Source organism: Lactiplantibacillus dongliensis (assembly GCF_005405105.1).
GTDB lineage: Bacteria > Bacillota > Bacilli > Lactobacillales > Lactobacillaceae > Lactiplantibacillus > Lactiplantibacillus dongliensis.
The window spans coordinates 1-57,671 of sequence record NZ_BJDK01000013.1; the positions used below are offsets into that span (position 1 = coordinate 1).

The 57,671-nt window shown below is 45.2% G+C and carries 55 protein-coding genes and 1 riboswitch (1 of these 56 running past the window's edge); of the genes, 3 read left to right on the forward strand and 52 right to left on the reverse strand.

The features are described 5' to 3' along the window. Window positions 1-274: 274 nt before the first annotated feature. From FFM80_RS06190 to FFM80_RS06365, 35 genes are all read right to left on the reverse strand, one after another. Window positions 275-1,771, reverse strand: a complete 1,497-nt coding sequence (locus FFM80_RS06190; protein ID WP_137640020.1) for a S41 family peptidase — start codon at window positions 1,769-1,771, stop codon at window positions 275-277. A gap of 31 nt (window positions 1,772-1,802) precedes the next feature. Continuing rightward, window positions 1,803-2,024 carry a YozE family protein gene (locus FFM80_RS06195; RefSeq protein ID WP_137640021.1) on the reverse strand — a complete coding sequence of 74 codons (222 nt, stop codon included), beginning with the start codon at window positions 2,022-2,024 and terminating at the stop codon, window positions 1,803-1,805. Window positions 2,025-2,038: 14 nt separating this feature from the next. Further along, window positions 2,039-2,674, reverse strand: coding sequence for a YpmS family protein (locus FFM80_RS06200; RefSeq protein ID WP_137640022.1), 636 nt, complete (start codon window positions 2,672-2,674; stop codon window positions 2,039-2,041). A gap of 14 nt (window positions 2,675-2,688) precedes the next feature. Further along, window positions 2,689-3,630, reverse strand: a complete 942-nt coding sequence (locus FFM80_RS06205; protein WP_137640023.1) for an SGNH/GDSL hydrolase family protein — start codon at window positions 3,628-3,630, stop codon at window positions 2,689-2,691. 92 nt (window positions 3,631-3,722) lie between these two features. Next, the gene (locus FFM80_RS06210) at window positions 3,723-4,574 is read right to left on the reverse strand and encodes a DegV family protein (protein ID WP_137640024.1); all 852 of its coding nucleotides are present in this window, start codon (window positions 4,572-4,574) and stop codon (window positions 3,723-3,725) included. 89 nt (window positions 4,575-4,663) lie between these two features. Beyond that, complete coding sequence (locus FFM80_RS06215) at window positions 4,664-5,170, reverse strand: dihydrofolate reductase (RefSeq protein WP_137640025.1); 507 nt, start codon at window positions 5,168-5,170, stop codon at window positions 4,664-4,666. 9 nt (window positions 5,171-5,179) lie between these two features. After that, window positions 5,180-6,130, reverse strand: coding sequence for a thymidylate synthase (locus FFM80_RS06220; RefSeq protein ID WP_137640083.1), 951 nt, complete (start codon window positions 6,128-6,130; stop codon window positions 5,180-5,182). 13 nt (window positions 6,131-6,143) lie between these two features. Beyond that, window positions 6,144-8,039 carry an ABC-F family ATP-binding cassette domain-containing protein gene (locus FFM80_RS06225; RefSeq protein WP_137640026.1) on the reverse strand — a complete coding sequence of 632 codons (1,896 nt, stop codon included), beginning with the start codon at window positions 8,037-8,039 and terminating at the stop codon, window positions 6,144-6,146. A 296-nt stretch (window positions 8,040-8,335) separates the two neighbouring features. Beyond that, window positions 8,336-8,782, reverse strand: a complete 447-nt coding sequence (locus tag FFM80_RS06230) for a hypothetical protein (RefSeq protein ID WP_137640027.1) — start codon at window positions 8,780-8,782, stop codon at window positions 8,336-8,338. A 57-nt stretch (window positions 8,783-8,839) separates the two neighbouring features. Continuing rightward, window positions 8,840-10,063 carry a CCA tRNA nucleotidyltransferase gene (locus FFM80_RS06235; protein WP_137640028.1) on the reverse strand — a complete coding sequence of 408 codons (1,224 nt, stop codon included), beginning with the start codon at window positions 10,061-10,063 and terminating at the stop codon, window positions 8,840-8,842. Next, complete coding sequence (dapB, locus tag FFM80_RS06240; RefSeq protein WP_137640084.1) at window positions 10,060-10,809, reverse strand: 4-hydroxy-tetrahydrodipicolinate reductase; 750 nt, start codon at window positions 10,807-10,809, stop codon at window positions 10,060-10,062. The genes FFM80_RS06235 and dapB overlap by 4 nt, the downstream gene beginning before the upstream one ends. 174 nt (window positions 10,810-10,983) lie before the next feature. Next, complete coding sequence (locus FFM80_RS06245; RefSeq protein WP_137640029.1) at window positions 10,984-11,781, reverse strand: Cof-type HAD-IIB family hydrolase; 798 nt, start codon at window positions 11,779-11,781, stop codon at window positions 10,984-10,986. A 137-nt stretch (window positions 11,782-11,918) separates the two neighbouring features. Further along, window positions 11,919-13,187 (reverse strand): tetratricopeptide repeat protein, encoded by a 1,269-nt coding sequence (locus FFM80_RS06250; RefSeq protein WP_137640030.1) that lies wholly within the window; start codon window positions 13,185-13,187, stop codon window positions 11,919-11,921. Between the two features lie 281 nt (window positions 13,188-13,468). Beyond that, entirely contained in the window at window positions 13,469-13,744 is a 276-nt protein-coding gene (locus FFM80_RS06255) for an HU family DNA-binding protein (protein WP_130843361.1), read from the reverse strand. 246 nt (window positions 13,745-13,990) lie between these two features. Next, window positions 13,991-15,301 (reverse strand): ribosome biogenesis GTPase Der, encoded by a 1,311-nt coding sequence (gene der / locus FFM80_RS06265; RefSeq protein WP_137640031.1) that lies wholly within the window; start codon window positions 15,299-15,301, stop codon window positions 13,991-13,993. Between the two features lie 82 nt (window positions 15,302-15,383). Next, window positions 15,384-16,676, reverse strand: a complete 1,293-nt coding sequence (gene rpsA, locus FFM80_RS06270) for a 30S ribosomal protein S1 (protein ID WP_137640032.1) — start codon at window positions 16,674-16,676, stop codon at window positions 15,384-15,386. A gap of 89 nt (window positions 16,677-16,765) precedes the next feature. After that, the gene (cmk, locus tag FFM80_RS06275) at window positions 16,766-17,449 is read right to left on the reverse strand and encodes a (d)CMP kinase (protein WP_137640033.1); all 684 of its coding nucleotides are present in this window, start codon (window positions 17,447-17,449) and stop codon (window positions 16,766-16,768) included. Between the two features lie 36 nt (window positions 17,450-17,485). Then, complete coding sequence (locus tag FFM80_RS06280) at window positions 17,486-18,124, reverse strand: LysM peptidoglycan-binding domain-containing protein (RefSeq protein WP_137640034.1); 639 nt, start codon at window positions 18,122-18,124, stop codon at window positions 17,486-17,488. Between the two features lie 61 nt (window positions 18,125-18,185). Beyond that, the gene (locus tag FFM80_RS06285; protein ID WP_137640035.1) at window positions 18,186-19,625 is read right to left on the reverse strand and encodes a RecQ family ATP-dependent DNA helicase; all 1,440 of its coding nucleotides are present in this window, start codon (window positions 19,623-19,625) and stop codon (window positions 18,186-18,188) included. After that, window positions 19,612-20,652, reverse strand: a complete 1,041-nt coding sequence (locus FFM80_RS06290; protein ID WP_137640036.1) for a YpbB family protein — start codon at window positions 20,650-20,652, stop codon at window positions 19,612-19,614. Before FFM80_RS06290 ends, FFM80_RS06285 begins: the two co-directional genes overlap by 14 nt. A 95-nt stretch (window positions 20,653-20,747) precedes the next feature. Then, the gene (locus FFM80_RS06295; RefSeq protein WP_137640037.1) at window positions 20,748-21,332 is read right to left on the reverse strand and encodes an ECF transporter S component; all 585 of its coding nucleotides are present in this window, start codon (window positions 21,330-21,332) and stop codon (window positions 20,748-20,750) included. A 120-nt stretch (window positions 21,333-21,452) separates the two neighbouring features. Continuing rightward, window positions 21,453-21,573, reverse strand: a riboswitch (FMN riboswitch). A gap of 57 nt (window positions 21,574-21,630) precedes the next feature. Then, the gene (locus FFM80_RS06300; protein WP_137634075.1) at window positions 21,631-22,347 is read right to left on the reverse strand and encodes a pseudouridine synthase; all 717 of its coding nucleotides are present in this window, start codon (window positions 22,345-22,347) and stop codon (window positions 21,631-21,633) included. Next, complete coding sequence (gene scpB / locus FFM80_RS06305) at window positions 22,347-22,958, reverse strand: SMC-Scp complex subunit ScpB (protein ID WP_137640038.1); 612 nt, start codon at window positions 22,956-22,958, stop codon at window positions 22,347-22,349. The genes FFM80_RS06300 and scpB overlap by 1 nt, the downstream gene beginning before the upstream one ends. Continuing rightward, window positions 22,948-23,709 (reverse strand): segregation and condensation protein A, encoded by a 762-nt coding sequence (locus FFM80_RS06310; RefSeq protein ID WP_379853074.1) that lies wholly within the window; start codon window positions 23,707-23,709, stop codon window positions 22,948-22,950. Before FFM80_RS06310 ends, scpB begins: the two co-directional genes overlap by 11 nt. Continuing rightward, on the reverse strand, window positions 23,678-24,058 hold the full coding sequence (locus tag FFM80_RS06315; protein ID WP_137640039.1) for an N-acetyltransferase: 381 nt from the start codon (window positions 24,056-24,058) through the stop codon (window positions 23,678-23,680). Before FFM80_RS06315 ends, FFM80_RS06310 begins: the two co-directional genes overlap by 32 nt. Before the next feature lie 14 nt (window positions 24,059-24,072). Then, entirely contained in the window at window positions 24,073-24,963 is an 891-nt protein-coding gene (gene xerD, locus FFM80_RS06320) for a site-specific tyrosine recombinase XerD (protein ID WP_137640086.1), read from the reverse strand. Window positions 24,964-24,970: 7 nt separating this feature from the next. Continuing rightward, window positions 24,971-25,858 carry a CvfB family protein gene (locus FFM80_RS06325; protein ID WP_137640040.1) on the reverse strand — a complete coding sequence of 296 codons (888 nt, stop codon included), beginning with the start codon at window positions 25,856-25,858 and terminating at the stop codon, window positions 24,971-24,973. A 20-nt stretch (window positions 25,859-25,878) separates the two neighbouring features. Beyond that, the gene (locus tag FFM80_RS06330; RefSeq protein WP_137640041.1) at window positions 25,879-26,337 is read right to left on the reverse strand and encodes a DUF441 domain-containing protein; all 459 of its coding nucleotides are present in this window, start codon (window positions 26,335-26,337) and stop codon (window positions 25,879-25,881) included. Window positions 26,338-26,502: 165 nt separating this feature from the next. Then, window positions 26,503-28,263: a pyruvate kinase gene (gene pyk / locus FFM80_RS06335; protein WP_137640042.1), complete on the reverse strand. Its 1,761-nt coding sequence runs from the start codon at window positions 28,261-28,263 to the stop codon at window positions 26,503-26,505. Between the two features lie 76 nt (window positions 28,264-28,339). Beyond that, window positions 28,340-29,302, reverse strand: a complete 963-nt coding sequence (gene pfkA / locus FFM80_RS06340) for a 6-phosphofructokinase (protein WP_137634069.1) — start codon at window positions 29,300-29,302, stop codon at window positions 28,340-28,342. Window positions 29,303-29,415: 113 nt separating this feature from the next. Further along, on the reverse strand, window positions 29,416-32,766 hold the full coding sequence (dnaE, locus tag FFM80_RS06345; RefSeq protein WP_137640043.1) for a DNA polymerase III subunit alpha: 3,351 nt from the start codon (window positions 32,764-32,766) through the stop codon (window positions 29,416-29,418). A 163-nt stretch (window positions 32,767-32,929) separates the two neighbouring features. Next, entirely contained in the window at window positions 32,930-35,539 is a 2,610-nt protein-coding gene (clpB, locus tag FFM80_RS06350) for an ATP-dependent chaperone ClpB (RefSeq protein ID WP_137640044.1), read from the reverse strand. A 114-nt stretch (window positions 35,540-35,653) separates the two neighbouring features. After that, window positions 35,654-36,895 (reverse strand): peptidase T, encoded by a 1,242-nt coding sequence (gene pepT, locus FFM80_RS06355; RefSeq protein ID WP_137640045.1) that lies wholly within the window; start codon window positions 36,893-36,895, stop codon window positions 35,654-35,656. A gap of 19 nt (window positions 36,896-36,914) precedes the next feature. Then, complete coding sequence (locus FFM80_RS06360; protein ID WP_137640046.1) at window positions 36,915-37,940, reverse strand: Nif3-like dinuclear metal center hexameric protein; 1,026 nt, start codon at window positions 37,938-37,940, stop codon at window positions 36,915-36,917. Next, the gene (locus FFM80_RS06365) at window positions 37,927-38,634 is read right to left on the reverse strand and encodes a tRNA (adenine(22)-N(1))-methyltransferase (RefSeq protein WP_137640047.1); all 708 of its coding nucleotides are present in this window, start codon (window positions 38,632-38,634) and stop codon (window positions 37,927-37,929) included. Before FFM80_RS06365 ends, FFM80_RS06360 begins: the two co-directional genes overlap by 14 nt. Before the next feature lie 256 nt (window positions 38,635-38,890). Here FFM80_RS06365 and FFM80_RS06370 point away from each other — a divergent pair, with 256 nt between their 5' ends. Both FFM80_RS06370 and FFM80_RS06375 read left to right on the forward strand, forming a co-directional pair. Then, a complete protein-coding gene (locus tag FFM80_RS06370) occupies window positions 38,891-39,754 on the forward strand; it encodes a helix-turn-helix domain-containing protein (protein WP_137640048.1) in 864 nt (287 codons plus the stop codon). Window positions 39,755-39,844: 90 nt separating this feature from the next. Further along, a complete protein-coding gene (locus FFM80_RS06375; RefSeq protein WP_171001048.1) occupies window positions 39,845-40,495 on the forward strand; it encodes an O-antigen ligase family protein in 651 nt (216 codons plus the stop codon). 59 nt (window positions 40,496-40,554) lie between these two features. On the opposite strand, the gene rpoD is transcribed toward FFM80_RS06375, so the two are convergent. The 12 genes from rpoD to rpsU all read right to left on the reverse strand — a co-directional run bounded on the left by rpoD (window position 40,555) and on the right by rpsU (window position 52,078). Continuing rightward, a complete protein-coding gene (rpoD, locus tag FFM80_RS06380; RefSeq protein ID WP_137634061.1) occupies window positions 40,555-41,664 on the reverse strand; it encodes an RNA polymerase sigma factor RpoD in 1,110 nt (369 codons plus the stop codon). A gap of 14 nt (window positions 41,665-41,678) precedes the next feature. Then, complete coding sequence (dnaG, locus tag FFM80_RS06385) at window positions 41,679-43,589, reverse strand: DNA primase (RefSeq protein WP_137640050.1); 1,911 nt, start codon at window positions 43,587-43,589, stop codon at window positions 41,679-41,681. Between the two features lie 274 nt (window positions 43,590-43,863). Next, window positions 43,864-44,229, reverse strand: a complete 366-nt coding sequence (locus FFM80_RS06390; protein WP_137640051.1) for a hypothetical protein — start codon at window positions 44,227-44,229, stop codon at window positions 43,864-43,866. 113 nt (window positions 44,230-44,342) lie between these two features. Beyond that, a complete protein-coding gene (glyS, locus tag FFM80_RS06395) occupies window positions 44,343-46,424 on the reverse strand; it encodes a glycine--tRNA ligase subunit beta (protein ID WP_137640052.1) in 2,082 nt (693 codons plus the stop codon). Further along, the gene (gene glyQ / locus FFM80_RS06400; RefSeq protein WP_137634057.1) at window positions 46,424-47,323 is read right to left on the reverse strand and encodes a glycine--tRNA ligase subunit alpha; all 900 of its coding nucleotides are present in this window, start codon (window positions 47,321-47,323) and stop codon (window positions 46,424-46,426) included. The genes glyS and glyQ overlap by 1 nt, the downstream gene beginning before the upstream one ends. Window positions 47,324-47,607: 284 nt before the next feature. After that, window positions 47,608-48,399: a DNA repair protein RecO gene (gene recO, locus FFM80_RS06405; RefSeq protein WP_137640053.1), complete on the reverse strand. Its 792-nt coding sequence runs from the start codon at window positions 48,397-48,399 to the stop codon at window positions 47,608-47,610. A 17-nt stretch (window positions 48,400-48,416) separates the two neighbouring features. Then, entirely contained in the window at window positions 48,417-49,322 is a 906-nt protein-coding gene (gene era / locus FFM80_RS06410) for a GTPase Era (RefSeq protein ID WP_137640054.1), read from the reverse strand. 17 nt (window positions 49,323-49,339) lie between these two features. Further along, complete coding sequence (locus FFM80_RS06415) at window positions 49,340-49,750, reverse strand: diacylglycerol kinase family protein (RefSeq protein WP_137640087.1); 411 nt, start codon at window positions 49,748-49,750, stop codon at window positions 49,340-49,342. Continuing rightward, entirely contained in the window at window positions 49,734-50,213 is a 480-nt protein-coding gene (ybeY, locus tag FFM80_RS06420) for an rRNA maturation RNase YbeY (protein WP_137640055.1), read from the reverse strand. Before ybeY ends, FFM80_RS06415 begins: the two co-directional genes overlap by 17 nt. 12 nt (window positions 50,214-50,225) lie before the next feature. Beyond that, window positions 50,226-51,203, reverse strand: coding sequence for a PhoH family protein (locus tag FFM80_RS06425; RefSeq protein WP_137640056.1), 978 nt, complete (start codon window positions 51,201-51,203; stop codon window positions 50,226-50,228). A gap of 199 nt (window positions 51,204-51,402) precedes the next feature. Then, window positions 51,403-51,846 carry a GatB/YqeY domain-containing protein gene (locus FFM80_RS06430; RefSeq protein ID WP_137634052.1) on the reverse strand — a complete coding sequence of 148 codons (444 nt, stop codon included), beginning with the start codon at window positions 51,844-51,846 and terminating at the stop codon, window positions 51,403-51,405. A 43-nt stretch (window positions 51,847-51,889) separates the two neighbouring features. After that, entirely contained in the window at window positions 51,890-52,078 is a 189-nt protein-coding gene (gene rpsU / locus FFM80_RS06435; protein ID WP_003638914.1) for a 30S ribosomal protein S21, read from the reverse strand. A gap of 230 nt (window positions 52,079-52,308) precedes the next feature. On the opposite strand from rpsU, the gene FFM80_RS06440 reads away from it, so the two are divergent. Then, complete coding sequence (locus FFM80_RS06440; RefSeq protein ID WP_137640057.1) at window positions 52,309-53,124, forward strand: pyruvate, water dikinase regulatory protein; 816 nt, start codon at window positions 52,309-52,311, stop codon at window positions 53,122-53,124. Between the two features lie 59 nt (window positions 53,125-53,183). Here FFM80_RS06440 and FFM80_RS06445 read toward each other — a convergent pair whose 3' ends face one another. The 5 genes from FFM80_RS06445 to FFM80_RS06465 all read right to left on the reverse strand — a co-directional run. Further along, window positions 53,184-54,080 (reverse strand): deoxyribonuclease IV, encoded by an 897-nt coding sequence (locus FFM80_RS06445; RefSeq protein ID WP_137640058.1) that lies wholly within the window; start codon window positions 54,078-54,080, stop codon window positions 53,184-53,186. Beyond that, window positions 54,073-55,290 carry a CDP-glycerol glycerophosphotransferase family protein gene (locus FFM80_RS06450; RefSeq protein ID WP_137640059.1) on the reverse strand — a complete coding sequence of 406 codons (1,218 nt, stop codon included), beginning with the start codon at window positions 55,288-55,290 and terminating at the stop codon, window positions 54,073-54,075. The genes FFM80_RS06445 and FFM80_RS06450 overlap by 8 nt, the downstream gene beginning before the upstream one ends. 15 nt (window positions 55,291-55,305) lie before the next feature. Beyond that, a complete protein-coding gene (locus FFM80_RS06455) occupies window positions 55,306-56,124 on the reverse strand; it encodes an ABC transporter permease (RefSeq protein ID WP_137640060.1) in 819 nt (272 codons plus the stop codon). 37 nt (window positions 56,125-56,161) lie between these two features. Further along, a complete protein-coding gene (locus FFM80_RS06460; protein WP_223877311.1) occupies window positions 56,162-57,304 on the reverse strand; it encodes a CDP-glycerol glycerophosphotransferase family protein in 1,143 nt (380 codons plus the stop codon). Between the two features lie 138 nt (window positions 57,305-57,442). Beyond that, window positions 57,443-57,671, reverse strand: partial view of a YitT family protein gene (locus FFM80_RS06465; RefSeq protein WP_137634047.1) — the 3' portion only. It continues 647 nt past the right edge of the window; 229 of the gene's 876 nt are visible here — the last part of the coding sequence; the start codon falls outside the window, past its right edge — the gene reads right to left on this strand; it ends in the stop codon at window positions 57,443-57,445.

A 57,671-nucleotide genomic window follows, 5' to 3' on the forward strand; every position in this document is an offset into this window, starting at 1 on the left:
AAAATCGAAATTAAATTTACTCATAAATGAAACCCCCAAAATTGGATTTTTCTGTCCAACCTTGGGGGTTCACTTTATCATCAGGTCTTTTTTGCAGTCATCGGCTAATTTAGTGACGACCGATTTAAGCTTTATTTAACTTTTACTTTATACTATCAATGATAAACAATCCTATATCATTCATTTCTGATAAGAACATTCATTAATGATCACAGCTTGACGGTTAAAGTCCAAAGAAAAAAGTCTGGAAATAATTCCAGACTTTTCACTAGCTTTATTTAGACATCAGTTTCATCGCAGCATTATAAGCCCGATCATGATCACTAATCTTCTGTGCTAATTGCACTTCCAACTTAGTCAATGTCTTTTTATCAACTTTACCCGTAACAGTCAATTTGGCTTTCTTCTGATAATGCTTCAGCGCTTGGGTCGTTGAGGCCCCAAAGTACCCATTCGCACGACCTTTAAAGTCACCCATGGCCTTAAGATATTGTTGCAATGTCTTGATATTATCGTTGACCTGACCTGCTTGTAAATCACTGACTTTACTCAAGACCGTCAAGCTGGCGTAACTTGGTTCATTGGCTTTGACAGTCGGAGTCAAACCTTTCTTGTTGATCCACGTCCCATTTGGCGTCAACCATTTGGCAACGGTGATCTTCATTTCGGTCTTATCACTAAAAGTTGAGACGGTTTGAACGGTCCCTTTACCATAAGATTGTGACCCAACTAACTTCACGCCTGCCGACTGATGCAAGGCTGCCGAGAAGATTTCAGCGGCGGAAGCACTCCCACCATCAATTAAGACTGTGGTTGGCTTGGTTTCTTTATAACCGCCATCGTACTTCTTACCTGCGACATACTTTTCAGCTTGACCGTCGCGTGCTTGCACTTGCATAATGGTCTTGCCATTTTTCAAGAACATCGAGGCCATCTTCAACGCCGCCGTCATTAAGCCGCCCGGATTACCGCGCATGTCAATAACGAGTTTCTTGGCGCCCTTTTTATCCAAGGCTTTTAACGCGGTCTTGAATTCTTTAGCAGTGTTGGTTGAGAACGTCGAAACGGTGATATACCCAATCTTCTTTTTCCCGCCGACTAACTTGTAATCGACCGTCGTGACTGGAATCTTAGCCCGCTTCAAGCTAACCGTAAAGGGCTTGCCAGCCCGTTCAACAGTTAATTTCACCGTCGTGCCAACCTTACCACGCATCAAGTTAACGGCCTGCGTCAAGGTCTTACCAGCAATCGACTTACCATTGACTTTTTTGATAATGTCTTTTGGTTTTAAGCCCACTTTTTTCGCTGGGGTCCCCGCAATTGGTGAAATAATCTGGATATAGCTCCCAGACTTTTGAACTTGCGCACCAATCCCTGAGAAAGAGCTGTCGATCGTATCATTCAAGCTTTCGGTTTCACTCTTATCCATATATTCGGAGAACTTATCACCGAGGGAATTGACCATCCCATTAATCGCCCCATTTGCCAGCTTATTTTCATTAACCGGCTGATAATAGTTCTGACTAATCGTGGCGTACACCGATTGAATCTTTTTCATGGCGGTACTGGTCTGTTGCATATTAGCTAGCTGTTGGTTCACCGAACGACCGATGAGCCAATAGGTCCCACCAATCCCGATACCTAACGCCACCACGATTGAAATAATATACGTCCATAAACCCACGCGTCGTTTCGGGCGCTTGGCTTTTGACTTTAAATGTGGATTAACCGGCTGTTGCTCTGGAGCGGTTTCCTTTGTTTCTTTGGCCATCCCAAAAATCCTCTTTCCTGACTAAATTAGCCTAAGCTTCACTTGCTAAATAGGCCTGCCAAGCGTCATCAAATATGGTCATTGATGGTAAATAGCCGGCATTTAATTCTAAATATTGTGAGACTTCATGGAAATCTTGACTCTGCTTAGGAAACGATTGGTCAAAAAACGCGTTATTCGCGAATTCAGCCACGGCTTCGGTGCTGTCAGGATTTCGTTGGGTCATCAAATACTGATAAAACGTTCTGTGCATGGTGCACCTCACTCTTAGTTGCGTTTAGGAATATGCATTTCAAAATTGAATTGATTGCCAGCTAGGTCCAGCTTATCCACGCTGTAGCGAACATCATGCTTGCCAACTAATTTATTCAAATACAAATCAATCGTCTTGTGCTTGGCGCTCAATTTGACCCACTTAGGAATCTTATAGTTATTATTAATGTAATTAATGACGAAACTAATCGGAATCGACATCGTCCCAACGGACAGCTTAGTCGCTTTCAACGAGATATTCCCGTTACTAATCACACTCGGCTGCATCGTGATCACAAATGACACGTTTTGACCAAGCACTTTGGTCGTCCCCAGCAAGTACGCCGCATCTGATCGAACCACAAAGCGGTACTTCAATTCCTGACCCTTTTGAAAATCAGTCAGATAATAAGCCGCCAACGCATTTAACTGCTGGCGATTCATCTTAATCGGCACACTCGCGGCATCGTTACCACTCGCCGTATTGACGGTTTGAGTCTCGCTTGGCGACCGCAAAATTTGTGTCCCCATGTAAGCCCCCAAACCCAGAATAAGCGCAATCAAGATGATGGCGACCCATTTCCAGAGATTAACTGGGCCGTTCGGCTGTTTGGGCTGCGTGTCCTTAGTTTTTCGTTGTGCTTCACGCATTTAGACGTCCCCCTTTACTTTTTCAATAACCATGCCGGATGCGCCATCATCGTCTGATACAGCTTACTGGTAAAGACGTGATAGCCCCGCTTATTCGGATGGAAATTATCATTATTAGAAATCAAATTATTGTCCTTAGACTCAGCCGCCACGGCCGCATTAATCTGCGTCGCATTGGTCAAGTTCGTTAAGGATGTGCTGTTAGACGCTTGCTTCAACTTGGCAATCTCGGCGGCCGTCTTGTATTGACCATGTGACATCACGGTATTAATACTCATGAAGTAGGCCTTTTGATAGTGGTCAAGCGTCGTTTGCGTCTGCTCATTCCATTGCTGGACATAATCCGTAATCGCCGTCACATTTGGAAAGTTGACGTAGATTGGATTATAAATACTAAAGACAAATAGTGAGGCGTTGGGGTTTAACTGCCGTAACCGATTAAATAATTTGGTTAACTTCGCGGCATACGTCGTTTGCGCCTTCGCCACCGTACTATTGTTTTTAGCCGTATTATTGGAAGTAATGGACCCTTCCAAGGTTTGTAAGAGGTCATTGCCGCCAACGGTGACCGTTAAGACATCCGCCGCCGCAATTTGGTGTTGAAGCGTCGTCGATTTATTGACACGTGCTAAGATTTGGTCACTCCGATCACCAGATTTACCGGCGTTCGTCGTGGTGACGGTTAGATGCTGCTTACTAGTCAAAGTTTGTTTAATTTGACCAACATAGCCGCCTTCCTTTTCGTCGCCAATACCTTCAGTTAGCGAATCGCCGACTGCCACTAACTTTAACCGTTTTTTGTGTGCAGTTTTAGCCGCTTTTTTGGAACTAGCCGTTTGGGTTGTTGAAGTCGTTGTCGAACTCGGGTGTAAGACATGGTTCAATCCCCAAAAAGCACCACCCGCAATCACCGCCACAATGAGCACTACTTTCAGTGCTTCCCAGAGTTTATGCATGTGCGTTCAGCACCTTTCTTTTTTTACTGATCCTATCGATTCAACCGCAATAAGAAAAAGGGGCGGTCGCAACCGCGCCCTGCCCCTCCACTTTAAGCTTGTGCTTGCGTATGATATTCAACCGCAAACGCCCCGGGACCACCGTGCGTTGCAATAATCGGCACCGTTGGCTGGACACTAACTTTCAAGCTTGGTAATGCTGCTTGTAAGCGCTGTTTGTAGCCTTCGACCCGTTCGGTGGCACCCACGTGTGAAATAGCCACTTCAACCACATTCGGCGTTTGGATAATATCTTCAATCACTTTATCAAAGAATTTATTAATGGCTTTGACGCCGCGACCTTTCATCTTCACATCTAAAGACCCGTCGTCAACTTCCAGCGCAATCTTGACGTTTAACAATGTACTGATAGCGCCAGTCAATCGACTGATACGGCCACCGGCAACTAAATTATTTAAGGTCATAACGCCCATAAATAAGTTGGTATGTGCCTGAGTCGCATGCACTTGGTCAATCACGGCTTGCTTATCAGCACCCGCTTGCGCCAGTTTAGCGGCCGCGACCACTTGAAAGGCCATCGCCCGATCAGTCGTCCGGGCATCAATTACAGTTACATCAGTCTTCGTAATCGAAGCCGCTTGTTCCGCCGTATGCACCGTACCAGAAATAGCTTCCAGCATATTGATGCAGACCACGCTAGCCCCATCCGCACCAAGCTTATCAAAAGTTTCGATAAACGTACCTAGTGCCGGTTGGCTGGTCTTGGGTAATGATTTCGCGGTACCCATCTTTTCAATGAATTCTTCCCGCGTAATTGTTTCATCTTCAATATAAATTGTGCCATCGATCATGACGGACAACGGAATCACGGTAATATCGTATTTTTGAACCTCGGCGTCCGTTAAATTTGCCGAAGAATCGGTCACAATCTTGATTTTCGTCATACTTTGCCACGCTTTCTTAGTCTTGTAAGAATTAGCCAATCCTCACAATAAAATTAATGCTCTTAGTATAGCAGAAAAACCGCTTAGTTTCACGATTTGCCGTTGATTTTACGACGACTAAAATCATCAAACTGATATTCTAAGGTGTTTTTGGCATCGCGCACCCCAAGCTCGTGATGGGTCAGCTGCCACTGATCATAATCAATCGCTGGCATCCAAGTATCACCCGTAAAGTCACCCGTAATGAGGGTCCGATACAAATAATCGGCGTGGGGCAAGACTGCCTCAAAAACAGTTGCCCCGCCAATTACGAAGATGACCTCATCAGGATGGGCCGCCTGTAACGCCCAGAGTGCCTCCAGGTTAGGTAACTGTTGAACCCCGGCCGGTAAGTCTAGGGCTTGCCGTGACAAGACCACATTTTGCCGATGCGGTAGCGGCCTTGGGAATCCAGCAAACGTTTTACGCCCCATCACAATCGTGTGATTCAAGGTCAGTCGTTTAAACCGTTTTAGGTCGGCTGACAAGTGCCACGGTAACTGGCCATTAGCGCCGATTAAGCCGTGCTGATCTTGGGCCCAGATTAATGCAATCATCGTTGCCTCCTAAATTGCGACTGGTGCTTTGATCGCTGGTGCTGGATCATAGCCGGTCAACTGAATGTCACTCATTTGCGTATCGAATAAATCAGCTGGCCGATCACTCAAAACTAATTGTGGCGCCGCTTTCGGCTGCCGTGTTAACTGTTCTTTGACTTGGTCAAGATGATTCGTATAGATATGCGCATCGCCCAACGTGTGAACAAATTCACCAACTTGTAAACCGGTCGCTTTCGCCACTAGATGCGTCAATAACGCATAACTGGCAATATTAAACGGCACCCCTAAGAAGACATCACCTGAACGTTGATATAATTGGCAACTCAGCTTACCATCCGCCACATAAAACTGAAATAACGTGTGGCAAGGTGGCAACGCCATACTCGGGACATCTTCTGGGTTCCAAGCTGAAACGATCAACCGCCGCGAATCAGGATGTTGCTTAATCATCGCAACCACATTAGCAATTTGATCAATCGCCTGACCGTTACGCGTCTGCCAATGCCGCCATTGCGCACCATAGACATCCCCTAAATTACCGAACTTAGCAGCAAAAGCATCATCAGTTAAGATTTGATCATCAAACGCCTGCATCTGTGCTTGATAGACCGGCTTAAAAGCCGGATCATCCAAGCGCCGATGTTCAAAGTTCGTCATATCAGGGCCCGTATAGGCATCGCTGGTGACCCAATTCTTAAAGGCCCATTCATCCCAGATATGGTTGTGGTGCTGCAAGAGGTATTGAATATTCGTGTCGCCATGCAAAAACCACAATAATTCACTTTTAATTAAGCCAAACGGAACTTTTTTAGTCGTCAATAATGGAAAACCCTGGCTTAAATCAAACCGCATCTGGTAGCCAAAAAGACTATAGGTTCCGGTCCCAGTGCGATCATCTTTGTAAGTCCCGTGATCTAAAATATCACGCGCTAATTGTAAGTAAGCATCTTCTAACATGCGTGTCATCCTTTCAGGCCTCCGCAAATTGGCTTAAATAATCCCAGCGGTCCATTTTCTCATCAATCGACGTTTCCGTCGCCGTGAGGTCTTTTTGTAGATCAGCTAACTTGCCATAATCACTAGCATTGTCAGCCATGGCTTGTTCCACTTCACTCTTGTGCGCATCGAGTTTCTCAATAACGCCTTCGATTTTGTCGTACTCTAATTGTTCCGCGTAAGTCAGCTTCACTTTTTCTTTCGGATCAGCCGGCTTAGTTGCGGCCGCTTTTGGCGCGGTCTTCGCTTTGGTCGTCGCTGGTTTCTCGGCGACTTTTTGATCCTTTAAGTAACTCGAGAACCGCCCAGCATACCGTTCAATCTGGCCCTTACCATCAAAGATCAAGAGTTTCGTCCCAACCTTATCAAGGAAATAGCGGTCATGAGAGACCGTAATGACCGTCCCAGCAAAATCAGCCAAATAACTTTCCAAAACAGTTAACGTACCGATATCTAAATCGTTCGTCGGTTCATCTAATAATAAGACGTTCGGCTGTTGCATTAAGAGTTTTAATAAATACAACCGCCGTTTTTCGCCACCCGATAGCTTTCGAATTAAAGTCCCATGCATCGAGCGGGGAAAGAGGAATTCTTCTAATAATTCCGTGACCGAAACATGCTCGCCTTGTTTATTGACAACATTTTCACCAACTTCTTGCAAATAATTGATAATCCGCTTATCGCCTGGAATCGGTTCGGTCTGTTGCGTATAATAAGCCATTTTGACGGTTTCGCCGATGGTCACGGTACCGCTGTCAAGTGGGAGCCGTTCAGCAATTACGTTCAACAGGCTGGACTTACCAGCCCCATTCAACCCGGTGATACCGATACGATCATGCGCCTGAATGAGCATCGAAAAGTCTTTTAAAATCGGTTGACCATCAAAGCTCAGACTCGCGTGTTTTAATTCAATGACTTTCTTACCTAAACGTTGCTGCCCCAGTGAAATATCCACATCATGGTCAACTTGCAAGGTATTTAAATTATCTTTTAAATCATTAAACCGATTAATCCGGCCTTGCTGTTTCGTACTCCGGGCTGGCGCGCCAGCCCGCATCCATGCCAATTCTTTTTTATATAACTGTTGCTGCTTATGTTCAGCCGTGACATCGCGGGCAACCCGTTCGGCTTTGGCTTGCACATAGTCTTGATAGTTCCCCGTATATTTATACAGTTCCCCAAACGACAGCTCAAACATTTGATTGGCTACTTGGTCTAAGAAGTAGCGATCATGGGTAACCACAATCAAGGCCCCTTTATAAGCTGCCAAATACGTTTCTAGCCATTCGATGGAATCAAAATCCAAATGGTTGGTCGGTTCATCCAACAATAATAAGTCGGGCGACTGAATTAAAACTTGGGCTAACCCGACCCGTTTACGTTGACCACCCGATAACGTCTTCACGGTTTGGGTCAAATCGGTTAAATGCAGTTGCGTCAAAATTGTTTTGACATCACTTTCAGCATTCCAAGCGTCTTCTTGGTTCATCCGTGTTTCCGCGGCCATATATGCTTTTTCCGTTGCCGGATCTTCTGGTCGGTCAGCATAGTCCGCTAACGTTTGTTCATAGTGCCGAATGGTTTTAAAGACTTGCTGACTACCTGCCAAAACCGCATCTAACACGGTTAACTCTTCGTTCAAGTCCGGCTGTTGGGTCAAATACCCGATTTCATAATTTTTAGGTTTCACGAGTTGACCGGCTTCAGGCGCCGTCACCCCCGCGAGGACATCCAATAAATTCGTCTTTCCGGAACCATTGACGCCGATCACGCCAATCCGATCATGCTCATTCACGATAAACGAAATATCTTTGAATAACGTTTTCTCACCATAAGTCCGGGTCAGATTTTCTGCTCTTAATGTTTGCATACCTTACTATCCACCCCTTAACTTCAATTACATTCTATCTTAGCTAGAAATGCGTAAAAACACAACTAGCAAACTTGGCTTCAATTTGCCAATGTTGGTTCGGCCAACGTTAACTTAAGCGGACGCTTGGTACTAGTTAAACTTGCTGTCTGCCGGTCAGTTTCTAAGATGCCGGTCCAACCAACATGGCGACCTAATCCAACTAACCCCATTTAACCGTATTTAGATTATCACCAGCAACAAAAACCACCCACCGGCGTTAACCGTTGAGTGGCTTTTTAAAGTTTCAGTTAATTTTACGCCCCATAGACGTCTAAGACTGTCCGATCGGTTTCAACAACTAAATGAAGTTTACCGTCTTTAGCAATTGAACTGGTTTGATAGATGTTATCAATCCCGTCCACGTCTTTAGGCTTGAATGGCAAGTAAACTTGTTCGCTGCCCCGTTCGTCACCAAACAAAATATCGAGCTTTTCAATATCTTGATAATGAGTGACCCGTTCAAACATCCCACTTGTCACGGAAGATAAGTAAGTTGTATCAGGGTCGACAGCATCCGCATCTGGTTCAAATTCTGCTTTAAACGAGTGACAGGGATGAATCACCGTCATCTTGCCACCCTTGATGCGACCATAACTGGTGGTAACCCGGCCAATCCAAAGGTCTGAAATGTCTTGATGGTTCACAACCCAAGTATCGCCATTCCGAAAATAAAACTTTAACGCTTCTAGTGCTCTTTCCATTTGCGATCACCTCATTGAATTAGTTTCAATATAATCGTAACAGATTTATAGAAAATATCAATCGTTTTTTGTATCCGCTATCATACGTGCCAGATCAAGCAAATCAGCTGATTCATTCTTCACTTGACCTATGACCACCGCGTGCAAGAGTTGTGCTAAGATCTGTCCCATTTGCGGGCCTGGCGTCGTCAGCTGTTGCCGTAATAAGTCACCGCCATTAATCGCCAGCTCATGCTTATCTTGGATCGGCAATGCAGCATAGGCCGCTGTTAGTTCTGCCTGTGGTTGCCCAAAGCCTAGCAAGTTAGCGACCGTATTAGCCGTTTTCAAGGCCGCTGCGCCCGCAGAAAACAATTCGCTAGGAGTTAGCTGACCACGTTGCTTAAGCGAGCTAACGACTAGCCACGCAGCACTCACATGGTCAATCAAATCATTACTGGTCTTCCAAGCTTTCAACAAATGACGAATCGCGGCCTGATTAGGTAAATCCATTAACCAAGCGAGTAACGTCCACGTACTTTCAATCGTTGGTAACTGCCAAGCTGGTAAGTCGATTAATCGTTGCAGCATCGCTTGTTGATCAGCCATCTGTGGCATATACCGGTACAGTGCCGTATCCAACAGTGCTTGCAAGCCACGCTGCGGTTGTTGGCCCATTAACAGCTTTTCCCATTCGACCCGCGTCCGTTCAACAGCAATCTTGGTTAACAAAGCTGCATTGTCAGTAATGGCTTGCTGGGTCTGTGGCTCAATCGTAAAGTCTAATTGACTGGCAAAGCGTACCGCCCGCATCATCCGCAGCGCATCTTCATGAAAGCGATCCTCAGCGACCCCAACAGCCCGCAAAACACCGGCCTTTAAATCAGCCAAGCCATCAAACAAATCAATCACTTCACCGTTTGCCCGCATCGCCAACGCATTAATCGTGAAGTCACGCCGCTTTAAATCTTCTTTTAACGACCGGACAAAGGTCACCTTATCGGGGCGCCGATAGTCTTGGTAGCCGGATTCCGTCCGAAAGGTCGTCGTTTCATAGCCCGTGCCGTGATCTAAAATCATCACGGTACCATGTTCAATGCCCGTATCGACCGTTCGTTTGAATAGCCCTTTGACCTCCGCCGGAAACGCACTCGTCGCGATATCGACATCGTGCAACGGTTTACCTAGGATCGTGTCCCGTACACCACCACCAACAAAGTAAGCCTCGTAACCAGCCGCTTCAATCGTCTCAATAATTGGTCTTGCCTGCTGAAAAGCCGTTGGTAATTGTGTCAAAATCATAGTAAGTTTTCCAAGCCAATCATTAATTCATGGTATTGGTTAATCTTACCAACCGCCACTTTAACCCCGGTCATAAACGAAATCCGGTCAAATGAGTCTTGCCGAATCGTTAAGCCTTCACCAGGGCTGCCAAACATGACTTCTTCATGCGCAACTAAGCCTGGTAACCGTACCGCGTGAATCCGCATGCCTTCATATTCCGCACCACGAGCCCCAGGTAAGGTTTCCGTAGCGTCCGGGTTGCCTTGTTGCTTGGGTTTGCGCACTTCCGCAATCTTCTTGGCCGTGCTGATGGCCGTCCCACTAGGTGAGTCGATCTTATCATCATGGTGCATTTCAATGATTTCAACATCTGGGAAGTATTTCGCTGCTTGTTGAGCAAACTGCATCAACAAGACGGCACTAATCCCAAAGTTAGGGGCAATCAAGCCCCCGACCTGCTTAGCCTTCGCCAATTTTTGTAAATCAGCAACTTGTTCATCAGTCATCCCAGTCGTCCCAATCACCGGTGAAATACCGTGATTAATGGCGAACTTAGCATTTTCATATACCGCCGTTGGAATCGTAAAGTCGATCCAAACCGTGGCGTCCGTCTTAATGGTGGTTAAATCATGAAAGGCGGGGACGTCTTGACCACTAAAACGCGCATCTTCCCCTAAGTTTTGGTCCTTTGAACGGGCATCGTAAACGCCCACCAGATCAAAATCAGCGTTATCGATGACCATTTGAGCAGCCGTGCTACCCATCCGACCTTTGTAGCCGGCTACAATTACTTTTACGTTTGCCAAAATACAATTCCTCCTTAAAGTTAAAACCACTTATCCTTTTCATTTTAGCAGACAACGGGCTGGCGGTGCAGGGGTGAAGCGCTAAAAACGATAAAAAATTGGGCCCAGCTAAGTTAGCCAAGCCCAATTTTTTTAAATTAACGCATCAATTTCGTGCAAGACCCCATCATGATTGTTATCTAATCGAGTCTGATAAGTCGCCATGGCTTTAACGGGAGCAATGGCATTGCGCATTGCAAAGCTATATTCAGCTTCACGCAACATCTCTAAATCATTACCATTATCCCCAAACGCCGCCGTGCGACTGAAAGGGACTTGCCATCGTTGCTGCAAATAGGCCAAACCTTGCGCCTTATTCACATTAGGGTTAATGACGTCTAAGCCATTACCCCCACTGACAGTAGCCCGTAAACGCCCTTTAAAATGCTGATTAATGATGGCAGCTTGCTGATTGATATCCTGATTGTCCCAACTGAAGGTCGCTTTATAGATATGATCATCCACCGTTGCTAAATCAGCCACCACTGCGATGTTACTTAAGAAGTACCGCATCAAGTCACTATCATCGATTGGCCGAATATAAGCTGCTTGCTTACCGGACAACGACATGCCCGCCCCCGCCAAAGCCGGTTCGGTACCGACAAACGCCAATAATTCTGCTAGAACTGGCGGGGTTAGCACACTTTCATGTAAGACGTGCCCGTGATTATCGATGACTAGGCCACCATTTTCAGCGACATAGGTTAATTCGCCTTGGATCCCATCAAAAACATCGATGCAGTGTTGCAGCTGATTACCGCTAGCCACGACGAAATGTTGCCCGTTGGCATTAATTTGATCTAGTTGTGCCTGGAAGCGGGCATGGTCAAAATCATGATCATCGCGTAAAAAAGTCCCATCTAAGTCCGACGCAATTAAAGCTACTTTCAAATAAATTCCCCCTAAATCACTCATTACATCAGGAGGTCAATTACCCGTAACCCGTGCTGAGCCTTGATTTTTAGCCGTGATCAATCCATTCACAGCCGATTAACCTTATTTTACCAAAAATGTAAGCATTTTCAACATTAATAACCTTGGTCTTCAAAATCTTCGAGCATTGCCACCATCGCACCATCATCTGGTTCAATCGCCAGATAATTCCGTAACGCTGCGACCGTCTCGTCAGCCATCCCCGCTTCTCGGAAGAAGTAAATCGCCGGCTTCAAGAAGTCTTCATTATGTTCAAAGAACGGGTAGGCCGCCAAGTAATTGTCGCGCGCTGCCTTGAAGTGATCCAAATGCGCATTCGAGACCGCCAAATTCCAGTAAAATTGCGGATCAAATTCATTACTTTGCAAGTATTGATCCAATAAGGCCACGTTATCTTGGTACCGTTCCTGTTGTACTAACAAGTTGGATAATTCCAAGACCGTCGTCAAGTTATCAGGATCGATACTCAACCCTTCCCGCAAATACTTCTCAGCTAGATCTTGATCGTCCAGCTTCAAGGCAATCCGCGCCGTTTGTAAGTAAAGCTGCTCATTGTACTGATCCACAGCCAAGCCTTCTTGTAAGGTCATTAAAGCTTTATCCAATTGATTTAGCTTTTCTTGAGCCTCTGCCAAGTACGGATAAATGGAGGCATATTGCGAATCTTGTTCTCGTAATTTATTGAACACGTCAATAGCTTTACGCGGCTCGTCTAATTGGAGGTACGTAAAGCCCAGCTCGAACTGACTATCCGGCGTGAGCTTGGCCGGTTTGATTTGTTCCAAGTAACCGACCGCTTGTTCAAAGTGGCCGGATTCCGCATAGGATACCCCCAGCCGTTCTACCAAATTAACTTTAGAGATTTCTAATTGTCCTTGTTTGATTAAGTCCAGATAGAATCGAACTGCTTTGTTATAGTTACGGATCAAGAAGTAAAATTCGGCTAAAGCAAATTCAACAATCGGTTCATCCGGATCGATCCGGTACGCTTCAACTAACTTTTGTTCACTAACTTCAAATAATTCCTGCGTTTGATACAAGTCAGCCTCAACTAACAAGGCTTGCACATACGCTGGCGAATCATGCTTAACTTGGTGCAAGTAGTCCAATGCCAAATCGGTATCGTCTTCATCAATGGCAATATCGGCTAAACTAGTCCGTAAACTATCTTCATCCGGGTACTTCGCTAATAATTTTTTATAAATCCGGGTCGCTTGTTTTAAAAAGCCTAGGCCGTATAATTCCTCAGCTAAACTATAAAGTGTGTCATCATCATCTTTGCGCAACGCCCACGCATAGTGTTTGTTCGCCGTTTCTAGTTGACCATTTGATAAGGCAGCGAGCATTTTTTCTGAATAAGTCATGGCACCCATCCTTTGTTGTGAATTGATTGGGGACTTTGGTTCAAGGCCCTGTTGATTACTTAGTTGCTGAAACGTGTTCGCACGACCTGCCCACTCCGCTTGCTACGCTAACCCACCCGACCGGAAGTTCACCGGTCAACTGGGTTAGCTAGGCAATGCTCACGGGCAACCCGGTCGTGCTCACATTCTGACAGCTCGACTAACTATCATAACGCAAACCAACACAAAAAAGCCAGCATAACGGTTGTTATGCTGACTTAAAAGTTTACACTTTAAGGAAATTATTTAACTGCGTCCTTTAAAGCTTTCCCTGGCTTAAATGCAGGTACTTTGCTTGCAGGAATTTGGATTTCTTGACCAGTTTGTGGGTTGCGGCCCTTACGAGCGGCACGTTCACGTACTTCGAAGTTACCAAATCCAATCAGTTGAACTTTTTCGCCCTTTGCAAGGGTTTCTTGGATTGATGCAAAAACTGCATCGACTGCAGCAGTTGCGTCTTTCTTAGTTAAGTTAGTTGCCGCAGCAACGTTGTTAACTAATTCAGCTTTGTTTGCCATGTTTGATTCACCTCCCCTTTACAGAGTGAAGATGTATGTATTTAAGTACGTACATCCAGATGATCATTTTTGAGTGGTCCAAAAATGAGAGAAACGATGACAAGCATCATTTCTTGTTCAAAGATAGCATAGGAATGCTGTAATAGCAAGCTTTTTTAAGGTTTTCGATTAAAATTCAAGATTTGAGTAATAATCGTTTACAACTTTAAATTCTTATGCTAAAATGCCGGTTTCGCGCGGTTTTGCCTACTTACGCCGCCGTTCGATCATATGAATTGGCGTCCCAGTAAAATCAAAGGCATTCCGAATCTGATTTTCAAGGAAGCGTTCATATGAAAAATGCATCATATCGGGGTCATTAACGAAGACAACAAAGGTCGGTGGCTGAATTGCCACTTGGGTCGCATAGTACACCCGCAACCGTTTCCCGTTATCACTGGGGGTCGGATTCATGGCAATTGCATCCATAATGACATCGTTTAAGACGGATGATTGAATCCGCCGTGAATGGTTCAGGCTGACCTTTTGGATCAAGGCTGGCAACTGTCCCAAACGTTGGCTCGTCTTAGCTGAAACGAAGATAATTGGCGCATAAGCCAAATAGACGAATTCATCACGGACATAAGCTTCGAACTCTTGCATCGTGTGATTGTCCTTCTTAACCAAGTCCCACTTATTGACCACGATAATAATCGCTTTACCAGCTTCATGGGCATAGCCCGCAACCCGCTTGTCTTGTTCACGAACCCCTTCGTCCGCATTAATGACAAACAACGCCACATCACTATTATCAATCGCCTTTAAAGCCCGCATGACACTGTAACGTTCCGTATTTTCGTAGACTTTACCCTTTTTACGAATACCGGCCGTATCGACCATCACAAAACGATTGCCATCTTCATCGGTAAACTTCGTATCAATCGCGTCACGCGTTGTCCCCGCAACATCCGATACAATGACCCGGTCTTCACCTAATAAGGCATTCACAATTGATGATTTTCCAACATTGGGGCGACCAATCAAACTAAAGCGAATCGTTCCTGGTTCGTCTTCACCCGTGGAATCCGGAAAGTTCTTCACGACAGCATCCAATAAATCACCCAAGCCTAAGCCGTGTGCCCCTGAAATCGGGTATGGATCGCCAAAGCCTAAGGAATAGAAGTCATAAACTTCACTCCGCATTTCTGGATTATCAACTTTATTGACTGCTAAAACAACTGGCTTATCTGACCGATATAAAATCTGCGCCACGTGTTCATCGGCATCAGTCACGCCTTCTTTGACACTGACGAGATAAATAATCACATCAGCTTCATCAATGGCAATTTCAGCCTGTTCTGTAATTTGTTTAATAAAGGGGGCATCATCAATATCGATCCCACCAGTATCAATCATACTGAACTTTTGACCTAACCATTCACTATTCGCATAGATCCGATCGCGAGTTACCCCAGGGGTATCTTCGACGATAGAAATCCGATCACCGGCAATCCGATTAAAAATAGTGGATTTACCGACGTTTGGCCGCCCAACAATGGCGACAACTGGTTTTGGCATTAAAATTCCTCCCTTGCACTAAAAATCATAAAAAAATATCCTTCAAGACAAGCTTGAAGGGTATTTTTTAACTTAACGACAATTATTTTTCATCATTGTTGTTTTCGGCATTCTTCAATTCGTCACCGATCAAATCACCTAATGTGAAACCAGTTGATTCTTCTGGGGCATTAGCCGTTGAACGTTCGCTTGCGGAACGGTTTGAACGGTTGTTGCGACGGTTATTGTTACCGCCACGATTGTTGTTACCGCGGTTTTCATTTTCGCCTTCAGATGCTTGTGGCTTTTCTTCCAAAGCCTTGATTGATAATGCCAAGCGTTTTTCGTCTGGACGAACATCTAAGACCTTAACCTTGATTTCTTGACCAACACTCAAAACATCGTTAGGTGTTGCAATGTGTTGATGTGAAATTTGAGAAATATGAACTAAACCTTCAACACCAGGGAAGACTTCAACGAAGGCCCCAAAGCTAGTTAAACGTTTAACTTTCCCATCAAGTACAGCACCTTGAGGGGCTTTTTCTTCAATACCATCCCAAGGTTCTGGTAAGGTTGCTTTGATCGATAATGAAACCCGTTCGCGATCAGCGTCAACAGATAAGATCTTGACCTTAACTTCTTGACCAACCTTCAAAACATCAGCAGGCTTTTCAACACGTTCGAATGAAATTTCGGAAACGTGAACTAACCCATCAATGCCACCAAGGTCAACAAAGGCACCGAAGTTCGTCAAACGAGCAACTTTACCAGTAACGATTTCGCCAGCTTGTAACGTTTGTAAGGCTTCAGCCCGTTGTGCTTCGCGTTGCTTTTCAACAACGGCACGGTGTGACAAGATCAAACGGTTTTCGCTAGGTTCGATTTCAATGATCTTAAGTTCAAGTTCTTGACCCTTGTAAGCGCTCAAGTCTTCAACATAATGATCATCAATCATAGAGGCTGGGATAAAACCACGAACACCGGCATCAACCACTAAGCCACCCTTAACTACTTGCGTTACAGGTGCTTTGATCGTATGACCTGCTTCGTATTCTTTTTCAACATCGTCCCAAACTTTGCGAGCTTCTAACCGACGATGTGACAGTAAGTAACTGCCGTTTTCTTTATCGGTACCAATCCGAGAAATTACAACCAAGTCTAAGACGTCGCCAACTTTAGCGACTTCGTTGACATCTTCAACCCGTTGCGTTGAAAGTTCCTTCAAAGGAACGACCCCTTCAACCCCGGTACCTTGGATCCCAACGATAACTTGCTTGTCATCGTCAATAGCTAAGACTTCACCCTTAACTACATCACCGACGTTCACTTCTTCAACGCTATTTAAAGCGTCTAAAAGTTCGTTTTTCTCATTTTGACTGTTTTCATTTTCACTCATGCAAATTTCCTCCTGTCAACAATAACTCTAACCTATATCATAGCTGAAAACGCAATAAAAAGCTAGCTAAAAGCATTAACTAATGCAATTTAGATTGTTGAACTTTGTTTTTTTATAATATTGGCAATGGTTTCAACTACTTGATCGATCGACATAGGCGTCGTATCGACTAAGACCGCATCAGTTGCCTGCGTCAGCGGTGACACTTTACGGGTTGAATCTTTATGATCCCGCAATTCAATTTCAGCCTGTAATTGGGCTAAGGGTGTGTCGATACCCTTTTGGATATTTTCCGCATAGCGGCGTTTGGCACGTTCAGCGGCAGAAGCCACTAAGAAAATCTTAACTTCAGCATGAGGTAAGACGGTTGACCCAATATCGCGGCCATCCATTACAATCCCACCAGCCGCCGCAATCCGACGTTGCTGTTCCGTCAAAATCTCCCGTACTTTTGGTAAAGCGGCAATCGTTGACACGTTATTCGTGACATCCGGTTGCCGAATTGCCATGGTAATCTCCTGATCGTTAGCAAAGACCAACTGATCAGGTTCCCCCGGTTTGAAGCTAATCGTTAATGTTTGCATTAACGCTGCGACCGCGGCTTCATCCGTCAAGGAAACTTGGTGGTGCATCGCCCAATAAGTCACGGCCCGATACATTGCACCAGTATCCACATAGATATAGCCAAACTGCTTGGCGACTAATTTGGCAACGGTGCTCTTACCAGCTGAAGCTGGGCCATCAATGGCAACTTGTAATGCTTGTTTAGCCATTTAACAATACCCCTCACAATTTAAAAATCGTGTTTTTTAACGGACACGTAACCGTTGACCAGCCGAAATGGTTGAACCGGACGACAACCCATTAAGTTCTAATAACTTATCAACTGAAATTCCAGCATTGGTTGCAACCCGATAAACCCCTTGACCAGCTTCAACCGTTACATACTTACTACCAGTGGCTGATGAACTGCTGCTCTTTTGCGAACTACTGCTACTAGCCGTACTCGCGGAACTGCTGCTTTCATCAGTGGTACTAGCACTACTGGTTGAGTTAGCCTTGGTTTTGGAACTGGCAACTGCTAGACTACTTTTCTTTTTAGCGGCTGCTTTTTTCTTAGCGGCTGCCACCGACTGGCTTTTTTTGGCAGCGGCTTTTGAAGAGGCTTTAGCGACGGTCGAACGGGACGCTTTTTTGCTGGAACTAGCGACCTGTTCCGTCTGTTGCGGATTATTGAGCGAATTTTTGCGCACCAAGAAATAGCCAATGGGCGCTAGGGCGAGCAACAAAATTAAAACCACTAAAACGGTGGTTAACGTTGAATTGCTACTATCTTGCTTACGTTTTTGAGTTCGCGACAAATTGCCCGAATCATCCCGATCGTCTTCAAAAGTTTTGTCCCAAGGTTTCTTATCTTGAGACTGCTTATCATCATTTTTTTGACTCATAGGGTGTTCCTCCTCAAAAAACTTTCATCAAATATTGTAACATAACGCCTAATCAATTTCTTTAAGAATTTTGTAAAAACAGCTGATCCAACACCGTTGACCACGGTGTAACCGTTGCCGCGACCGTCTTAACCGTTGCTTGTAAGCCTAGTGCCGTAACTGGCAACCCGCTCCCCGCTAGTTGGCAGCAGGTCGCTGTATGTGCTGGTGCCGGTTCATCAAAATAAGCTAGCATTGCTGCCCGGCGACAAGTCGTCGTCTGGACGTAAGCCATCAGTTGGTTTAACTCCGTTGCTTTAGCCCGTTGCCGTTGATTAAAACGTGTGACGACCGCGTCAACTGAATACTGGTGCTCCCAGTAAAACTGCAAGACCTGAGCTAAATCATCGATGGGTTTTTGATGATGTTGAAACCGTTGATAATCTAACTGGATTTCATTAGCACTAGCGGCTGTTAAATCATTTAGATTACGAACCAATTGTTCATCCCCCGGTGCATAGAGTAACACCGCTAAAGACTGCTGATCATCCCGACCGGCTCGACCAATTTCTTGCACATAATCAGCTAACGTCGTTGGTAAATGGTAATGGACGACTAATCGAATGTCGGCCTTATTGATTCCCATCCCAAAAGCTGACGTGGCACAGATAATATCCAGTTGATCGGCCATAAACTGTTGCTGAATCTTAAAGCGGCTCTCACCTGATAGCCCCGCATGATACGCTGCCACGCGTAAGCCCGTGGTCTCACGTAGCCAATCGGCAATCAAGTCAGTCTGTTTTTTAGAACTAAAATAAATAATGGCTGGTGTGGCGGTCGTCGTCACAAGCTGTTGTAGCCGGGCCCGCTTATCAGCTTCATCATTGACCGTCTCCACAGCTAGATAAATATTGGGCCGATTAACGGAATAAACCACTTCTTTAGCTTGTGGTACCTGCATTTGCGTCAAAATATCTTGGCGAACAGCTTTAGTCGCCGTCGCGGTTAACATCAGGGTCAGTGGCTGATCTAATTGCTGCTTTAGAGTCCCCAAGCCGAGATAATCTGGGCGAAAGTCTGGTCCCCAAGTTGAAATACAATGGGCTTCATCCACCACGAATAAGGCCAGTTGAACGGTTTGTAACGCTGACAAAACTAAGGGTTGCTTCAGCATCTCTGGTGAGACGAATAAGTAATTCAGACTAGCCAGCTGATTTAAGACCGTTTGGCGAGTCTTGAAGTCTACTTGTGACGTTAAGGCCGCCACCCGCTTTTCACCCTGATAGTTCAGCCGCGCTACCTGATCTTGCATCAGCGAAATTAAAGGTGAAACCACGACCACTAAACCTGGTAACACGGTCCCAATAAATTGATAGATCAATGACTTGCCCGTTCCAGTCGGTAATACGGCGAGTACATCCTGACCAGCCAGCAGATCACTAATAACGTCATATTGACCTGGTCGAAACTCATCAAAGCCGTATTTTTGTTTTAGAAGCTGATAAATTTCAGTCTGCTGCACGTTGACACCTCATTATCTGATAAAGTCGAAAATAAAAGAAGTCTAAATCAGGCGCTACTGCTTGAACTTGTTCAAAGCGCCATTGTGTTAAACTCGGCGTTTGCGCATAAGTCGCCGCTAGCAGCTGACACAGCTCCGGTGGCAATAGTTGTTCAAACGGAAACGTTGGGGTTAAAATCGCCGCTTCCAACAAATGTTCACGCACGGTGCTCATTTTTAAGCGCCGCCGCGTGGCAACCTGTGCCAAGCTGGCGCCCTGCTTAAAGTCTTGATAAGTTTGCCAAGCACTCACGCTGACCGGATTAGCTTTAACCAGCGGCTGCAATAAGGCCGCTAAGGGACCAGTTGGCTGTTGCCGTAACCAATCAATCCAACGACAATTTAAATCCTTACGCATCACTAAAATTTCAACTGGTGTTCGTTGAAACAACTGGGCCAGCTGCTGATCCGTCTGACCCGGAAAGTCAAAACCCGTTAAGCTGTTGGCAAAGACATCGGCCAATGGACTAGGCAAGGTCGCCAAAAAGCCAGTCAGTTCCGCCACGACTTGTGGCACTAATTGCGGCGAATGCCAGCGTCGAAACCACAACTTAACGGTGGCTTGCATCCCGCGATCGGTTGTCACCGGATAGTAGCGATTCGCCTGATGACTGAATTCCGACACCACTTGTAACGCCAATTGATTTAGCACATTGAACCGCCGCACATCCACTTGCTGAAATTGCGTCCAGGCAATTGGTTGATATAACTGCTGCCTTAATTTTGTTTGCTGGGCAGCACCAGCGGGAGTCACTTGTAAATAACCCGGTGCCGGAACCTGTAACCAACCCGCTTGAACTAATTCAGCGGCCGCAGCTTCAAATTTACTTAATGGCACGCCATGCCAGCTATCAAGCCAAGCCAGCCGATCAGCCGTTAACCCGGCAAATAATGTTGAAACCGTTCGCCGTCCGCGGCAAACATTGAATAATGCTTTAGCACGACGCGGTTCAGTCGTAAACAATAATAAAACATAGTCGGCAAACATGCTGGTCACCGTCCTCTCAAAAAAACATCGTGCTTTCAGCATAGCATAAAAAAGCGTTAACGCCAGTGACGTTAACGCTTCAAATTGTCGTTTTTTTAAACGCGGCTCATCAATTGGTTTTGATTACCTAGCCATTTCGCCAAGCGGTTATAAACTAACCAAAAGACGTTGCCCACTAACAATCCCTTAATCAGATTGAACGGCACCACGGCAATTAAAACTAAAGCATTCAAAGAAACACTCAGTTTCATCCCCATAACCTGCATATAGAACGGCAACACAAAAGTTAAATTAGCTAACGACTCGATCACCACTAACCCCACGGTCGCTAAACCGATGGCAATCGGCATCCGCCACTTTTGATCACCATGGTAATACCGTAAAACGATGGCAAACGCAATGATCAAAATGGCCGAACCCATGAAACTAGCTAGCGAACCAATCAAGTCTGGAATCGCAAAGCCCATAGTGGCAGAATGTAAGACCAATTTAACCAGTGTGATGGCAAAGGCACCACCCATTCCGTACAAGAATAACCCAATTAAAATCGGAATATCCGAAAAATCAATCTTCATCCATGACGCAATCGGAATGATTGGGAATTCTAGTAACATGACAATATATGCACACGCGCCGAGCAAGGCAATGCCCACTAGTCGGCGTAACGTTGTTTGTTGCATAACGCACCCTCCTATGGGTCATCTTCAATGAACCGCATTGCCATAAGCATCAAAAAAGCTCGCACTGAAAACGTTTTCACGATATCAGGGCAAGTTATTTGCAAGTTTATGTCAAATAAGCTCGATCTTCTTTATACCAGACTTTAACTGTCGGCTTTGGAATTACACCAAATCACTATAGACTCATAGGTCGTGGGCTTTAACCACCGGTCGGGAATCACACCCTGCCCTGAAGATGAACCAATATAAAATTTTTTAACAACTACAGTTTAACCAATTTCGACCAATAATGCAAGCGCTATCTTTCACCTTTTAGCTTACTAATCTCAATTGGCTTTAATTTACGATACTCCCCCGGCTGCAAACTTTGCAAGTCTAAGATACCGTAACGCTCCCGTTTCAGCTTCGTCACGGGATGTCCCACGGCCGCTAGCATATGCTTAACTTGGTGGTTATGGCCTTCATGAATCGTCAATTGGACTAAGGCGTTATTTTTCTTTTGGTCACTATCCAATAAGTTCGACTTAGCCGGTGCCGTCTTGCGGCCATCAATTTCGACCCCTAAACGTAACTGTTTCAAATCAGCATTCGTTGGGACACCTTCGACTTTAGCCAAGTAGGTCTTCTTCACTTCATACTTCGGATGGGTCAACCGATTAGCCAAAGCACCATCATTCGTCATGATCAAAAGCCCCGATGTATCATAATCCAATCGACCAACCGGATAGATTCGTTCTGGGACATCCTTAAAGAAGTCCATCACCGTCTTACGACCCTTTTCATCGTGAACCGTGGTGACAACCCCTCGTGGCTTGTAAAACAAATAATACACGGGTTTTTCAGCCAACAGCGGCACGCCATCAACTTCAACATGATCAGTGGGGTCAACTTTAACCCCGAGGGTCGTTACTGCTTTACCATTCACTCGAACGTGCCCTGATGTAATCAAGACTTCTGACTTCCGGCGGGATGCGATCCCGGCTTCGGCCATCACTTTTTGTAACCGTTCTGCCATTATTTTTCCTCGCTCTCTTTGTGGTCCGTCCCCGCTAGCTTATCCTGAAAGGCTGTTAAAAATAAATCAGTCTCTGGGGCGGGGTGTTCCGTATCTGTTAACGCTGCTAAATCAATTGCGGGTAAGTCATCTAAGGACTTTAGCCCAAAGTAGTCCAAAAACAGTTCCGTCGTACCATATAAAATCGGCCGCCCAGGCTCACTTAAACGACCAGTCTCCGTCACTAACTGACGTAAAACCAGCTTTTGAATCGTCGACCCACTTTGAACCCCACGAATCTCATCAATCTCAATTCGCGTCAGTGGTTGACGATACGCAATGATTGCCAAAACTTCTAGCGAGGCCTGCGATAGGCTTGTTGACAAGGGGGCTTCAAAATATTTCTTTAAAACACCCGCAACATCGGCCTTTGTCGCTAATCGGTACGTATTAGCCGTTGACAAAATCATCAACGCACTATCTGCATCCTGCGCATACTTTGCGGCTAAATCCGTCAAAAGGGTATTAATTGCTGGTTTGGCAAACCCCGTCGCATGTTCAATCTCGGCTACGGTAATCCCTTCATCGCCTGCTACAAAGAGCAAGCCTTCAATCTGTTCACTATTTGTCATCTTGTTCATCCTGTCGTAAATATAACTGAATCGGCCCCATGACGGTCGCTTGTACGAGCGTGACCCGGGCTTGTTTCGTTAATTCTAGCACGGCCATAAAGGTAGTGACCAGCATCTCGTCGCTCGCGTCGGCCGTAAACAATGCCGTAAAATCTGTTTCATGGGGATGGTGCTTAAGTTGGGTCGTGATTTGCTGCATGCGATCTTCAATATTGATGGGGTCCGCAGTGACGGTACGTGTCAATGGTCGCGCCCGGCGCCGCTTAGCAACCAGCTGGCGAAAAGCCGTTTGTAAATCAGCGACCGTGATACCTGCCGTTAGCGTTGGTGTGGCAACATCGGTTGGTACCAACATCGCGCCGCGCGTAAAATGCTGATGGCGAGCTTGTTCTTTGACCCGTAGTTCTCCCGCAGCCTCTTGATAGACTTTGTAAGCCAACAATTCAGCAACTAACGAATCCCGTGGATCTTCAGCATCACTGTCGTCTTCTTCGGGATCTGGCGCCGGCTGTGGCAACAAATAACGACTTTTAATCGTCATCAAAGTTGCTGCCATCACTAAATAATCACCAGCAATATCCAACTGCAACGCCTGCATCGAATGCAAATAATCTAAGTACTGCTGGGTGATATCGGCAATCGGAATGTCATAAATATCCATCTTGTTTTGCCGAATCAAATGCAGCAATAAATCTAATGGTCCTTCAAATTCTGAAATCTTAATTGTGATCGGTTGTTTGTTGTTTGTCACGATTGCGCTCCCATTCACCAATAATTGGGGCCATCTCTAAAGTGCCCATCACCCGTTTATCTGGAAATAACGCGGCCAATTCATCCAACATCTGGCGCTGATTGGCCGGCTTACGTTCTTCGGGTGACAATGAGTCATGATGAACTAGGACAAAGTCAGAACCAACTTCAATCCCAATTACCCCACTAAAGTCACCGTCTGGCCGGCGCCACAAAAACAACTGATGATTACTAGTCGCTTGATACCACTGCATCTCAGTTTGTAAATGGGCGAGATCCTTAAAGTCCGGAATAAATGACAGTAAGCCCATGGCCACTTTCTCATAATCTTTTCGATATTTAACGAGCATCATCAACCTCCTAACTAAGCACGGGGATGATATTTATTATAAACTTCCGCCAAGCGTTTCTTCGTAATATGCGTATAAATCTGCGTCGTTGAGATGTCGGCGTGCCCCAGTAATTCTTGAACCACGCGCAAATCAGCCCCATTTTCTAAGATGTGGGTCGCAAAGGAATGCCGCAATGTATGCGGGGTCACATTTTTCTCAATGCCGGCCGCTTTAACTAACGCCTTTAAGTTTTTCCAAACGCCCTGACGCGTTAACTGACCGCCGTGATTATTCAAAAAGATATACGGGTTGCGCCGCTTGGGCGTCGCTAACTTTGGTCGCGCCGTCTTTAAATAACGCTCCACAAACTCAATCGCCACATCACCAATTGGAATGATCCGTTCCTTATCACCTTTACCAATCGTTTGAATCAGCCCTAAATCCAGATGTAAATCGGCCATTTTCAAATTAATGGTTTCACTGACCCGTAAACCAGTCGCATACATCACTTCCAGTAATGCGCGATCACGCAAGCCTAGCGGTGTATCCAGCCGCGGTACGGCCAATAAGCGTTCCACTTCATGGGCCGACAAGACTTGCGGTAAATGTTGGGCCCGTTTGGGGGTATCAATCTTTAACATTGGATCGCTATCGACCTGGTGCCGTTGTGCCAAATACTGGAAAAACTTGCGTAAACTCGATACCGTATGAATAATCGTATTACGTGACTTGCCGGCTTCATCCAACACTTGTAAATAGTTTAAAATCACATAACGGTCAACGGTTTTAAAGGTCGTTAACTTTTGTGTCATTAAGTATTGGCAGAATTCAGTTAGATCCTGCTGATAACTTTTGATACTATTCGTCACTAATCCCCGCTCAACACGCAAAAAATGCAGGTAATCAGCGAGCTGGTCCTGCATCATTTGATTAATCCTCGGCTTGGTCATCGTCAACCTCAATCAACTTGATTTCGCCCGGTTGTTGGCTAATGATGCGTTGTTTCAATAAGTTACCAACTGCCCGTTTAAATTGTGACTTGCTGATTCCAAAGTAATTCCGAATATCTTCAGGGTCACTTTTATCCCAGAATGGTAACGTATGATCGGCCTGATGTTGTAACGATGCTAATAACATTTGCGCATCATCGCCGATTTCTTCATAACCGCGTGGCTTTAACGATAAATTCAACTCGCCATCGCGTAAATGTCCGATGACCCGGGCCTTCACATGTTGACCTAAACGCGGTTCTTGTTCCCGTTCAGATGGATGAACGAAGCCCAAATGACCATCATCGGTAATGACGGACGTCCCAGCCATCTTTAGCCGAAAAACCGTTGCCATCGTGTCGGCGTTTTTAACTTGGTTTTGATCATACGGCGTCGCAATTTCTGCAAAATAAGTGGCATCAGCCAAAGTCGCCCAGAGCCGTTGCTTGTTGTCACGAGCGAGCTTAACCAATAAGCGGTCGTCTTTTTTAGGCCATAACCGACTAATTGTTGGCAATTCATCAAGTGAAACAACTAAGTCCTTGTTAGGTAATCCAACGTCCACGAACACCCCTAGATCATGCCGCGTCCGGACAACCGTACCCCAAACATAATGATCAAACGAGATCTCTGGAATAAAGCGCGTTAGTTGTTGATGGTGATCTTCGTTTTCATAAACAAAGCCTTCATACAACCCACCAATATGTAACGGCTTTTCAGTTTCTTGCTTATCAACCCACAACGTTTCACCGTTGACCTGTACAAAATACGCATCATCATTTTCATCCGTTACTTTCGCCGTAACGACGGTTCCCATAATACTTTCCATTAATTAATTACTCCTTAATTTCATTGCAAACTTAAATGCAAAACTTGAATCAGACAATAAGTAATTCCAGCCGCAATAATTGGTCCCGCGGCAATCCCTTTAAATAGGACCACTCCCATAATCGTTCCGAAGACTAAGGCTACCGTAATTTCTGGTGTGGCCGACAGCAAGCCAACCCCATGAAAAGACAGAATTGAGACTAAGACACCACACGCCACGGCAATCCAGCCAACCGGTGACTTAAACGCATGCCACAAGTCCCGAAACCCAATTTGACCAGTCGCAATCGGAATTAAAATTGCCACGGTAATGACCGTGACGCCCCAATTGATTCCTTTTTGGCCAATAGTAGTTAAGAGTTTACTCGTGTTAGGAATTAATTTGATCACTAACACAATTAGCGTAGCAATTTGGAGTGACTGGTTCTTACCGATCCAGGCGACCACCAAAATTGCCAATAAAAATAGCCAACTTTCCATACGACACCTCACGTATCCTTAATTGTAACTGAAAACACGGCAGATAGCGAGAGTTGGCCGTTATTTAATCCGCTAACCGACCCTCAGCTCGGCCATGCGACCGATTTATGTATATAAAAAGCCGCCGCAAAGCGACGACTTTTCACAATCAAATTAAATTCGATTTTATAAAGCGTTTGAAGCACCGCGGTAAACGATCCCACGACGTGAGTCAACGGTGATTAATTGACCGTCAGCAATCACAGAAGTAGCATCCTTAACACCAACGATAACTGGAATCCCCATTGAGATACCAACTACGGCAGCGTGTGAAGTTAAACCACCATTTTCAACAACTAAAGCGCTAGACTTTTCGATTGCTGGTAAGTAGTCTTTGTCGGTAGTCTTAGTAACTAAGACGCCGCCTTCAACAGCTTTGTCGATAGCTTCTTGAGCAGAAGTTGCGATAACAGCCTTGCCAATGACAGTTTCGTCACCGACACCTTGACCGTCAGCTAACTTAGAACCAATTAATTGGATCTTCATGATGTTAGTTGTACCGCGTTCGCCAACTGGCACACCGGCAGTGATCAAGATTAAGTCGCCTTCCTTAGCAAAGCCAAGTTCAACGGCCTTTGAAGCCGCTAAATCAAACATGTCATCAGTTGTTTCAGGCTTGTCAGCGATGATTGGTTGAACACCCCAGTTGACCATCAAACCACGTTGGGTCCGTTCGTCAAAAGTGATTGCCAAGATATCAGCATCTGGACGGTACTTCGAAATCATCTTAGCAGTGTAGCCAGATTCAGTCGCAGCAACAATCGTCTTGATACCTAAGTTCTTAGCAGCCCGGGCAATCGCAATCCCGATGGTTTCAGTCACACTAGTCTTGTCAAAACGGTTTAATTGTAATGAACCGTTTTCAGCTAAGGTGTTTTCAGCCTTTTCGTCGATCTTAGCCATCATGGCAACAGATTCAACAGGGTAAAGACCGTTAGCACTTTCACCAGAAAGCATTGTTGCATCAGTACCGTCAAAGACAGCGTTGGCAACGTCAGATGCTTCGGCACGAGTAGGACGTGGGTTTTCTTGCATTGAATCAAGCATTTGAGTAGCGGTGATAACAGGCATGCCCATTGCGTTACATTTCTTGATTAATGACTTTTGTACTAAAGGAACATTTTCGGCTGGAATTTCAACACCCATGTCACCACGAGCAACCATCAAGCCATCACAAACCTTAAGAATTTCATCGGCGTTGTCGATACCTTCTTGAGATTCGATCTTAGGGAAGATTTGTACGTGTTCCATGTGCTTTTCTTCAAGTAATTCACGGATGTCTAAGACATCTTGTGGCTTACGAACGAATGAAGCAGCAATGTAGTTGATTTCGTGATCCAAACCGAAACGAATATCGCTTGAGTCTTTTTCAGTAATCCCAGGTAAGTTGATAGAAACACCAGGAGCGTTAGTACCCTTACGTGAGCCAAGAACACCGGCGTTTTGAACAGTGGTAACCAATTCGCGGTTAGCTTCGTCTTTTTCGTCGATCTTCATGTCTAATAAACCATCATCGAAGAGGACATGACCGCCAACATGAACATCGTCATAAAGGCCATCATAGGTAACGGCAATCTTATCCTTGGTTGATTCTAATGAATCGTCCATTGAGATACGAACCTTGTCGCCGATCTTGTATTCAGACTTACCGTCTTTTTGAACGGTCGTCCGAATTTCAGCACCCTTAGTATCAAGCATGATACCAACAGTCTTACCTGTAATCTTTTCAGCTTCATGAACCTTGTTTAAACGATCCAAATGTTCTGCATGATCACCATGTGAGAAGTTAAAGCGGAAAATATTTGCGCCGGCTTCGATCAATTTAACAATAGTGTCAGTATCGGTGCTGGCAGGACCAAGTGTTGAAACAATCTTGGTTTTCTTCATAAGAAAAATCTCTCCCTTGAAAGTTTTTTATAAAAAGACAATAACGTCATTTTTATCAAAATAGTTATAAAACGATTTAGTTGAATGAAATTTCGTCATTCAACTTCGACAATGATAATTCAGCTTCATGCTTAGAATCAAATAGATCCAACATGTTATGCGTCACCAATTCATTGTGTTGGATACCAACTGCTAAGCCACCCTTACCACTAAGTAAGAGTTCAATAGCATAGGCACCCATCTTGCTAGCCATTACCCGGTCTTTGGCCGTTGGACGACCACCGCGTTGCATATGACCAATCGTGTTAGCCCGTGCATCAAAGTCACCGTATTCAGACAACTTTTCAACAAATTCTTGGGCACTCATCACACCTTCAGCCAAAACAACAATGTTGCAACGATGACCGTTAGCACGATTGTGTTTGATCTTGTTGGCGATGGTTTCCATGTCCCAATCAAGTTCAGGAATCACGATGGCGTCGGCACCAGCCGAAACGCCAGCCCACATGGCAACGTCTCCAGCGCCACGACCCATAACTTCCACAACGAAAGTCCGGTCATGACTGCGAGCCGTATCATGAATCCGATCAAGTGCTTCCACGTCAGTGTTAACTGCCGTATCAAACCCGATCGTAAAATCAGTAAATGGGATATCATTATCAATTGTTCCGGGAAGACCAATTGTGTTGTAGCCATGTTCAGTTAAACGTAAAGCCCCATGATAAGAGCCATCGCCACCGATAACGACCAAAGCATCGATACCGAACTTCTTAAGTTGTTCGATACCCTTTAACTGACCTTCTTCATGTGCAAATTCTGGATAACGGGCTGAATACAGCAAAGTGCCGCCTTCATTAACCACGTCGTCTAAATCTGCAGCCACTAATTTATGAATGTCACCAGCAACCAATCCGGCAAAGCCGTAATTGATGCCGTATGCTTCTAACCCTTCGGCCATTGCTTTACGAGCAACCGCACGAACGGCCGCATTCATACCAGGAGCGTCGCCGCCACTGGTTAAAATACCAATGCGTTTCATTTTTTCACCTCAGGCAATAAATTGAGTTCGTAACTCCATAAGTGATTTTAACACTTTTCATAAAACTTGTCTGTTATTTTTTGAAATTAAATCCCCGTGAAAACGCTGTTACATCAAGGGGTTTCGCTTTTCATGACGACGTTATCGCGACCTAACAAGGTTGTAAGCGCTCCAATCAAATCGTCATTATCTCGAACCCAATACTGTGAATTTAGTTCAACTGTCTTACGAGCCGTCACAGAATAGATTAAAACCGGATTAGGCCCCTTAAAGCGCCGCAAAATCGTTAAGATTTGCTTTTGGACCGCTGCCGTAGCTTGTTCCGGTTGTAAACGCAAAAATAAACGACCCGTGGGTGCCGGAAATTGATCCGCTAATTGCCACTGGTCAACGATCACTTGCAATCCGCGCTGTTGTTCAACTTTACCACTAATTAAAACGATCGTTTCCGGCTTTAAAATTGCCTGCAAGCGCTCATACGTTTTCGGAAAAATCGTTAAATCGATTTCTCCGGACAGATCACTGCCAGTAGCAAAAGCCATCTGTTGACCACGTTTGGTTCGAATAACTCGAATCTTGGTAATATAGACCAATATCTTCGCCCGTTGCTCAACACTGAGCGCACTCACTAAGCTCGTCTGCTGTTGTTGCGCCAGCCACTTATAAGATTCCACCGGATGCCCAGAAACATACGCCCCTAGAACTGCCGCTTCCTTGGCTAACCGTTCGCCTAAAGGTAGCTCCGGCTGTTTCTTAATTTTAGGTGCCAGTGACGCAAAGAGGCTTAGACTATTGCCAGCTAATTCAGCACTTGACATCAGTTCCGGGACACCAGTCAACAGTTCCGCCCGATTTAATCCAAAGTGGTCTAAGGCCCCGGCATAGATCAACGCCGTCATTAATTCTGGTTTTAACCATTTGGCATCCAACCGCTGCATCAACTGCTGTAAACTCTTAAACGGCCCATTCGCTGTCCGCTCAGCAATCACATCACTAATAAAATCACGCCGCAGTCCTTTGATGGAACTCAAGCCAAAGGTAATCGCCTGACCATCCCAATCAAAGTACGCCCCACTACGATTAATATCCGGGGGCACAATCTTAACTTGATGCTGCTTGGCTTCCGCAAGATACTGTTTGAGCTTGGTACCATTACCCAAAATCGAATTCATCAATGACGTGAAAAATGCCCCTGGATAATGGACCTTCAAATAAGCCAATTCAAACGCCATTTTACTGTAAGCAACCGCATGTGAACGGTTAAACCCATAATTGGCAAATTGTTCAATATACTGGTAGACCTGCGTTGCCACTTCCGCTGAAAAATGCTGCTGTTCTGCCCCAACAATGAACTTTTGTCGCATCTCATCGATAACTTGTTTCTTCTTCTTACTCATCGCTCGCCGCAACAAGTCGGCTTCGCCTAAGCTAAAGCCCCCCATCACAGCCGCCACTTGCATGACTTGCTCTTGGTAGACCAAAATACCATACGTCGGGCCTAAAATTGGCTGTAATTCTGGGGCTGGATAGGTCACTGGTTCACGACCCTGCTTACGGGCGATAAAATGATCGATATTTTCCATCGGACCTGGCCGATATAACGCATTGACGGCCGCGACTAGCTCAAAGTTATCCGGATGTAACTTGCGTAAAACATTACGAATCCCGGCTGATTCAAATTGAAAGACCCCGGTCGTATCCCCCGCCTGAAACAGCTTTAGGGTGGACGGATCATTAAGATCAATCTTCGTAATCGCCACGGGCTGCCCGGTCTGTCGTTGAACATAGTGCAATGCACTGGCCATTAATGACAAGTTACGCAAGCCCAAAAAGTCCATCTTTAACAACCCAACGGCTTCTACAGTATCTTTCGTGTATTGCGTCATCAGCATCGTTTCACTGCCCGCTTGCAAGGGAACGATTTGAATCAACGGGACTTGACTTAAAACCACCCCAGCTGCATGTGTTGAATAGTGCCGTGGCAGGCCTTCAATGCGGCGGGCCGTCTCAAATAAGAGCCGATTCTTACTAGAGTCAGCCACTAAGTTTTGTAACGGTCGCGAAGCTTGGTAGGCCTGATCCAAAGTAATGTGTAACTGATTCGGAATAGCACCGCTCCAATCACTCATCTCAAAGGTCGATAACCCAAAGACGCGACCGACATCGCGTAACGCTTGCTTAGCCGCTAAAGTTCCAAACGTAATAATTTGGGCCACACGGTCATGGCCATACTTATCGTGAACATACTGTAAGACTTGTTCTCGTCGATTATCCGGAATATCCAAATCAATATCTGGCATATTCGCGCGCTTCGCATTTAAGAACCGTTCAAACAACAAATCGTACTTTAGCGGATCAACGTCCGTAATACGGAGCACATACGCCACTAACGATCCAGCAGCCGAACCCCGACCCGGCCCGGTCGTAATCTTCGCCTGGTGGGCATAGTTCATCACATCCCAAACAATTAGGAAGTAATCATCAAAGCCCATCTGATCAATAACTTGTAACTCACGATCCAGCCGATCATGATACGGCTGCGGATCAAGGTCGGCTGTCGCCGCAGTCAAGCGCTGATTTAGCCCTTGTTCACATAGCTGGCGTAAATACCGATTGGCCGGCTGATTAGCCGGTGTTGGAAATTGTGGTAACTGCGGCTTTTGAAAGACTAGCTCAACCTGACAGGCCGCCGCAATCTTCGCCGTCGCCGTGACTGCAACTGATAAATCCAACGCCACATATGCCGCTTCAAGCGTTGGTGGGTCACGTAAATAGTGCGCCCCAGCAACATCCTGCAACTGCTCAGGCTGATCAATCTGTTGGCCCCCCGCGATGGCCCTTAAAACGGAAACTGAAAAGTAATCTGTCGCTTGGACATAATCGACCGGATCAAGCGCCACAATCGGTACATTCTGTTGCGCGGCAAATGCCACTAACGTTGACCGCAATGCGGGTGATTGATCGAGTGACACCCCCAGGTAGAAGCTTTCAGGATCACAGGCGGTTTGCACCTGTTGCACCCAAGTAGCCGCCACAGCTGGTTGGTCTTGCATTAGTAATGCCACGACTTCACTATCTTTAGCCGGTGTCATAACGACCAAATGCGCCAAGTGTGGGGTCACTTGCGCTAACGTCAGGGGGGCATCACTAGTTGCCGTTTGCTTCAATGTCGATAATTGCATCAGATTTTGATAACCGGCCCAGTCTTTGGCCAAGACCACCAAACCAAACTCACGCTCAGCTAGCTGACTGCCACTGATTTTTAAATTAATCCCTAAAATCGGATTAAGGCCAGCCTGACGACACGCATTATAAAAATCAACACTGCCGTACATCACATTGATATCGGTCAACGCTAGGGCTGGATAACCTTGTTGCTGTGCCGTTTGGACCAGGGCCTTGATTGTGCTAGTACTTTGCAGCAAGCTGAAGGTACTCATCACTTGCAACGGAATATAGGACATCCTACCGCTCCTTTCACTTTATTATTAATTCTATTATAGCAAACGCCGGTTCGATTCGGCATTAAATGACATTGTCCGCATCGAAAAAGGCCCCTAACTAACGGTCATCATCGTTAGTTAGGGGCCTAATCAGTATCATCAATTTAAAACGACTTCATTTAAACTAAGCCTGCTCCGCATCGGCCGGTTGATTTTCAAAAACTAAATGATCATCTAATAAGTTGATTTCAACCGTCGATTGTGGTGTCACCCGACCGGCGATAATTTCTTTCGCCAAAGGTGTTTCCACATAATTGGTAATGTAACGCCGTAATGGCCGCGCCCCATAGGCCGGTTCGTAGCCTTGCTTAGCAATCCACTGCTTAGCTGAATCTGAAATTTTTAGCGTAATTTCACGATCTTGTAACCGGTTAGACAGTCGGGCAATTAGTTTCACCACGATTTGTTCAATCGCATCCAATTGTAACGGTGTAAACATGATAATATCATCGATCCGGTTCAAGAACTCTGGCTTAAACCGACTTTGGACCAACTGCATCACCTGATCATGGGCTTCAGCGGACAACTGACCTTGGTCGTCGACACCAGCCAACAATTGTTGTGACCCTAAGTTAGATGTCATAATCAGAATCGTATTCTTAAAGTCGACCGTCCGACCTTGGCCATCCGTTAAGCGCCCGTCATCTAACACTTGTAACAAGATGTTAAACACATCTGGATGCGCTTTTTCGATTTCATCGAATAAGACGATTGAATACGGGTTACGCCGAACTGCTTCGGTTAACTGGCCACCTTCTTCATAACCGATATAACCGGGAGCAGCCCCCACTAACCGCGAAACTGAGGCTTTTTCCATGTATTCACTCATGTCGATCCGGACCATATGATCATCCGCATCAAACAAGTTCTCAGCTAACGCCTTGGCTAGTTCCGTCTTCCCGACCCCGGTTGGGCCTAGGAACATAAAGGAACCTAGCGGCCGATTGGGATCTTGTAATCCCGCCCGTGACCGTAAAACCGCATCGGCCACGGCATTAACGGCGGTATCTTGACCAACCACCCGTTGATGCAAGTTATCAGCTAGATGTAAAAGCTTTTCACGTTCACCAGCAACCAGCTTGTTGACCGGAATCCCAGTCATCCGCGATACCACGTTAGCCACTTGATCGGCCGTCACCGACTCTTCCACTAACCAATCAGCATGGTGGTCATTGGCTTCCATCTGTTTGAGTTCATCAGCTAGTTTGGGAATCGTGCCATGTTGCAGCTTGGCAGCCGTTTCCAAATCATACTTGCTTTCTGCGGTTTCCAAATCATGCTTAGCCTGATCTAAAGCCGCCTTCTTATCACTTAACGCTTGCAGACTCTTCTTCTCACTATCCCAGCGTTCGGCAAGCGTCCGTTGCTTTTCTTTCGCACTGGCCAATTCCTGTTGAAGGTCACCGAGCCGTTTGACAGAGGCTTCATCGGTTTCTTTCTTCAAGGCCGCGGCTTCAACTTCTAACCGCATTAATTGACGGTTGACCTGATCCAGTTCCGTGGGATTTGAGTTCATTTCTACCCGAATCTCCGCCGACGCTTCATCGATCAGATCCAAGGCTTTGTCAGGTAAAAAGTGATCCGTAATGTATCGATCCGACAACTTAGCCGCAGCAACTAACGCATTGTCGTGAATCCGGACGCCATGGTGGATTTCAAACCGTTCTTTTAAGCCCCGTAAGATACTGATCGTATCGTCGACGGATGGTTCGGCCACGAGTACCCGTTGGAAACGACGTTCAAGCGCTTTGTCTTTTTCCAGATATTGCCGATATTCATCCAGTGTGGTGGCCCCAATCAAATGGAGTTCGCCCCGTGCCAACATTGGCTTGAGCAAATTACCGGCATCCATACTGCCTTCAGTCTTACCCGCACCGACAATGTTATGGATTTCATCGATGAACATGATAATTTGCCCATCGCTCTTCTTAATCTCTTTTAAAACAGCTTTTAATCGTTCTTCAAATTCACCACGATACTTGGCACCGGCAATCAAAGCCCCCATATCAAGCGAAAATAACGTTTTATCTTTCAAGTTAGATGGGACGTCCCCACGTACAATTCGTTGGGCTAGGCCTTCGACAATCGCAGTTTTCCCGACCCCTGGTTCACCGATTAAAACCGGATTATTCTTCGTCTTACGTGATAAGATGCGAATCACATCTAAAATTTCTTCATCACGGCCGATAACGGGATCTTGGTTTCCTTGACGAGCGGCTTTGACCAAGTCGACACCGTACTTTTCCAAAGATTGATATTGATCTTCTTGATTCCGTGACGTCACACGTTGGCCACCCCGAATCCGATCAACCGCATTTTTAACCTGGCCTGCGGTAAGCCCTTGCTGGGTCAAATAACGAGTTAATTGATCGCCCGTTTGATCCATCAAGGCTAACACAACCGTATCGGTGGCTAAGAAATCATCACCAAGTGACTTGCGTTTAGCTTCCGCGGTCTGCATTAACGTGGCTAAGCTACTACTAAAGCTTTGACCATATTGAACGTTACCGCCGCTGACTGTACTGATTTCGTCTAATTCGCGATCAAGTTCGCTTTGCAACTGATCTAAGTCAGCTCCCGCTTCACTAAAAATCTGCCGGGCCGGCTCCCCAGGTTGCGTCATAAACTTAAATAGATGCGGCACCCCGATCTCTTGATGATGCCGTGTTTGGGCAATTTGTTGGGCCTCAGTTAAGGCTTGTTGTAAACTTTCAGTTAATTGTTCTGGATTCATAATTTCATAACCCCCTCTAAATTAGGTTAGCAAAAAGGCAGCTATTTCAGCTGCCAATTAAGGTTTGACCTTTATTGACCATTGCATTATATAACGAATGGCCAGCTTTGCCAACTATTTAGTTTGTTGGGCATTATCAGTAATAATTTGGAGCACGACATCGACCGCTTTAGCCATCACTTGTTCGGAAACATATTCAAAGCGACCATGCATATTCTCGCCACCCGCGAATAAATTAGGGGTTGGTAAGCCCATGAATGAAATCTTCGAGCCATCAGTCCCACCACGAACTGGATAGATGACTGGTTTAATGCCTAATTTTTCCATCGATTGCTTAGCCAATTCAACCACAGTCATGTCTTTTTCGATAATTTCGCGCATGTTATAGTACTGATCCTTCATATTAACGTGCACGCGTTCGACATCGAATTGGGCGTTTAAGTGATCTGCAACAGCTTGGAAAGTCTTTTTACGGTCTTCGAATTTAGCCCGATCATGATCCCGAATAATGTAAGTCATCTTCGCATTATCAACCGTGCCATCTAGGGCTAACAAATGATAGAAGCCTTCCCGACCACTAGTATGTTCCGGTACTTCTTGCGCAGGTAAGCCATTTTGGAAATCAACCGCTAACTGCAAGGCATTAATCATAATATCCTTAGCTTCGGCGGGATGCACATTGACCCCGGTAAAGCTAACTTCTGCTTGAGCCGCATTAAACGTCTCATATTCAAGCTCACCTAATGGTCCACCGTCGACCGTATACGCATAATCCGCACCAAACGCTGGCACGTTAAAGTGGTCAGCCCCAGTTCCAATCTCTTCATCAGGACCAAAGCCTAACCGAATCTTCCCGTGTTTAACTTCCGGATGCGCCAATAAATATTCTGCAACACTGATAATTTCAGCGACGCCGGCCTTATCATCCGCGCCAAGTAACGTATTCCCATCGGTTGTAATCAACGTGTGTCCGGTATAATTCTTTAAGTTAGCAAAGACCTTAGGATCCAAGTCATAACCACTCGTCCCTAATTTGATTACCGAATTACCATCATAGTTTTCAACGATTTGTGGCTGAATATTTTCAGCATTAAAGTCAGCAGTATCGATATGTGAGATAAAGCCTAATGTTTTAACTGGTCGATCCGTGTTAGCGGGGACCGTTGCAAAGACATACGCACTTTGCGCATCCTGTTCAACATCACTCAAGCCTAAATCAGTTAATTTGGTCATTAACTGCTGCAAAAAGGCCGTCTCCCGCGGTGATGACGGAATCGTGGTCGACGTTTCGTCAGACCGACTGTTAATCTTCACAAAACTCAAAAAGTCAGAAATTAAATGTGGATAAGTTGCCATTGGTAGTTCCTCCTTAAAGTTAAATAAATGTAAACGGATCAGTATTTAATTGCGAGGCCACAATCTCCAGCGGCCAATCATGGTCACTAGCCCATTGGGTAAATAACGTCGTCAATTGTGCCTTACAGATACTTTCAACATGATGACCCGGATCAACGATCGACAAGCCCGCCGCCAACATATCGTGGGCCGTATGATAATACACATCGCCAGTCACATAGACTTGTGCGCCTTGTTGCAACGCTTGATGATAAAACTTACCGCCATCGCCACCTAGCACGGCCACCCGCTGAATCAGTTGTTGCGGAGTGGCACTGACTAGCCGCAACCCACCGACACCAAAGACTTGCTTGCATTGTTCCGCAAACGCTTGGACGGTCATTGGTTGGGCTAAATTCCCGATGCGACCCATACTGTATTGATGACCGCCAGTTAATAACGGTTCGGCTTGATAGTCCCAGTCAGTAGTTGGTAGTAAGGCTTGAATGCCTTGAATGGCAGCTGACAAGTTGTCCTGCAATAAATCAACACTAAATTGTTCGCCGGAATTCAAGGCATAGCGATCGACTTTGGCTTGCCAAGTCTTAATGAGATATTCTTGCACTGCTTCAGCTTGAGCTGCTGGAACGGTCACCGTTAACTTTACAGCGGCAGCGTGATAGCCAGGCACTAGGCCACTTACTTGTTGTAGGCCTAACGCTTGTGCCAGCCAATCGTTCATCCCACCTTCAGCACAGTCCAAGTTGGTATGCGCCGCATAGACTAACAGATGATGAGCGGCGATTTTAGCATACATCGCTTTTTGCGGATCTTGATAATCTAAATTAGCGGCGGGACGAAACATTACCGGATGGTGGGCAAAGATCATGTCAGCCCCGACTTTGATTGCTTCATCGACTACTTCTGGCCGGACATCTAATGTCACCAGTACTTTATGAATCGGCTGATTAGGGTCACCAATTTGTAACCCCGTTGGATCATCGTGCCACTTCAACTTCAATGGTGCAAAACTCTCAAACCGTGTGATTAACTCACTTGCCAACATCCGCTAAGACTCCTTCAATTATATTTATTTTAGTTTGAACCGCTGCTAAATGTTCAGCCGGCACGACTTTGGCTTGCTGCATTTGGCTAACCGCCATTTGTGCGCGCTGTCGTTCATGTTGCCACTTCTCCCGAAATACCGGCGACTTTTCTGCTAGTAAGAACGGGCCAAATAGCGTTTCGGTTGCCGTATAACTAACCGGTTCAGCCACGTGATCAGCAACCAGAATTTCATACGTATGACCATCCTCCGCCAAGATACGTTCGGCAACTAACTTGAATTGGTGGGCTGCTAACCAGTCACGTACGGTCGCTTCACCAACGTTTGGTTGCAAAACTAACCGTTTTACACCGGCTAATTGGGCCGACCCTTGTTCTAAAATGTGCCGAATCAACGGGCCACCCATACCGGCAATCGTAATGGTATCAATTCGATCAGCGGGTTGAATGGCCGCCAATCCATCAGCTAAACGTGCCTGGACGAGGGCGGTTAAAGCCAACTTTTGAATCTCATGCTGTGCATTTTCGAACGGGCCCTTAACGACTTCGCCAGCGACCGCATAACTAATCCGCTGATTTAACGCCAAGTTAGCTGGCAAGTACGCATGATCTGACCCAATATCGGCAACGCGGGCTCCTTGTGGCACGAACTGCCCGACCGTTGCTAATCGTTGTGATAATTGTTTGGCATCCACCGACATAACCCCTTTTTATTTATGGTCCCAATTTGATTTTAAATTGAACTTAACTTTGGCTAATTTCAATCATTTTAACTGCTTTCATTTTAACATGCTTAGAAAGCGATTAACGCTAGTAAACGACTTATTTTTTATTTTTCGCTGACTAATGACGTTGTTTGCGTAGCTGTTGCGGTAAAGGAGGCACTTCCATGACGTTACCAGCCAGTCAACTTGGCCGGATCAATTTAGAACCAAGAAGGGATGTTTTAGCATGATCAAATCCGAATTAGCCGCAATCTTGACCGAACGCCAGCTCAGCATTACCGAACTAGCCCAGCAAACGGGTATCGATCACCAAATATTGAGCCAACTGGCCAATAATCAGGCCCAACAGCTCAACTTGCAACAATTAAATACGTTAGCACGCACGTTGGAACTGGAACTAGACGATTTGCTCACCCTAATCCCTGACCAAGAATTATTAGTCGTCTTGACTTCACTCAACCGCACCACTAAACAATTTCAAGGCCAACTTAAATTTATTGACCACGATTGTCACCAGACCGCGATACTCCCGCTAACCGGTTGCTATGAGCAAACGGGGCTACTAACCACTTTTCTGATTAATGATACCTTTGACACCACCCAATCAGCTGATAAGCTTCGGACCCGCTTAGAAAAACTGCAAGCAGCCAATCCTAGTCCGCTGACTGAACAACAAGCCCAAGCCGCTGAAAACTTTCCGGCCGATTTAATCTGGCTACAATCCCATGATGAACCCACTAATGAAGCAGATTTAGACCGATTCTTTCAGATCAATAGTTTATTGGCTGCTGCTCGGTATACTGATCTAAAATTAATCTTGAAACCATTGGCCATGGGATTGATTGCAGCGTTTTATAATCACCCAGCCGAAGTCCTCGGTCCCCCGACCATGGCGCAATTACAATGGGGTGAAACGACCGGTTTTCGACTGTTTAACTGCCACCTTTTAGCCAGCCCCGAAGCCTTGGCTCAAGCCGGGTTAAACCGGCGACAAACCCAAGTTCAACAACAGCGGGCCCAACCCGTGAATTATACTAACTTAGAATTTGTGGATTACTTTTTTGGCGCGGATAACGGTTTGAGCAACTAAAGCTGCTGCGCACACTGATACTTGCAACTCGCTGGGGCAAGTTAAAGATAACAATTCACTACTTGCTGCTTATTGTTGATTGCCCTAGCCGTGGCATTAGCCCAAATTGACGAGCACATTTACGCAACCACTTGGCTTAATTGGGGCTTAGTCGCTTTAATCATCCTCGGTATTTACCAGACCCAATCACGGACTGGCTTAATCCTGATGCTACTACTGATTTTAGGGACCAGCTTTTCCTTGAATTGGCGCCATCTTTTATGGTTAATCGGCGGTGCCGGTAGTTTCTGCTGGTTCGGACTAGCTTGGGCGCCACGCAGCTATTCCTGGGCGACTGGTTGGACTGCCCGCGTAGCAATTTGGCAGCATAGTCTCCAAGTCTTTGCTACCGCCCCATGGCTTGGCGTCTCATATTTTGGCTTTGCCCCGCGATATTTAAGCTTAACCGGCCATTACGTGCCACATGCCCATAATCTTTTCATTATGATCTTAGCTTCGTTTGGCGGCTTAAGCGGTCTCGGCTTAGCTAGTTTAATCATCATCAACAGTTGGCAGTTGATTCGGCTTACACACTCCCAGCTACCCAATCAACACTACTTTGCATTACTCCTACCCGTCATTTTAGCGTATGGCAGCAGTGACTTTGTCTTGTCATCCCTGCAAGTCTTGATCATCGTGCTACTCGTCATGGCTCATTGGTGGCAGGCTCAACCGGCTATCCCACTTCAAACCAACACCTAACCACTAAAAAACGGCCGCTAGCGAGCATTTGCTCAACTAGCGACCGTTTTTGGTGACACTTATTCCAAGAAATCTTTTAATTGTTTACTACGTGATGGGTGCCGTAACTTCCGTAACGCCTTGGCTTCGATTTGACGAATCCGTTCCCGCGTAACCCCGAAGACTTTCCCAACTTCTTCCAAAGTCCGGGTCCGACCATCGTCCAAACCAAACCGCAACCGCAAGACGTTTTCTTCCCGATCCGTTAAGGTATCGAGCACGCCTTCCAATTGTTCTTTCAGCAATTCATACGCTGCTGCATCGGCTGGTGACGTCGCATCTTGGTCTTCAATAAAGTCCCCTAAATGAGAATCATCCTCTTCACCAATTGGGGTTTCCAACGATACGGGTTCTTGCGCAATCTTCAAGATTTCGCGCACCTTTTCCGTTGGCATATCCATTTCCGCCCCGATTTCTTCAGGGGTTGGTTCCCGGCCTAAATCTTGCAATAATTGGCGTTGAATCCGGATCAACTTGTTAATGGTTTCAACCATATGAACCGGAATCCGAATCGTCCGTGCTTGGTCCGCAATGGCCCGCGTAATCGCTTGCCGAATCCACCAAGTGGCATAAGTTGAGAACTTAAACCCCTTGCGATAATCAAACTTTTCAACGGCCTTCATTAACCCCATGTTACCTTCTTGGATTAAATCAAGGAATTGCATCCCCCGACCGACATAACGCTTAGCGATCGACACCACCAAACGCAAGTTAGCTTCTGCCAATTCTTGCTTAGCAGACTCGTCGCCTTGTTCGATCCGTAACGCCAAGGCCACTTCTTCGTCCGCGGTCAATAAGTCAACGCGCCCGATTTCTTTCAAGTACATCCGCACAGGATCATTAATCTTAATCCCAGTGGCGGAACCAGCACTCTTTAATTCTTTCTTCGTGACGGTCTTGACACTCTTAACGGCCCGCGCATCTGGATCACCGTTTTCATCAACGACACTGATCCCAGCATCCTCAATTTTTTGTAATAACTTATCAATACCCTTAGCATCTAGTTTATAAGGTGCTGCCAATTTGTCAGATAGTTCATCATACTTGATACTACCAGACTTTTTATAACTCTTAATTAACGCTTTAACGGCTTTGTTATATTCCGTTGTCGTTGTTTTTGCTTTTGCCATAAAGTTGTAGCCTCCTATAAGCTGTCAGCTTGTTGTACCTGCTGTTGTTGACGATATAATTCAATTAGTTCCAGCGTCAATTGCTGGACTAAATCATGATTACCCAATTGTTTAGCGGCCGTTAATTCGGCCTTTTTACCCTTAATTTGTTCCGCGACCGGATGCTGATTCATAATGACATTGACCAGATCCGCCACTTCTTCACGCGAGGTTTCCTGCGCAACATCCATAAATTCCAAGCTGGTGACCACTTGTTTTAACTGATTATCGGTCATAAAATCGGTAAAGTTGGCTAAATCAAAATGCGCATGCGTATTAAAATAAGCCTCGGCGTCTGCCAAGATGTTTTGATACTGATCATGCACGAAGTGAAAATCCGCTAACGCCATGACGCGCAACCAAACATCATGATCGTGTAATAAGCGATACAGTAATAGTCGTTCCGCCCGTTCAACACGACTTAACGGCGCCGCATTGGTCGTGGCACCCATTGTTGCCATCGTCTCCGTTGGGGGTGGCGGGGCCATCATGGTCACCCCGCCATCATCAACTGGTGGTGGACCAACTGGGGCCGCGGGTCGTTTGGTCGGCTGCCGATGAACCGTCTGGCGACCGACTAGCGACCGTAATTGTTGCCGTAAATCATCCTTATTTAAGCCAAACTCTTGTACCAGTTGATTCAAATATAAGTCTTGTTCGACATTGGAAGAGAGTTGCGACAGCTGTTGTAAAACGGCTTCTAAATAAGTTAACTGATCCTGCGTATTTTGTAAATTCAAATCATGACGTAAATACTGCATTTCAAAAGCCGTGGGTGTCTGCTGACCATCCTCAAAGACCTGCTGAAACTTTTCTGAGCCAGCTGATCGTAAGTATTCATCCGGATCCATCCCATCAGGCATCTGAATCACATTTAAATTCAGTCGACTGTTATCACCGAGTAGCTTAAGCGCGCGATCCGTTGCCTTTTGACCAGGGGTATCACTGTCATAACAAATCGACAAGTGATCCGTCACCCGCTCGAGCATATAAATCTGCTCATTCGTTAAACTCGTCCCCATGGAAGCCACACCGTTTTGAATGCCAGCGCGATAAGCCGCAATCACATCCATGAACCCTTCAAATAAGACAACTGCCTTTTTCTGGCGAATTGCCCCCCTTGCCAAGTCAAAGTTAAATAAGACGGACCGTTTATTGAAAAGTTTGGTTTCTGGACTGTTTAAATATTTAGGTTCATCTGGCGACTTTTTCAAGATACGTCCTGAAAAAGCGATCACCCGACCACTGGCGTCTTTAATTGGGAATAATACCCGGTCAACAAACCGATCCCGTAATTCACCGGCTTGGTTCTCAATAAATAATCCCGACTGACGTAAAAGTTGATAATCAATCTGGTGAGCTTTAAAAAAGTCTAATAATAACTGATTCTTAGGAGCATACCCAATTCCAAACGTCGCAATCGTGTCATCATCTAACCCACGTTCATGCAAATACGCTAACGCGGGTTCACCTAATTCTGTATTAACTAAAATATGTTGATACATCTTAGCACTGTCCGCATAAAGAGCTAACAAATCACTTTGAACTTGATCCTTAGGTGCGGCAGGTTGGGATTGTGCGGTATAACTTGCCGGTAAATCCACATGGCCAAACTCCGCGACTTTCGCAACCGCTTCTGGAAAGCTAAGGTTTTCCAAGTCCATAATGAATGAAAAGACATTACCGCCCCGACCACAACTGAAACAATGAAAAATTTGTTTTTGTTCATTAACTGAAAATGACGGCGTCCGTTCCTCATGAAACGGACATAAGCCAAATAGGTTTTTACCGGCCTTCTTCAGCTGCACATATTGACCAACAAAATCCGCAATATTCACTGCGGATCGAATTTGATCGACCTTTTCTTCCGGGATCAAATTGGCCACTTTGCCACCCCATTTCATAAGTAATCGACTGACAAAATCACAAAAATTCGCGTAGCCTTGAAAAGCCGCATCACGAAAACGAGATGCGACTATTAGCGTGCGAATTTCTACAAAATATATCTTACCACAAGTTTGACAGGTGTGCAATAATAAGTCTTGCTTATTAGACACTTTTGTCAAGTTTGTCACAATTTAAGCTGAAATACTCGTGGATTGGCGGGTAATGACTCGTTCATTAACGGTTATGCGACACGCCCAGCCTCACATGTAACGACTAACGAATTCTAGTCTCAATAATAAACTCAATCGTCTCAATCAATTCCATAATTGGCAGCAAATAAACCCAGAAAATAAAATACCAGAACGCTTCATTAAAATTAACAATATCAAATAAAGTGACCCCAAGTAGTGCCAGACAGCAGCCTAACAATACTAGTGCTAAGAGTCGTCTGAGGCCCCGAGTTCGGACCAAAAATGACCACACCAAGCACCCCAACAATAGCCCACAAATCACGTAACCAGTTAATTGATGATCATCTAACTTAAATCCTGTGTGGACGCCACTGGCATAATAAAGTGCCGCCACATAGATCCCCCCATAGACAGCCGCAATCCCTTGAATCCAGCGATATTTTTTCATCTTAACCAAGCTTCCTTTACCGCTAATCCAGCTTAGTACTAATACAAAAAGAGCACCAAACCAGTCACACAATCATGACTAATTTGATGCTCTTAAGTTTACATCATTGGCACTTATTTAACGACTAATTGGTTCAAGTCACCCATGACATTTGCCATGCGGGCAATCTTAATCAATTGCTTCAAATGATTGTTACGAACTTTTTCGTCTTTACTCATGACCATCGTCTGGTCAAAGTAATCAGCGATCAATGGCCGTAAACTAGCCAACGCCTTAAAACGATCATTCATATCGAGCGCTGGGGTTAACTTCGTTTCAAGCTCATTCACCGCATCATAAAGTTTTTGTTCCGCATCATTTTCAAATAATGCTGGATCAACCGTCAAATCACGCGTGTCCAGATCAGCTTTAGCCGTGATCCGTAATAACCGGGTCAAGGCTTCAATGGTGTCTCGGAATTCAGGATCATCCTGATGCGCATTTAACACATCTGCTGCCTTGAACATTTCACGAATATCTTGCCGACTGCCCTTAATAACGGTGTCAACAATGTCATAACGCAACTGCTTGTTACTGAACCATTGCTTAACCCGATCGGTTAAGAAAGCTGCCACTGGCTTGGTTTGCTTAGCAAAGTCTAAGTTGAACGTGGCCCCGTTAGCTTGCAAGACTTGTTGAATATCGGTTTCAAATTGACCGATTGGGAAGTCCCAGCCTTGATCACGGACAATTCGAACAATCCCAAAGGCTTGACGACGTAAGGCAAACGGATCGTTAGACCCACTTGGGGTTAAGCCAACTGCAAAGAAGCTCGTAATCGAATCAAGCTTATCAGCGACTGCTAAGACAGCGCCAACTTTCGATTGTGGCAAGGCCCCATCTGCACTAGTTGGCATATAATGTTCGCGAATCGCTTGGGCAACGACGGGATCTTCACCCTTCAAGATGGCATACTTCTCACCCATCACACCTTGGAGTTCAGGGAATTCGCCGACCATCCCCGTGACCAAATCAAACTTGTAGATTTGAGCCGCACGATGGAGTTGATTCTTTTCGGTTTCAGTTAACCCAAACCGATCAGCTAACAGACCACCGATATACATGACCCGTTGCATCTTTTCGTACATCGTCCCAATCTTATCATGGAAGCTGACCTTTTTAAGGCGTTCCACATAAGCTTGAATGGAGTGTTGCTGATCTTCATGGAAGAAGAAGGCCGCATCTTCCAACCGAGCTGTCAACACTTTTTGGTTACCCAGAATCACGTTCTTTAAGTTTTCCGTATTCCCGTTACGCACGGAAACGAAGTGTGGCAACAAGTTGTCATCAGCATCGGTCACGTAGAAGAACCGTTGATGGTCACGCATTGACGTAATCAAGACTTCATCTGGAATTGGCAAGTACTTAGTGTCGAAATCCCCCGCAAACGCCGTTGGATATTCAACTAAGTTATTAACTTCTTCCAATAAGTCTTCGTTAACGACAATCTGCCATTGATGTTCTTTAGCTAAGGCGTCAATTTGGGTGCGAATCTTGGCCTTCCGTTTGGCAGCATCAGCAATCACGAATTCTTTTGCTAGATCAGCTTCATAATCCGTCGCGTTTTTGATTTCGACAGCATGGCCTAAGAAACGATGACCGCGAGTTGTCCGACCGGCTTTGACATCTAAGATTTCGATTGGGATAATCTCATCATCTAATAAGGAAACTAACCACCGAATTGGCCGAATGTATTTAAAGCTAAACGTTGACCACTTCATCATCGTGGGGAAGTTCATCTTCGTGATAACGTCCTTGACGCCTGCTAAAACGTCTTTAGCGGGTTTACCAGCTGTAAACGTTTGAACAAATACGTAGGGCGTCCCTTTGATTTCCTTAAAGACAATATCATCCGTTGAAGCGCCTTGACCCTTAGAAAATCCGACAGCTGCTTTCGTCCAGTTACCATCCGCGTCTTGAGCGATTTTCTTAGCTGGTCCCCGAACTTCCTTTTTAACATCAGCTTGCTTATCAGCTAAGCCTTCAACTTGCAACGTCAACCGGCGTGGCGTTGAAAAAGTTTTAATCTGGTCGAAAGTTAAGCGTTCGTCTTTGAGAAATTTTGCCATTCGTTCTTTTAATTGCAAAATACTAGGAGTGACGACGTGCGCCGGCATTTCTTCCAAACCGATTTCTAATAAATAAGTTTTAGCCATTATTTCGTTTCCTCCTGCGCATGTTTGAGTAATGGAAAGCCGCGTTTTTCACGTTGTGCCACAAATTCTTTTGCAATCGACTTAGCCATATTACGGATACGGTCCAAATAGCCGGCCCGTTCCGTCACGGAAACCATTCCCCGAGCATCCATCAAGTTAAAGGTATGGCTACACTTCAAACAATAGTCATAAGCTGGGTGAACTAAGCCGTTCTTGATTTGCTTTTTAGCTTCTTTTTCATATTCATCAAACAACATTAATAATAAGTCTTCGTTGCTATCTTCAAAGGCATACTTTGAGTTTTCAAATTCGGGTTCCAAGAAGATGTCGCCATACTTAACGCCATCGCCCCATTCCAAATCAAAGACCGAGTTAACATCTTGGATATAAGATGATAACCGTTCCAAACCATAGGTAATCTCTGAAGTAACTGGATCAACTTCCAGACCACCCACTTGTTGGAAGTAGGTAAATTGACTAATTTCCATCCCGTCTAGCCAAACTTCCCAACCAACACCGGCACAACCCATTGAAGGATTTTCCCAGTTATCTTCGACAAATCGAATATCATGTTCAAGGGGGTTAATGCCTAATTTTTCCAAACTTTGTAAATATAAGTCTTGGATGTTTTCAGGTGACGGCTTCATAACCACTTGGAACTGATGATGTTGGTACAACCGGTTAGGATTTTCACCATACCGACCATCAGCTGGGCGCCGTGAAGGTTCGACATACGCCGCGTTCCAAGGTTCAGGACCGATAGCACGTAAGAACGTATATGGACTCATCGTCCCGGCCCCTTTTTCTGTATCATAAGATTGCATTAACATACAACCTTGATCTGACCAAAACTCTTGCAAGGTTAAAATAATCTCTTGCACTGATAACTTTTTGCTCATTGTCTGCCTCCCAAAATTTGTGACTGAATCGGCTTTTGCCCACAAAAAAAGTCCCCTGCCATTCCAAAAGAATGACATAGGGACGATTGATTTCGCGGTTCCACCCTACTTCTGAGTAACCTCAGCAGCTTAATTAATCTTCAAAGCTCCGAGAGCGCCAATTATAATCGCTTCTGACCATTTCTCACTCACTAGGCCTCACTGGATACCACGACGTATAATTTTCTCTCATCAACACTTAACTATTCAGTTCTTCATCATCATAGCCGACTGTTACTAGTTTGTCAATCATCATCGGTCTGCCGGGGTTTTAATGGTTGATACCAACTCCCCATCTGATCAATAAACCGTTTAGACTTTAGATGTATCCCGACTGAATTATCATAGATTTCATCTAAAATTCGCCGCAATTGTTGCGCCGTCGTTTTTTTAACCGTCATCGAATGTACCTTACTCAAGTTCAACACTGAGAACTTCCGCAAGTAAAAGATGGCCGCTTGACTAGCATGCAGCCGGTGCGGATCTAGATGCCAGTGTTGCTGACACAATAGTCCCCCATAACTTTCCGAGTAATCTAACGGCAAGTCTTGCCGACCACACACGGCACACCAGCGCAGTTCCGGCGCAACCCCGAACGCGCCTAGTAATTGAATTTCAACCACATTAGCGACCAGTGCGGGGGCAACACGCTGATCAATCAGCTGCAACGCGCTGGTAATCTGTTGATACCAACGCCCCACCGGCTGATTGTCCGGGTAAGCCACATCAATCAGATTCATGATATACGTCGCATAAGCATTCAACTCAATATCTTGACTAATCTGCTCAAAATACTGTACTGATTTGACACTATTGATATAAGACAAGCCCTGATCCCGCAAGTCACCAACGTATTCACCCATCGTAAACGGCAACAACTCGGCCGCCATTTTAAACCCGCGCCGACGGGCACCACGAATAAAAAACATTTTTTTACCATATTCCGCGGTCAAAAATTTAATCAGCATATCGCGTTCACGATAATCGCGCCGATACAATAAAATACCGTTAAAGTTAGTGATCGTTTGTTGGGCCATTTAATCACCTAACGATTCTAATAATCATCTTGCCGATAGCCATAACTAGCTAACAGGTTTTCCCGATCTTTCCAGTTTTCTTGCACTTTGACCCATAATTCCAAGTAGACCTTATCACCAAGCAAACGTTCAATATCCCGGCGAGCCATTGACCCAATCCGTTTTAACATACTGCCACCCTTACCAATGATAATTCCTTTTTGTGACGACCGTTCAATAATAATCGTCGCTTGAATATGAATCTTCTCTTCATCTTGACGTTTGATCGAATCAATCACCACAGCAGTTGAATGTGGAACTTCTTGCCGGGTTAAGTCTAAGACCTTTTCACGAATCAATTCAGAAATAATGAAGCGTTCTGGATGATCCGTAATCTGATCAGCAGGATAATATTGTGGTCCTGCAGGCAATTTCGACTTCAAGGTTGCCACCAATTCATCAACATTATTACCTTCTAAAGCTGAGATTGGATAAACATCGGCCCACGAAATGGCATCCTTATACTGATCCATAATTTCTAACAACCGGTCAGGATGAATCTGGTCAATCTTATTAATGACCAAATAAATCGGCTTGTTAACTGCCTTAAGCCGTTCAATAATGAAGTTATCACCCGCACCACGACGTTCGTCCGCGTTGATCATAAAGAGCACCGCATCGACTTCGCCCAACGTTGACAAGGCCGACTTCACCATAAAATCACCTAAGCGACTGTGTGGTTTATGAATCCCAGGTGTATCGATAAAGACCATTTGCGTGTCTTTAGTGGTATAAATTCCTTGAATCCGGTTACGGGTCGTTTGGGCCTTATCGGACATAATGGCCACTTTTTGACCCACAATGCGGTTCAACAACGTGGATTTACCAACGTTAGGCCGACCGATAATTGCCACGAAGCCGGAATGAAACTCTGTATTTGCCATAATTTATTCCCTTTCTACTACCTTGTTAACACAAACTGCCAGATTTTAGGTACGAATAAGATCAACCCAACTAGTACCGCAAATGCCGCTGCAAATACAACGGCGCCAGCAGCTATATCTTTAACCTTTTTGGCTAACGGATGATAATGTGGTCCGGTTACCAGATCACAGATATTCTCCGCAATCGTATTATTGATCTCACAAAGCATCACCATAAAGATGGCCAAGCACAACCATAACCATTCACTCGTTGTCAATTGGAAGTACCAGCCGGCTAGTAACGCCACTACCCCCAAAACAAGGTGGGTCTGCATATTGCGCTCTTCTTTAACCACCGTTTTCAAACCGGACCAAGCATGTTGCCAAGACTGCCAAAATGAATGGTTCTTTTCGATTTGTGGTTTATTTGATTTATTTTGCGAGTCCATAGTCATCTAAAATCTTCCTTTGTAACCCAAACATTTCTTGCTCATCCGCTGGTTGCAGGTGGTCGTAGCCGTTCAAGTGCAAAAAGCCATGGACGACTAAATAACCTAACTCCCGTTCACGCGAGTGTTGTAAGAATTGGGCTTGTTCGTCAACCTTATCAACTGAAATCATGATATCCCCTAAGTTTAACGGCATTTCTGCGGCCATCTCTGGGTCCATCACAATCACATCATCGGCGTCATCATCATGCATGGCAAAACTAATCACGTCGGTGGGCCGGTCAACGCCCCGGTACTGCTCATTAATTTTTTGAATCTCATCATTGTTCATTAACGTTACTGAAACTTCGGTATCATCACGAAGCTTCAACTCTTGCCCCGCTGCCGCAATCAAATCCCGAATCAATTGTAAGTCAGCTGCCGCAGCACCGGCGGCCGTTTGATCATATAATTCTAAGTCCATAACTGCCTCCATTTAGTGCTTTTCGCCAGCTTCATACGCCGTAATAATCTTGGCAACTACTGGATTACGGACAACATCATCGGCCGTAAAGTTGACAAACGAAATATTACTAATGTGGTTTAAGATATGTTCCGCTTGAATCAAGCCACTCGTGGTATTGCGCGGTAAATCAATTTGTGAAATATCACCATTGACGATCATCTTGGCATCAAAACCTAACCGCGTTAGGAACATCTTCATTTGCGCATTGGTCGTATTTTGAGCTTCATCTAAGATGACAAAGGCGTGATCTAACGTCCGCCCACGCATATAAGCTAACGGTGCAATTTCAATCACACCACGATCCATTAACCGTTGGGTATGTTCAGCACCATAAATTTCATACAAGGCATCATAGATTGGCCGCAGATAGGGGTCAACCTTTTCCTTTAAATCACCTGGCAAGAAGCCTAAGCTTTCACCAGCTTCAACGGCGGGACGCGTGACAATAATCTTTTCAACGTCACCACGCTTTAAAGCCGCGATGGCCATCACAACTGCGAGATAAGTCTTCCCAGTCCCCGCTGGTCCAATCCCAAAGGTGATGTCACTCTTGGCAACGGCCTGTACATATTGACGTTGGCCAAAGTTCTTTACACGAACGGGCCGACCACGATTATCTTTAATAAGCGTTTCCGCATATAAATCTTGAAAATAGTCTAAAGTACCGCGATTGACCATCTTAATCGCACTGATCACATCGGGGGCACCGATTTGAATATTTTGTTTAATTAAACTCGATAAATTCTTAAATACAGCTTGGGTTTTATGAACGGCTTCTTCGTCATCCCCACTAATGGTCACTTGATCGCCAAAAACATGGAGGCTAACGTGCAGCCCGTCTTCTAACATCGCCAAATACTGATCTTCTGGGCCAAGTAAGGCTACCGATTGCGTGGGATCAGCGATGAGAAACTTTTGTTCATATTTTGAGTTTTCGGTCAAAAACATGGACTCCTTTATTGACAGATTTATTAGCCATTGAAAGCCAATGGCACCCGCGACGTGACGCACAATGTCAACGCTTAAAAGCGGGTTTGGTGTTAACTAATCATAGCATAAAAGCCTGGCCACGACCAGCTTCACGAACGCTTGGTCGACTAGTCTGACGACACAAAAAAAGCCAGGGAAAAATTTCCCTGACTAACCGTTAATTCAATAATGATTTAACTGTTTGGTTGATAAGCTTGCCATCCGCCTGACCTTTAAGTTTTGGCATTACCGCACCCATTACCTTACCGAAGTCACCTTTACCGGTGGCGCCGACTTGTTCAATCGTTGCCGCAACCACTTGTTTGACTTCTTCGTCAGACAACTGCTTTGGCATATATGATTCAACTAACGTAATTTCAGCTTTAACCCCATCAACTAGATCTTGACGATTCGCGCTTTGGAATTCCTCAAGTGATTCGCGCCGTTGCTTCAATTCACGTGATAACACGCTCACTTCTTCTTCGGCCGTTAAATCATGACCCGCGTTAATCTTTTCATTCATTAACGCAGACTTCAGCATCCGCAACACGCTAAGGCTTTGCTTATCGCGAGCTTTCATCGCAGCTTTAAGATCACCATTGAGTGTATCAACTAGACTCATTGGATATCCTCCTTCGATTCAATTAAAATCAACAAGATGTTGATTACTTGAAACGACGACGGTTCTTACGCTTACGAGCAGCTTCTGATTTTAACTTTTTCTTCACACTTGGTTTTTCGTAAAATTCCCGTTTGCGGTATTCTTGTAAAGTACCACTTTTTGAAACGGTACGTTTAAAGCGACGAAGAGCATCATCAAGAGATTCGTTTTTACGAACGACTGTTTTTGCCATTTAAAATTCCCTCCCTCCGAGCTTGAAAAGTAACCGTCAAATTATGCATACTTACATAATACAACTGTTCTAGTAAATTATACATAAATAGAAAAACCACGTCAACAAAAGTTTAAAGATTAATGCAAAATATTTCAAAATGGCTGGTCTTAACCGCAATAAATCGTTTTCATAAACCCTTGGCTATGCTACACTAGAGTCACTATTGATACGGAAATGAGGGTTTAATCATGCAAGCCATTAAAATTTTTATTTTATCTGATTCAGTTGGCGAAACGGCCCATGCAGTCGCCCAAGCCGGCGCCGCTCAGTTCGGCGATTTAGATATTACTTATCAACGGTTCCCTTTCGTTCGGACGGAGTCCCTACTTCAAACGGTACTCGCACAAGCTTTAAAAGAGCACGCCATCGTCTACCATACTTTTGTCGACCGTAAGTTAAGTCAGAGCGTAAACGTTTTTTGTCAGGCTCACGACTTACCTTATAATGATGTCATGACACCAACGCTGGATTTGTTTTCCGGCATCACGCACCGGCAACCCGTTAACAAACCGGGTAAAATGCATGACTTAAATACCAATTACTTTGATCGCATCAACGCGATTGAGTTCGCCGTGACTTACGACGATGGTAAGAACCCGGCTGGCTTCTTGGATGCCGATGTTGTCTTACTAGGGGTCTCACGGACGTCCAAGACGCCACTATCCTTATACTTAGCCAACCGTAACTTAAAAGTCGCCAACTTACCATTAGTTCCTAAAGCCCAAATTCCAGACGAAATCTGGCAAGTTGACCCGAAAAAGATCTTTGGTTTAACTAATGATCCAGAACAGCTCAACACGATTCGTCGCGAACGGATGATTCAATATGGCCTAAACCCAGATACGGTTTATTCCAATACGGATAAAATCAAAGCGGAACTCGCTTATGCAGACACAATTTTCAAAAAGATTGGCTGCCTAGTCATCAACGTGGCTAACAAGTCGATTGAAGAAACGGCTACCCTGATTACTGAAAGTTTAGGTTACAACGAACCCAATCGTTAAGTTATTTAAAAAAGAGCCGCTCGGGATTTTTTCCTAAGCGGCTCTTTTTTAGTCCTCACTTAAACTTGTTGTTCAATATCACGAATCAAATTAGGGTTAAATCGGCCCGCTTTTAACATCGCAATCTCATATTTATAAGGTGGCAATTGATGTTTCTTATCTGGCCCAACATACGGTGTTTCTAAAATCTTACTAATGCCAGTTAATTGTGGATGATGGGCAACGGCATTTAACGTCTCAAACCCAATCGTTCCCATCCCAATATTAGTATGTCGATCTTTGTGCGCACCTTGGGGATTCTTAGAATCATTCAAATGAATAACCTTTAACCGATCCAAGCCAATCACGTGATCAAACTCATTCAAAACACCGTCAAAATCAGCTTTAATCGCATAACCTGCATCGCTGGTATGACAAGTATCAAAAGTAACGGACAATTTTTCATTATACGTGACCCCGGCAATCATCGCCGCAATCTCTTCAAACGTCCGGCCGACTTCCGTCCCTTTACCCGCCATTGTTTCAATCGCAATCTGAATTTTTTGATCCGGCCGAATGACCATATTCAACCCCTTAATGATCTGTGCAATCGCAGCTTCAGCGCCAGCCCCAACATGCGCCCCGGGATGGAGGGTCAATTGGGTCGCGCCAACGGCTTCAGCACGTTCAATTTCATGATACAAAAAGTCCGTTGCAAATTCAAAGTAGCCCGGTTTTTTAGTATTCCCAAGATTCACAATATATGGGGCATGCACCACGATTTGTTGTAAATCATGCGCCGCCATCACCTTTTGACCCGCTGCAATATTCAGCTCATCAATGGGCTTACGGCGGGTGTTTTGTGGTGCCCCGGTATAAATCATAAACGTATTAGCACCATAGCTAACCGCCTCATTTGCAGACCCGAGCAACATATCTGGCGCTTTCATTGATACATGTGATCCTAATCTAAGCATCTTGTGTCGCCTCAATTCCAATTTGTTGAAGTACTTTTTGACTCGCACGACCATCTTCCCAGCCACAGAATCGCTTATAAAAAGCCGGTGCCGCCGCGGTTGGCTGCCAGTGGCCGGCCGTATAACGATCCAAAGCCGCATACAAGGCCGCCGCATCCGTCACCAACGGTCCTGGCAATTCACTTTCATAGTCAAAGTAAAAGCCACGTAATTGATCACGATAATGTTCCAGATCATACGCATAAAACAATTGCGGCCGTTTGAGATTGGCATAATCAAACATCACCGAAGAATAGTCTGTAATCATTAAGTCACTAATCAAGTATAAATTAGTAATGTCCGTTTCCGCCAAAATTTTGACCCGGTCTTCAAAGCCCGTAATATCGATCTGATCCTTCACTAAGTAATGGGGCCGTAACACCAAGACCGTATCTGCCGAAACATGCTGAAAGAAAGTTGCAAGATCGAACGGAAGCTTGAAATTATAACGACCCACATATTGAAAGTCATCATCTCGCCAAGTTGGGGCATACAAGATCACCTGGGCATCTGCTCGCCCTACTAATTGCTGCTTTAACTGGGCCGTTTCTGAAGCAGTTGTATGATACAAACGGTCGTTGCGGGGATACCCGGTATCTAGCCACTGCTGATTGAACCCAAAGGCATGGGCAAAGATATCATGCGAATATTGATTGGGGGCAATCAGATAATCCCAACGTTTAGCTTCATCAATAAACTTCTGATGATACGTTTGCGTGTCGGTACCGGGAATTTCCACCGCGTCAATATCAACACCTAAATGTTTTAACGGCGTTCCGTGCCAAGTTTGTACATAAGTCGTCCCACTGTTCTTGTGCCACCAACGCGGTAACCGGGAGTTAAAGACCCAAAAGTCGGCCCGTGCCATGACCCAAATCCATTTTAAATGGAAACGTTTCAATAGTTGAATCTCAGGATAACGCGCTTTTAAAGCCGCATATTTACGTGGCTTCACATTAAAATAGCAACGATCTGCATACTCCGGATGTTGCGCCAACAAAGCCTGATATAAAGCCATAGGATTATCATTAATATCATTGCCATTAAAACTCTCAAAGACGAAGCTGTGTTTTTTTACGGGTAATAAAATGAACCCATCGTTCAACACGATGAGTCCACCTCGAATGAGAATCTTAATCGCAGTCATTAAACGGTGTTTAAGTCTAGCCATTAAGTTGCTCCTTTTTTAAATCAAATCAACAAATCGTGATCGGAATTTATAATGTAAGTGAGAGCCAACCAATAAGACTAATAAAACAAAGCCCCAGAAAATCAAGGTTAACAATGGTCGACTCCACATGTAAGTGTCCGCACTCTGGTGAAACATTGAATTCCGGAAACCGGAAATAATGTACCAGAATGGATTTAACTCTAAGATGCGGACAAATGGTGCTGGAAAACCAGTCGTTTGAAAGTTGAATAAGACGCCGGATAGATAAAACAACATCCGCATCATAGATTGTAACAAGATCTGCCAATCACGCACTAGCACTGAAACCGTGGAATTGAACGTACTCAATGCAAACATCAAGCACATCATCGCAAAGAAATAGTAAATCCATTGTAACCAAGCGATAGCGGGATAGATGCCATTAAAGAAACCTAACGCGATTGAAAAGACCAGCATGGTCCAAAAGGAATTCAAATTCCCAATAATTCGAATTGAAGGTAGCACCGAAACTGGGAACTTCATCTTCGAAACCATGCCAACCCGTTGATAAATCGCCTTGGACCCATCTAAGACAGCACGGTTCATAAAGAACCAAGGGGTAATCCCAATAACCATCCACATTAAGTAGGACACCCCACCAAGGTTACTCCCTTTTTTGAACCCATTGCTAAAGACAATCCAATAAATCCCGATTTGAATCAACGGATATAAATATTCCCAAGCTAATCCCAAATAATGGTTTTGATAACTGGCTTGATCCTCATAATTTGAGATCCGCCAAATAATTCCCCAATTTTGGAATTGCTCTTTAATAATCGTTACGACCTCTTTCAAGGCTCAGCCACTTCCTATCTCTTAATTCTAATAATGGTTATTTTTGATGAAAATAAGCAACCGTGCGGGCCCCCGCTTGACCATCATTATGGGCATTCCATAAGCGGTTAAACGTGGCTAACTGCGTTGCGGTCGCCGTCGCTGGTTGTGCCAGCGCCTGATTCAGCGCCGTTACTGTCGTTACCAATGGTCCGGGTGCCCACGACCGAAAATCAGCCTGTAACCCAACGCGCTGTTGGTAAGTTTGCCAGTCAAAAACATAGAATACCATTTTTTGACAATTTGGCAAGAGGGCGTAATCAAAAATCACAGATGAATAATCACTAATCAGGGTATCCGTGACCGTTAATAAATCGTCAGTACTAAAGTCCTCAGCCGTCGTTAACAAGTTCGGATACTGGGCTAATAGTTGGGCCGTCTGTGCTTGTAAGTGCGGATGTAGCTTTAAAACCAAGACTTGGTCAGCAGCCAACTGTACTTGTCCAAAATCAGCTGGCAAGCTAAAAGTTACACCCTCACGATACGTGGGCGCATATAAAATAATCCGCCGATGTCGCCAAGCTGGATGTGCGGCATAAATAGCTGACCGGGTCTGTGCAATCCAGGCTGGATCTTGATACCGATCAGAACGCGGATACCCTAACACGCGCATCCGCTGCGAATCAACACGATAACTCGTCGCAAAGACATCACCCATCTTCGCTGCGCCCACGACATAATCCGTAAAATGATCATAGACTTGCTGAAAGCGATGTCGGTCGGCTGCTGAACGTTGCTGGGTCTGCGGGTCTCCCCAACCAAACGCTTTAATCGCCCCGGCCGCATGCCAAAGCTGCACAATCCGTTGTGCCGGCCGCTTGGTTAACCCACCAATAAAGGCGTAATAGTTGTCACAATACACCGTTGCTGCCCGTGTGATGACGGGCACTCCAGCCACGGCAAAATGAATTGAATCCCGAAATGGCACCACTTGAATACCCGCGGCCTTTAGAGTCAAAGCACCACTAGTCGCCGCCGGTAAGTAGTAAACCGTCAGTTGGGTTCCCAAACGAGCCTGCAACTGCTTAATAAACGTCAAGTTATCCGCAAAACTCATCAAATAAATGACTTGCGTGGTGGCATGCCAATGGGTCAACCAGGACATCAATGACACGAGCCACATGTAAATCGTCTTCTTCAAACGTTAGCCCTTCCATTCCGCAAATTATACTCAGTAATTATAGCATACTTCATTGCCAGGCTTCTGGCTACGCACAAAAGCTTAAGATTCAGTCAAAAAAGCGGCTAACCGGCCCTAGCCAGCTAACCACTCGAGTTTTTACGGGTCCGGTTCGTAAAAATGACCCAGAATTTTAACGGTATCTGAGATGCTGACAAACGCATGCGGGTCAGATTCCGCCATTGCAGCTGTTAATTCAGACATTTCATACCGGGTAATGACAGTAAACAAAATTGTCTTGTCATCATGGCGATAAGCCCCTTCAGCATTATGCACGATGGTCACCCCACGGCGAATCCGATTTTGAACACTATCAATCACGGTATTC

Coding starts and splice junctions, on each gene's coding strand:
- FFM80_RS06190 (WP_137640020.1), bottom strand. CDS start 1,771: ATGGCCAAAGAAACAAAGGAAACCGCTCCAGAGCAACAGCCGGTTAAT.
- FFM80_RS06195 (WP_137640021.1), bottom strand. CDS start 2,024: ATGCACAGAACGTTTTATCAGTATTTGATGACCCAACGAAATCCTGAC.
- FFM80_RS06200 (WP_137640022.1), bottom strand. CDS start 2,674: ATGCGTGAAGCACAACGAAAAACTAAGGACACGCAGCCCAAACAGCCG.
- FFM80_RS06205 (WP_137640023.1), bottom strand. CDS start 3,630: ATGCATAAACTCTGGGAAGCACTGAAAGTAGTGCTCATTGTGGCGGTG.
- FFM80_RS06210 (WP_137640024.1), bottom strand. CDS start 4,574: ATGACGAAAATCAAGATTGTGACCGATTCTTCGGCAAATTTAACGGAC.
- FFM80_RS06215 (WP_137640025.1), bottom strand. CDS start 5,170: ATGATTGCATTAATCTGGGCCCAAGATCAGCACGGCTTAATCGGCGCT.
- FFM80_RS06220 (WP_137640083.1), bottom strand. CDS start 6,130: ATGTTAGAAGATGCTTACTTACAATTAGCGCGTGATATTTTAGATCAC.
- FFM80_RS06225 (WP_137640026.1), bottom strand. CDS start 8,039: ATGCAAACATTAAGAGCAGAAAATCTGACCCGGACTTATGGTGAGAAA.
- FFM80_RS06230 (WP_137640027.1), bottom strand. CDS start 8,782: ATGGAAAGAGCACTAGAAGCGTTAAAGTTTTATTTTCGGAATGGCGAT.
- FFM80_RS06235 (WP_137640028.1), bottom strand. CDS start 10,063: ATGATTTTGACACAATTACCAACGGCTTTTCAGCAGGCAAGACCAATT.
- dapB (WP_137640084.1), bottom strand. CDS start 10,809: ATGGGTAGCACGGCTGCTCAAATGGTCATCGATAACGCTGATTTTGAT.
- FFM80_RS06250 (WP_137640030.1), bottom strand. CDS start 13,187: ATGACTTATTCAGAAAAAATGCTCGCTGCCTTATCAAATGGTCAACTA.
- FFM80_RS06255 (WP_130843361.1), bottom strand. CDS start 13,744: ATGGCAAACAAAGCTGAATTAGTTAACAACGTTGCTGCGGCAACTAAC.
- der (WP_137640031.1), bottom strand. CDS start 15,301: ATGCCAAAACCAGTTGTCGCCATTGTTGGGCGGCCAAACGTCGGTAAA.
- rpsA (WP_137640032.1), bottom strand. CDS start 16,676: ATGAGTGAAAATGAAAACAGTCAAAATGAGAAAAACGAACTTTTAGAC.
- cmk (WP_137640033.1), bottom strand. CDS start 17,449: ATGGCTAAACAAGCATTACAAGTTGCCATTGATGGCCCAGCTTCAGCT.
- FFM80_RS06280 (WP_137640034.1), bottom strand. CDS start 18,124: ATGAGTCAAAAAAATGATGATAAGCAGTCTCAAGATAAGAAACCTTGG.
- FFM80_RS06290 (WP_137640036.1), bottom strand. CDS start 20,652: ATGTTTGCCGACTATGTTTTATTATTGTTTACGACTGAACCGCGTCGT.
- FFM80_RS06295 (WP_137640037.1), bottom strand. CDS start 21,332: ATGCAACAAACAACGTTACGCCGACTAGTGGGCATTGCCTTGCTCGGC.
- FFM80_RS06300 (WP_137634075.1), bottom strand. CDS start 22,347: ATGGCAGAACGGTTACAAAAAGTGATGGCCGAAGCCGGGATCGCATCC.
- scpB (WP_137640038.1), bottom strand. CDS start 22,958: ATGACAAATAGTGAACAGATTGAAGGCTTGCTCTTTGTAGCAGGCGAT.
- FFM80_RS06315 (WP_137640039.1), bottom strand. CDS start 24,058: ATGCTCGTTAAATATCGAAAAGATTATGAGAAAGTGGCCATGGGCTTA.
- xerD (WP_137640086.1), bottom strand. CDS start 24,963: ATGCAGGACCAGCTCGCTGATTACCTGCATTTTTTGCGTGTTGAGCGG.
- FFM80_RS06325 (WP_137640040.1), bottom strand. CDS start 25,858: ATGGAAAGTATTATGGGAACCGTCGTTACGGCGAAAGTAACGGATGAA.
- FFM80_RS06330 (WP_137640041.1), bottom strand. CDS start 26,337: ATGGAAAGTTGGCTATTTTTATTGGCAATTTTGGTGGTCGCCTGGATC.
- pyk (WP_137640042.1), bottom strand. CDS start 28,263: ATGAAGAAAACCAAGATTGTTTCAACACTTGGTCCTGCCAGCACCGAT.
- pfkA (WP_137634069.1), bottom strand. CDS start 29,302: ATGAAACGCATTGGTATTTTAACCAGTGGCGGCGACGCTCCTGGTATG.
- dnaE (WP_137640043.1), bottom strand. CDS start 32,766: ATGTCCTATATTCCGTTGCAAGTGATGAGTACCTTCAGCTTGCTGCAA.
- clpB (WP_137640044.1), bottom strand. CDS start 35,539: ATGAATCCAGAACAATTAACTGAAAGTTTACAACAAGCCTTAACTGAG.
- pepT (WP_137640045.1), bottom strand. CDS start 36,895: ATGGCAACTTATCCACATTTAATTTCTGACTTTTTGAGTTTTGTGAAG.
- FFM80_RS06360 (WP_137640046.1), bottom strand. CDS start 37,940: ATGTTGGCAAGTGAGTTAATCACACGGTTTGAGAGTTTTGCACCATTG.
- FFM80_RS06370 (WP_137640048.1), top strand. CDS start 38,891: ATGATCAAATCCGAATTAGCCGCAATCTTGACCGAACGCCAGCTCAGC.
- rpoD (WP_137634061.1), bottom strand. CDS start 41,664: ATGGCAAAAGCAAAAACAACGACAACGGAATATAACAAAGCCGTTAAA.
- FFM80_RS06390 (WP_137640051.1), bottom strand. CDS start 44,229: ATGAAAAAATATCGCTGGATTCAAGGGATTGCGGCTGTCTATGGGGGG.
- glyS (WP_137640052.1), bottom strand. CDS start 46,424: ATGGCTAAAACTTATTTATTAGAAATCGGTTTGGAAGAAATGCCGGCG.
- glyQ (WP_137634057.1), bottom strand. CDS start 47,323: ATGAGCAAAAAGTTATCAGTGCAAGAGATTATTTTAACCTTGCAAGAG.
- recO (WP_137640053.1), bottom strand. CDS start 48,399: ATGGCCCAACAAACGATCACTAACTTTAACGGTATTTTATTGTATCGG.
- era (WP_137640054.1), bottom strand. CDS start 49,322: ATGGCAAATACAGAGTTTCATTCCGGCTTCGTGGCAATTATCGGTCGG.
- FFM80_RS06415 (WP_137640087.1), bottom strand. CDS start 49,750: ATGGACTCGCAAAATAAATCAAATAAACCACAAATCGAAAAGAACCAT.
- ybeY (WP_137640055.1), bottom strand. CDS start 50,213: ATGGACTTAGAATTATATGATCAAACGGCCGCCGGTGCTGCGGCAGCT.
- FFM80_RS06425 (WP_137640056.1), bottom strand. CDS start 51,203: ATGTTTTTGACCGAAAACTCAAAATATGAACAAAAGTTTCTCATCGCT.
- FFM80_RS06430 (WP_137634052.1), bottom strand. CDS start 51,846: ATGAGTCTAGTTGATACACTCAATGGTGATCTTAAAGCTGCGATGAAA.
- rpsU (WP_003638914.1), bottom strand. CDS start 52,078: ATGGCAAAAACAGTCGTTCGTAAAAACGAATCTCTTGATGATGCTCTT.
- FFM80_RS06440 (WP_137640057.1), top strand. CDS start 52,309: ATGCAAGCCATTAAAATTTTTATTTTATCTGATTCAGTTGGCGAAACG.
- FFM80_RS06445 (WP_137640058.1), bottom strand. CDS start 54,080: ATGCTTAGATTAGGATCACATGTATCAATGAAAGCGCCAGATATGTTG.
- FFM80_RS06450 (WP_137640059.1), bottom strand. CDS start 55,290: ATGGCTAGACTTAAACACCGTTTAATGACTGCGATTAAGATTCTCATT.